General features: G+C 62.9%; 47 protein-coding genes, 1 tRNA gene and 1 pseudogene. 25 read left to right on the top strand and 24 right to left on the bottom strand.

What is annotated here, in order from left to right; translation table 11 throughout:
* The 3 genes from Q7T26_11240 to Q7T26_11230 all read right to left on the bottom strand — a co-directional run.
* Window positions 1-2,416 (bottom strand): heavy metal translocating P-type ATPase (locus tag Q7T26_11240; GenBank protein ID MDO8532714.1); only part of this gene is annotated, 2,416 nt, incomplete at its 3' end.
* A 10-nt stretch (window positions 2,417-2,426) separates the two neighbouring features.
* Complete coding sequence (locus tag Q7T26_11235) at window positions 2,427-2,693, bottom strand: metal-sensitive transcriptional regulator (GenBank protein MDO8532713.1); 267 nt, start codon at window positions 2,691-2,693, stop codon at window positions 2,427-2,429.
* 613 nt (window positions 2,694-3,306) lie between these two features.
* Window positions 3,307-3,498 carry a hypothetical protein gene (locus Q7T26_11230; protein ID MDO8532712.1) on the bottom strand — a complete coding sequence of 64 codons (192 nt, stop codon included), beginning with the start codon at window positions 3,496-3,498 and terminating at the stop codon, window positions 3,307-3,309.
* Window positions 3,499-3,652: 154 nt separating this feature from the next.
* Between Q7T26_11230 and Q7T26_11225 the strand changes: the two genes are divergently transcribed.
* Window positions 3,653-4,009 (top strand): hypothetical protein, encoded by a 357-nt coding sequence (locus tag Q7T26_11225; GenBank protein MDO8532711.1) that lies wholly within the window; start codon window positions 3,653-3,655, stop codon window positions 4,007-4,009.
* Window positions 4,010-4,021: 12 nt separating this feature from the next.
* A complete protein-coding gene (gene hisF / locus Q7T26_11220; protein ID MDO8532710.1) occupies window positions 4,022-4,825 on the top strand; it encodes an imidazole glycerol phosphate synthase subunit HisF in 804 nt (267 codons plus the stop codon).
* Window positions 4,826-4,836: 11 nt separating this feature from the next.
* On the opposite strand, the gene Q7T26_11215 is transcribed toward hisF, so the two are convergent.
* Window positions 4,837-5,688 carry a dihydrofolate reductase family protein gene (locus tag Q7T26_11215; protein MDO8532709.1) on the bottom strand — a complete coding sequence of 284 codons (852 nt, stop codon included), beginning with the start codon at window positions 5,686-5,688 and terminating at the stop codon, window positions 4,837-4,839.
* Window positions 5,685-6,335: a GTP cyclohydrolase I gene (locus Q7T26_11210; GenBank protein ID MDO8532708.1), complete on the bottom strand. Its 651-nt coding sequence runs from the start codon at window positions 6,333-6,335 to the stop codon at window positions 5,685-5,687. Before Q7T26_11210 ends, Q7T26_11215 begins: the two co-directional genes overlap by 4 nt.
* 239 nt (window positions 6,336-6,574) lie before the next feature.
* Between Q7T26_11210 and uvrB the strand changes: the two genes are divergently transcribed.
* The 7 genes from uvrB (at window position 6,575) to Q7T26_11175 (ending at window position 12,851) form a co-directional block, all read left to right on the top strand.
* Window positions 6,575-8,602, top strand: a complete 2,028-nt coding sequence (gene uvrB / locus Q7T26_11205; protein ID MDO8532707.1) for an excinuclease ABC subunit UvrB — start codon at window positions 6,575-6,577, stop codon at window positions 8,600-8,602.
* A gap of 54 nt (window positions 8,603-8,656) precedes the next feature.
* Complete coding sequence (locus Q7T26_11200) at window positions 8,657-9,712, top strand: hypothetical protein (GenBank protein ID MDO8532706.1); 1,056 nt, start codon at window positions 8,657-8,659, stop codon at window positions 9,710-9,712.
* The gene (locus Q7T26_11195) at window positions 9,709-10,083 is read left to right on the top strand and encodes a VOC family protein (protein MDO8532705.1); all 375 of its coding nucleotides are present in this window, start codon (window positions 9,709-9,711) and stop codon (window positions 10,081-10,083) included. Before Q7T26_11200 ends, Q7T26_11195 begins: the two co-directional genes overlap by 4 nt.
* Before the next feature lie 52 nt (window positions 10,084-10,135).
* Window positions 10,136-11,146: an LLM class flavin-dependent oxidoreductase gene (locus tag Q7T26_11190; protein MDO8532704.1), complete on the top strand. Its 1,011-nt coding sequence runs from the start codon at window positions 10,136-10,138 to the stop codon at window positions 11,144-11,146.
* 21 nt (window positions 11,147-11,167) lie between these two features.
* Complete coding sequence (locus Q7T26_11185; protein ID MDO8532703.1) at window positions 11,168-11,587, top strand: hypothetical protein; 420 nt, start codon at window positions 11,168-11,170, stop codon at window positions 11,585-11,587.
* Window positions 11,560-12,177, top strand: a complete 618-nt coding sequence (locus tag Q7T26_11180) for a DUF192 domain-containing protein (protein MDO8532702.1) — start codon at window positions 11,560-11,562, stop codon at window positions 12,175-12,177. The genes Q7T26_11185 and Q7T26_11180 overlap by 28 nt, the downstream gene beginning before the upstream one ends.
* Window positions 12,178-12,380: 203 nt before the next feature.
* On the top strand, window positions 12,381-12,851 hold the full coding sequence (locus Q7T26_11175) for a hypothetical protein (protein MDO8532701.1): 471 nt from the start codon (window positions 12,381-12,383) through the stop codon (window positions 12,849-12,851).
* Here the strand turns inward: Q7T26_11175 and Q7T26_11170 are convergent.
* Complete coding sequence (locus Q7T26_11170; GenBank protein MDO8532700.1) at window positions 12,820-13,164, bottom strand: hypothetical protein; 345 nt, start codon at window positions 13,162-13,164, stop codon at window positions 12,820-12,822. The genes Q7T26_11175 and Q7T26_11170 overlap by 32 nt on opposite strands.
* Window positions 13,165-13,775: 611 nt before the next feature.
* On the opposite strand from Q7T26_11170, the gene Q7T26_11165 reads away from it, so the two are divergent.
* The 3 genes from Q7T26_11165 (at window position 13,776) to ruvA (ending at window position 15,768) form a co-directional block, all read left to right on the top strand.
* Window positions 13,776-14,528 carry a YebC/PmpR family DNA-binding transcriptional regulator gene (locus Q7T26_11165; protein MDO8532699.1) on the top strand — a complete coding sequence of 251 codons (753 nt, stop codon included), beginning with the start codon at window positions 13,776-13,778 and terminating at the stop codon, window positions 14,526-14,528.
* Window positions 14,529-14,686: 158 nt separating this feature from the next.
* Window positions 14,687-15,181: a crossover junction endodeoxyribonuclease RuvC gene (gene ruvC / locus Q7T26_11160; protein MDO8532698.1), complete on the top strand. Its 495-nt coding sequence runs from the start codon at window positions 14,687-14,689 to the stop codon at window positions 15,179-15,181.
* Window positions 15,178-15,768, top strand: a complete 591-nt coding sequence (gene ruvA / locus Q7T26_11155) for a Holliday junction branch migration protein RuvA (GenBank protein ID MDO8532697.1) — start codon at window positions 15,178-15,180, stop codon at window positions 15,766-15,768. The genes ruvC and ruvA overlap by 4 nt, the downstream gene beginning before the upstream one ends.
* Window positions 15,769-15,787: 19 nt before the next feature.
* Here the strand turns inward: ruvA and Q7T26_11150 are convergent, their stop codons facing one another.
* Window positions 15,788-16,714, bottom strand: coding sequence for an NAD(P)-binding domain-containing protein (locus tag Q7T26_11150; GenBank protein MDO8532696.1), 927 nt, complete (start codon window positions 16,712-16,714; stop codon window positions 15,788-15,790).
* 288 nt (window positions 16,715-17,002) lie between these two features.
* Between Q7T26_11150 and Q7T26_11145 the strand changes: the two genes are divergently transcribed.
* From Q7T26_11145 to Q7T26_11110, 8 genes and pseudogenes are all read left to right on the top strand, one after another.
* Window positions 17,003-17,224 carry a hypothetical protein gene (locus tag Q7T26_11145; protein MDO8532695.1) on the top strand — a complete coding sequence of 74 codons (222 nt, stop codon included), beginning with the start codon at window positions 17,003-17,005 and terminating at the stop codon, window positions 17,222-17,224.
* 12 nt (window positions 17,225-17,236) lie between these two features.
* A pseudogene (locus Q7T26_11140) lies at window positions 17,237-17,680 on the top strand (DsbA family protein).
* The gene (locus Q7T26_11135) at window positions 17,677-18,156 is read left to right on the top strand and encodes a vitamin K epoxide reductase family protein (GenBank protein ID MDO8532694.1); all 480 of its coding nucleotides are present in this window, start codon (window positions 17,677-17,679) and stop codon (window positions 18,154-18,156) included. Before Q7T26_11140 ends, Q7T26_11135 begins: the two are co-directional and overlap by 4 nt.
* A 26-nt stretch (window positions 18,157-18,182) precedes the next feature.
* Window positions 18,183-19,109: a hypothetical protein gene (locus tag Q7T26_11130; GenBank protein MDO8532693.1), complete on the top strand. Its 927-nt coding sequence runs from the start codon at window positions 18,183-18,185 to the stop codon at window positions 19,107-19,109.
* 114 nt (window positions 19,110-19,223) lie between these two features.
* A complete protein-coding gene (locus Q7T26_11125) occupies window positions 19,224-21,545 on the top strand; it encodes an NB-ARC domain-containing protein (protein ID MDO8532692.1) in 2,322 nt (773 codons plus the stop codon).
* 61 nt (window positions 21,546-21,606) lie between these two features.
* Entirely contained in the window at window positions 21,607-22,716 is a 1,110-nt protein-coding gene (locus tag Q7T26_11120; GenBank protein ID MDO8532691.1) for a Gfo/Idh/MocA family oxidoreductase, read from the top strand.
* Between the two features lie 195 nt (window positions 22,717-22,911).
* The gene (locus tag Q7T26_11115) at window positions 22,912-23,835 is read left to right on the top strand and encodes an amidohydrolase family protein (GenBank protein MDO8532690.1); all 924 of its coding nucleotides are present in this window, start codon (window positions 22,912-22,914) and stop codon (window positions 23,833-23,835) included.
* A 548-nt stretch (window positions 23,836-24,383) separates the two neighbouring features.
* Window positions 24,384-27,353 (top strand): hypothetical protein, encoded by a 2,970-nt coding sequence (locus Q7T26_11110; GenBank protein ID MDO8532689.1) that lies wholly within the window; start codon window positions 24,384-24,386, stop codon window positions 27,351-27,353.
* A 63-nt stretch (window positions 27,354-27,416) separates the two neighbouring features.
* On the opposite strand, the gene Q7T26_11105 is transcribed toward Q7T26_11110, so the two are convergent.
* The 15 genes from Q7T26_11105 to Q7T26_11035 all read right to left on the bottom strand — a co-directional run bounded on the left by Q7T26_11105 (window position 27,417) and on the right by Q7T26_11035 (window position 42,405).
* A complete protein-coding gene (locus tag Q7T26_11105) occupies window positions 27,417-28,184 on the bottom strand; it encodes a CpsB/CapC family capsule biosynthesis tyrosine phosphatase (protein MDO8532688.1) in 768 nt (255 codons plus the stop codon).
* A gap of 138 nt (window positions 28,185-28,322) precedes the next feature.
* Window positions 28,323-29,018, bottom strand: coding sequence for a PIG-L deacetylase family protein (locus Q7T26_11100; protein MDO8532687.1), 696 nt, complete (start codon window positions 29,016-29,018; stop codon window positions 28,323-28,325).
* A 71-nt stretch (window positions 29,019-29,089) separates the two neighbouring features.
* On the bottom strand, window positions 29,090-30,343 hold the full coding sequence (locus tag Q7T26_11095) for a glycosyltransferase (protein ID MDO8532686.1): 1,254 nt from the start codon (window positions 30,341-30,343) through the stop codon (window positions 29,090-29,092).
* A gap of 14 nt (window positions 30,344-30,357) precedes the next feature.
* A complete protein-coding gene (locus Q7T26_11090) occupies window positions 30,358-31,332 on the bottom strand; it encodes a GNAT family N-acetyltransferase (protein MDO8532685.1) in 975 nt (324 codons plus the stop codon).
* Between the two features lie 14 nt (window positions 31,333-31,346).
* Window positions 31,347-31,910 carry a GTP cyclohydrolase I FolE gene (gene folE, locus Q7T26_11085; protein MDO8532684.1) on the bottom strand — a complete coding sequence of 188 codons (564 nt, stop codon included), beginning with the start codon at window positions 31,908-31,910 and terminating at the stop codon, window positions 31,347-31,349.
* A gap of 12 nt (window positions 31,911-31,922) precedes the next feature.
* Window positions 31,923-33,014, bottom strand: a complete 1,092-nt coding sequence (gene thrC / locus Q7T26_11080) for a threonine synthase (GenBank protein MDO8532683.1) — start codon at window positions 33,012-33,014, stop codon at window positions 31,923-31,925.
* 59 nt (window positions 33,015-33,073) lie between these two features.
* Complete coding sequence (locus tag Q7T26_11075) at window positions 33,074-34,369, bottom strand: homoserine dehydrogenase (protein ID MDO8532682.1); 1,296 nt, start codon at window positions 34,367-34,369, stop codon at window positions 33,074-33,076.
* Window positions 34,366-35,721 carry a peptidylprolyl isomerase gene (locus tag Q7T26_11070; protein ID MDO8532681.1) on the bottom strand — a complete coding sequence of 452 codons (1,356 nt, stop codon included), beginning with the start codon at window positions 35,719-35,721 and terminating at the stop codon, window positions 34,366-34,368. The genes Q7T26_11075 and Q7T26_11070 overlap by 4 nt, the downstream gene beginning before the upstream one ends.
* A 45-nt stretch (window positions 35,722-35,766) precedes the next feature.
* Complete coding sequence (gene rpsR, locus Q7T26_11065; GenBank protein MDO8532680.1) at window positions 35,767-36,234, bottom strand: 30S ribosomal protein S18; 468 nt, start codon at window positions 36,232-36,234, stop codon at window positions 35,767-35,769.
* A 36-nt stretch (window positions 36,235-36,270) separates the two neighbouring features.
* Complete coding sequence (ssb, locus tag Q7T26_11060; GenBank protein MDO8532679.1) at window positions 36,271-36,690, bottom strand: single-stranded DNA-binding protein; 420 nt, start codon at window positions 36,688-36,690, stop codon at window positions 36,271-36,273.
* A gap of 56 nt (window positions 36,691-36,746) precedes the next feature.
* Window positions 36,747-37,034: a 30S ribosomal protein S6 gene (rpsF, locus tag Q7T26_11055; GenBank protein ID MDO8532678.1), complete on the bottom strand. Its 288-nt coding sequence runs from the start codon at window positions 37,032-37,034 to the stop codon at window positions 36,747-36,749.
* Window positions 37,035-37,123: 89 nt separating this feature from the next.
* Window positions 37,124-38,386, bottom strand: coding sequence for a serine hydroxymethyltransferase (gene glyA, locus Q7T26_11050; protein ID MDO8532677.1), 1,263 nt, complete (start codon window positions 38,384-38,386; stop codon window positions 37,124-37,126).
* Between the two features lie 299 nt (window positions 38,387-38,685).
* Complete coding sequence (locus Q7T26_11045) at window positions 38,686-39,492, bottom strand: alpha/beta hydrolase (protein MDO8532676.1); 807 nt, start codon at window positions 39,490-39,492, stop codon at window positions 38,686-38,688.
* A 73-nt stretch (window positions 39,493-39,565) separates the two neighbouring features.
* Window positions 39,566-40,597 (bottom strand): hypothetical protein, encoded by a 1,032-nt coding sequence (locus tag Q7T26_11040; GenBank protein ID MDO8532675.1) that lies wholly within the window; start codon window positions 40,595-40,597, stop codon window positions 39,566-39,568.
* A gap of 128 nt (window positions 40,598-40,725) precedes the next feature.
* Window positions 40,726-42,405 carry an ABC transporter substrate-binding protein gene (locus Q7T26_11035; GenBank protein MDO8532674.1) on the bottom strand — a complete coding sequence of 560 codons (1,680 nt, stop codon included), beginning with the start codon at window positions 42,403-42,405 and terminating at the stop codon, window positions 40,726-40,728.
* A gap of 251 nt (window positions 42,406-42,656) precedes the next feature.
* On the opposite strand from Q7T26_11035, the gene Q7T26_11030 reads away from it, so the two are divergent.
* The 4 genes from Q7T26_11030 to Q7T26_11015 all read left to right on the top strand — a co-directional run bounded on the left by Q7T26_11030 (window position 42,657) and on the right by Q7T26_11015 (window position 48,472).
* Window positions 42,657-43,607 (top strand): DUF72 domain-containing protein, encoded by a 951-nt coding sequence (locus Q7T26_11030; GenBank protein MDO8532673.1) that lies wholly within the window; start codon window positions 42,657-42,659, stop codon window positions 43,605-43,607.
* 138 nt (window positions 43,608-43,745) lie between these two features.
* Entirely contained in the window at window positions 43,746-46,892 is a 3,147-nt protein-coding gene (gene gyrA, locus Q7T26_11025) for a DNA gyrase subunit A (protein ID MDO8532672.1), read from the top strand.
* Window positions 46,893-47,091: 199 nt separating this feature from the next.
* Window positions 47,092-47,168, top strand: a tRNA-Asp gene (locus Q7T26_11020).
* Between the two features lie 272 nt (window positions 47,169-47,440).
* On the top strand, window positions 47,441-48,472 hold the full coding sequence (locus tag Q7T26_11015; GenBank protein ID MDO8532671.1) for an SBBP repeat-containing protein: 1,032 nt from the start codon (window positions 47,441-47,443) through the stop codon (window positions 48,470-48,472).
* 81 nt (window positions 48,473-48,553) lie between these two features.
* On the opposite strand, the gene Q7T26_11010 is transcribed toward Q7T26_11015, so the two are convergent.
* Window positions 48,554-49,210, bottom strand: coding sequence for an antibiotic biosynthesis monooxygenase (locus Q7T26_11010; GenBank protein ID MDO8532670.1), 657 nt, complete (start codon window positions 49,208-49,210; stop codon window positions 48,554-48,556).
* A 173-nt stretch (window positions 49,211-49,383) separates the two neighbouring features.
* On the opposite strand from Q7T26_11010, the gene Q7T26_11005 reads away from it, so the two are divergent.
* The gene (locus tag Q7T26_11005; protein MDO8532669.1) at window positions 49,384-50,994 is read left to right on the top strand and encodes a carboxyl transferase domain-containing protein; all 1,611 of its coding nucleotides are present in this window, start codon (window positions 49,384-49,386) and stop codon (window positions 50,992-50,994) included.
* A gap of 59 nt (window positions 50,995-51,053) precedes the next feature.
* On the opposite strand, the gene Q7T26_11000 is transcribed toward Q7T26_11005, so the two are convergent.
* Window positions 51,054-51,939, bottom strand: an 886-nt coding sequence (locus Q7T26_11000; protein ID MDO8532668.1) for a hypothetical protein, incomplete at its 5' end; no start/stop codon positions are given.

The following is a 51,939-nucleotide window of genomic DNA, read 5'->3' as shown; positions in this document are numbered from 1 at the left end:
TGGGGTTCAGGAAGCCGTACTCGCCCAGGAGCGGACGCAGTGCCGTGGGCACGCCGCCGACGCTGGCGAAGATGGGATAAAGCACGCCCGCCGCCACCGGTATCAGCAGCACGTTATAGAAGAACGCCCAGAACAGGTTCTGCCGGATGGTCCGCACCGTGGACTTGCTCAGAGCGATGGCCGCCGCCACGCCGCGCACGTCGCCGCGCATCAGCGTGATGTCCGCCGCCTCCATCGCCACGTCCGTGCCCGTGCCGATGGCGATGCCGACGTCCGCCTGCGCCAGCGCGGGCGCGTCGTTGATGCCGTCGCCGACCATCGCCACGGCCTTGCCCTCCGACTGCAACTGTTTGATGACCTCCGCCTTCTGCTCCGGCAGCACCTCCGCCAGCACGCGGTCAATGCCAAGCTCCTTCGCGATGGCCTCCGCCGTGCGGCGATTGTCCCCCGTCAGCAGCACCACCTCCAGGCCAAGCTGGTGCAGTCGCGCCACCGCCTCCTTCGATTCCGGCCTGACTGTGTCCGCGACGGCGATGACGCCCGCGATGCGCCCGTCCATAGCCACGTACATGGGCGTCTTGCCCTGGGCCGAAAGCTGCTCCGCGCGCTCGGCCAGGTCGTCCAGCGCTACCGAGCGGTCCGCCATCAGCTTGCGATTGCCCAGCAGCAGCGCGTGTCCGTCTACGCGCGCCTCGATGCCGTGGCCGGGGACCGCCGCGAACTCCGTCGCCTCCGCCAGCGCCAGGCCAAGCTCCTGCGCGCGGCCCACGATGGCCTCGCCCAGCGGGTGCTCGGAGCCGCGCTCCGCCGACGCCGCCAGCCGCAGGACTTCCCGCTCCTCAACGCCCGTCGTCAGCACGTCTGTCACCGAGGGCTTGCCGCGCGTCAGAGTGCCCGTCTTGTCCAGCACCACAGCCTTGAGCTTGTGGGCCGTCTCCAGCGCCTCCGCGCTGCGGATGAGCACCCCGTGCTCGGCGCCCTTGCCCGTGCCCACCATGATGGCGGTGGGCGTCGCCAGTCCCAGCGCACAGGGGCAGGCGATGATGACAACCGCGACGAAGCTGAGCAGCGCGTAGGTCAGGCGCGGCTCCGGCCCGACGAGCATCCAGACCACGAACGTGAGCGCCGCGATGCCGATGACCGCGGGAACGAAGTAGCTCGATATCCTGTCCGCGAGACGCTGGATGGGCGCCTTGGATCCCTGGGCCTCCTCAACCAGCTTGATGATCTGCGAGAGGACCGTCGCCTTGCCCACCTTGGTGGCGCGGAACTTGAAGCTGCCCGTCTTGTTCAGCGTGCCGCCGTACACCGGCGTTCCGGCGCCCTTCTCCACGGGGATGCTCTCGCCGGTGAGCATGGACTCGTCCACGGCGGAGCGCCCTTCCACCACCTCGCCGTCCACGGGCACGCGCTCGCCGGGGCGGATGACGACCACGTCGTCCGCCGCCACCTGGGCGATGGGTATCTCGACTTCGGCGTCGCCCCGCACGACGCGCGCCGTCCGTGGCTGGAGGCCCATGAGCTTCTTGATGGCCTCGGAGGTCTCGCCCTTGGCCTTCGCCTCCAGGTAGCGGCCCAGCAGGATGAGGCCGATGATGAGGGCGGCGGTGTCGAAGTACGCCTCCGGCTTGAAGCCCGCCGTCTCGAAGAGCGCGGGGATGAATGTGGCGGCAACGCTGTAGAGGTACGCGGCGGTGGTGCCCACGGCGATGAGCGTGTTCATGTTCGTCGTGCGGTGCTTCGCCGCGCCCCACGCGCCGACGTAGAACTGCCAGCCCGCCCAGAGCTGCACGGGCGTCGCCAGCGCGAAGAGGAGCAGGAATTGCGTCTGCATGGGCAGGTCGCGGAAGCCGGGAACGACGGGCCAGGAGCCGAGCAGGATGAGCGCGCCCAGTCCCAGCGCGACGATAAGCTTGCGCTTGAGCGCCCGCATGGCGCGCGCCCGCTGCCGTGCCTCCGCTTCGACGGCATCGCCCTCCTCCGCGGAGAGCATCTGATAGCCCGCGTCCTCGATGGCCTTGCGGAAGGCCGCCCTGCCCGCGACGCCGGGGACGTACTCCACCTGCGCGCGCTCGGTCGCCAGGTTGACGCTGACGGAGAGCACGCCCGGCGTCTGGCCGATGGCCTCCTCCAAACGCGCGACGCACGAGGCGCAGGTCATCCCGCCGATGCCGAGCGTCGCCTTCTCCGCGCGCACCCCGTAGCCCGCGTCTTGCACAGCTTTCACCAGCGCCTCCGGCTTCGCCCGCGCCGGGTCGAACTCCACACGCGCCTTCTCCGTCGCCAGGTTGACTTCGGCGACCTGCACGCCGGGCACCTCCTTGAGCGCCTCCTCGATATGCATGACGCAGGAGGCGCAGGTCATGCCCTCCACGGGCAGGACGACCTCCTGTGTGTCTTTCGCCTGAGTCGTCACGGCGCGCCTCCTACTTTCTGCCGACGTTGTACAGGTCCATCAGCTCGCCGACGATCTCCTTCTCACGCCCATCCTTGATGCCCTGCACCACGCAGGAGTGCATGTGGCCCTCCAGCATCAGGGCCTCCATCTTCTCAATGGCCTTGCGGACGGCGTAGGTCTGCCGGAGGACGTCCACGCAGTACTTGTCCTCCTCGATCATCTTGCGTATGCCCGCCAGGTGCCCCTCGATGAAGCTGAGGCGCTTCAAACATTCGGTGCGCGTGTTGGTCTGCATCTCTCCCCCTATCACTGTCGGGCGCTGCCGCCTCTTCTTTTCCTGACATACCCCCACCCAGGGGGTATGGGTCTAAGCCCAGCCTACCACCGCCCCGTGGGTCTGTCAACAAAACCACTTTGCCGGTTCTCATGCAACGGGGTGTACCCTATTCCCCAAAGGTATTAAACTATCCTCACTCGGAGGCAAAGCGTGAATAGATTATGCCTCTGAGTAAAAGGATAGGATAAGCATGGCTCAACCTAGAATTGCCGGAAGGAGTTTCCAGTGAATATGCAGGTCAAAAATGGGGTGGAAAACTATTGAAGATAGCCTTATTTATTTTCGCTTTATATGCTATCAGCTAACTAATGAAATCACCCGAATAGGGCTACTGTGACGGATACTATCTCCAAAGCTGAAGTGCAGAAGAAATGGGAAGACACAGCCTCAAAAATCAGGTTAAGTCCAAATCTCTCTTCCTGTTTTCAAGGCAGCAAATTGCCCTGCCGTTTCACCAAGACGTTTACTATACTTGCCAAAAATGTGCTAAAAAGTTGATCAGAAGCAAGCCCGATTGGCATATTCCATCCCCTAGAAAATATTTACTATGTCTAACGATTTTTTGTCGGTATCAGTCGGTATCAATAGTATCCAAGATTGCGAATGAAGCAGCGATTATAAGCTTCAATGTTTGTTCATTTACTTTCGGTAGTCTTTTTTGCAAATCAGTCACTAACGCTGGACTTTCGGGGCGGCCAAGCACATCATCTAAGTTTTCGTCAAGCTTCTTGAGAAATACTGAGTTCTTTCGAGAAGTAGCCATTTTTAAAACCTCCACTTTTAGGGCATTATAGCATGGAGTATCGCATATGACTAAGCCCAAATGCATGAGAATCGCTCTGCCGAGAGCCGGGCGCGCCCTGTTGTCAGAGCGCCACGCGCGGCGCTACAATGGATGGCATGTTTTCGATGCGGATATGAAGTTACGCATAGCGCTTTTCGCCATCGGCATGGTCGTCCTCGCGCTCCTGGCCGCCGGCTGCGCCCAGCAGGGGGATCAAGCCCGCGTCAGCCTCCGCGAGTGGAAGCTGGAGATCAAGGATACGCAGCGTCCTCCGGGAGAGGTGGTGTTTCTGGTCAGCAATAACGGCGCCATGCGCCACATCCTGCGCATAGAGGGGCAGGGCGTCCGGAAACAGACGCGGGAAATTGAGCCGGGCGGCAACGACGTGCTCTCCGTGCGCCTGGAGCGCGGCACATACGACCTGTTCTGCCCCATTCTTCAGCACAGGGAGAGGGGCATCGCCGTCAAGCTGCAAGTCGGCCAGCCGTAGCAGTAGGAACACATGCTGACCAAGCGCATCATCCCCTGCCTGGACGTGGACTGCGGCCGCGTGGTGAAGGGCACCTCCTTCGTCAACCTGCGCGACGCCGGCGACCCCGTGGAGCTGGCCGCCTACTACGACAAGCAGGGCGCCGACGAGATCGTCTTCCTCGACATCACCGCCAGCGCCGAGCACCGCGACACGATGGTGGAGGTGGTGAAGCGCGTGGCGGAGCAGGTGTTCATTCCGCTCACCGTCGGCGGGGGCATCCGCTCGGTGGAGGACATGCACCGGATGTTGCTGGCGGGGGCCGACAAGGTCGCCATCAACACGGCGGCGTGCCACGACCCCAACCTCATCATGGACGGGGCGCACCGCTTCGGCAACCAGTGCATCGTCCTGGCGATTGACGCGCGACGGCTGACGACGTCGAAGCCGCCGTCGTCGTGCAGCCCGGCGGCGCTGTCCCCCGACTCCCGCTGGGAGGTCTGCATCTACGGCGGGCGCGAACCCGCGGGCCTGGACGCGGTGGCGTGGGCGCAGTTCGGCACGAGCCTGGGCGCGGGCGAAATCCTGCTCACGAGCATGGACGCGGACGGCCACAAGACGGGCTACGACTTGGAGATGCTGAAAGCGGTCTCGGAGGCGGTGACCGTGCCGGTCATCGCGAGCGGCGGCGCGGGCACGCCGGAGCACCTGTACGACGCCATCGTCGCGGGCAAGGCGGACGCGGTGCTGGCGGCGAGCATCTTCCACTACGGCGAGTACACCATCGCGCAGGTCAAGCGCTACCTGGCGGAGCGCGGCGTGCCGGTGCGGGTGTAGGGCCAGTCTCCCTACTCCTCCCCAAACCCGTACCGCAGGAACAGGTGCGAGTCGCCGCGCTTCACGCTGAGCAGCCGCCCCCACACGGGCCGCTCCGGCGCGAACAGCCTGCCCGCGACCAGACCGGGCCGCTCGACGCCGCCGTCCCGCCCCGCGACCTGCGGCGCGACGGTCAGGAACAGCTCGTCGAGAAGCCGCTCCTCGAAGAACGCGCCCAGCAGGCGCGGGCCGCCCTCGACGAGGATGATGTCGTTCCGCTGATGGCGCACGATGGCGTCCACGACGCCCCGCGCGGCGATGGGGCCGTCGTCGCCCGCGACCGCCACCGCGCACGACTGCGGGAGGCCGCGCTTCCGTAGCTCCCCCGCGCCTTCGGGAGTCGTCACGACCAGGGCAGGCGCCTGACCCAACTGAAAGACCGGCAGCGCCGTGTCAATAGTCCCGCGCCCCGTCACGACGACGGTGAGCGGCGGGCGCGGCTTCCCCAGCGCGGCGCGCAGCGCACGGTACTCTGCGGTGAGCGGAGCGTAGATGAACTCCGAGGTCCAGACGTGGGCCGGGTCGGCGCGCAGCGTCCCCGCGCCGATGACCACGGCGTCGGCCACGGCGCGCAGCAGCCCCATCACCATGCGGTCATGGGCGTTGAAGCCGCTGATGGCGCCGCCGCCCGACTGGTCGGGCCCGCCGAGCGCGGTAACGCCATCAAGCGTGGATACGAAGTTGCTGATGACATAGGGGCGGCCCGGATGCGCGCGAAACTGGAGCTGCCCGTAGAGTCGCGCCATCTCCGTGGGAAGAGGCACGGCGACGGCGTCGTCATGAGGCTCGTCGTAGAGCGGCTCCAGAGGGGTGATGTCGCTCAACGCTGCAGCCCGCATGCGGTGTAGAACTCGGCCCTTAGCGAGTAGTCATTCTCGTACGCGCCCCGCCAGAACGTCGTGCGCGTCAGAGGAAGGATTTCGCGGACCCCGCGCATCTGAGTGCACAGGTGATGGGCCTCCACGTACACCGCCACGCCGTGGGGCTTCAGCATGGCGTCCAGAGCGTCGGCGATCTGCCGGCCCATGCGCTCCTGCACGGTGAATCGCTTGGCGAACAGGCGAACAAGGCGCGTGAGCTTTGAAATGCCGATGATGTGCTCATGGGCGATGTAGCCCACATAAGCCCGCCCCTGGAACGGCAAGGCGTGATGCTCACAGAGCGAGAAGGTCGTAATCGGTCCCTCTATCACCTGACTCAGCTTGCAATCGGGCCCGCCGCCGCACTCCGTCTCGAACACCTTGAGAAGCTTCGGGTCGCCTTCGTAGCCTTCGGTTGCGTCAATCATGGCCTGAATGAAGCGCTGGGGCGTTTCCCTTGTCCCCTGGGTATTCGCCTCCATGCCGCACGCCGTGAGGATTTCGCCCATGTACCTCACGAACGTCTGCCTCTGCTTCTCGGTAATCTTGCGACGCCGAAGCGCCATGACCGAAGCCCACTCCTGCTCTTCCGGGTCTAAACTAATCGCCATTGTTTCTCCTCTCACCGTCGGCCTGACGCCGATGTGGATTTCTATTTGGCGGCGGGCAAACGCCCCTCCAGGTCTCTGGCGGAGAACGGGCCGGGTTCAGCGATGAGACGACGAGCCGCGTCCACGCCATACGATTATAGCCCGTGCGCGGACTCAGGGTGGCTTGAGAGACAACCCGCAACTCGCCGCGTGGTATCATCTTCTCGTACATCCGTGCGCCAGGCAGGTGATGCAGTCGTATGCCTTCATTCCACGTCGTCTCGCCGTTTGAGCCTACGGGCGACCAGCCCCAGGCCATCGAGAAGCTGGCCGCGGGGCTCCGGGAGGGTCTCCGCTTCCAGACGCTGCTGGGCGTGACCGGCTCTGGCAAGACCTTCACCGTCGCCAAGGTCGTCGAGAGCGTCCAGCGCCCCACGCTGGTCCTTGCCCCCAACAAGACGCTCGCCGCGCAGCTCTACGCCGAGTTCCGCGAGTTCTTCCCCGAGAACGCCGTCGAGTACTTCGTCTCGTATTACGACTACTACCAGCCGGAGGCCTACGTCCCGCAGACAGACACCTACATCGAGAAGGATGCGGACATCAACGAGGAGATTGACAAGCTCCGCCACGCGGCGACCCGCGCCATCCTGACGCGGCGGGACGTGGTCATCGTGGCGTCGGTGTCGTGCATCTACGGCCTGGGATCGCCCGCCGAGTACGAGAAGTTCGTCATCTATCTGGCCAAAGGGGAGAAGCACCCCCGACAGCGTGTCCTGCGCCGCCTGGTGGAGATGCAGTACGAGCGCAACGACATGGAGATTGCCCGCGCCAAGTTCCGCGTCCGGGGGGATACGCTGGAGCTGCAGCCCGCCTACGATGAGATAGCCATCCGCATCGAGTTCTTCGGCGACGAGGTGGAGCGCATCCTGCGCGTGGACCCCGTGACCGGCGAGTTCCTGGGCGAGGTCCAGGACATCTCCATCTATCCCGCCAAGCACTGGGTCACGTCGCAGGACAAGCTGACGAGCGCTGTGCGGACCATCGAACAGGAGCTGGCCCAGCGCATGGACGCGCTGAAGGCGGGCGGCAAGGTGCTGGAGGCGGCCCGGCTGGAGCAGCGCACTCGCCACGACATGGAGATGCTGCGGGAGATGGGCTACTGCCCCGGCATTGAGAACTATAGCCGCCACCTGGACGGGCGCGCCGTGGGGACGCCGCCGTGGACGCTCCTGGACTATTTCCCCGACGATTTCCTGCTGGTCATTGACGAGTCCCACATGACCGTCCCCCAGGTGCGCGGCATGTACCACGGGGACATGGCCCGCAAGCAGACCCTGGTGGACTTCGGCTTCCGCCTGCCTTCGGCTATGGACAACCGGCCCCTGAGCTTCGACGAGTTCAACGCGCGCACCAGCCAGGTCGTCTTCACCTCGGCCACGCCCGGCCCCTACGAGCTGGGCGCAAGCGCCCAGGTGGTGGAGCAGCTCGTCCGGCCCACGGGCCTCCTGGACCCCACCATTGAAGTCAAGCCCACTCACGGCCAGATTGACGACCTGCTGCATCAGATCAAGCTGCGGGTGCAAAATGGACAGCGCGCCCTGGTGACGACCCTCACCATGCGCATGGCGGAGGAGTTGGCGGACTACCTGCGGGAGATGGGGGTCAAGGTGCATCACCTGCACGCGGAGATAGAAACACTCCAGCGCACAGAAATCCTGCGCGACCTCCGCCTGGGCATATACGACGTGGTGGTGGGCATTAACCTGCTGCGCGAGGGGCTCGACCTGCCGGAGGTCAGCCTCATCGCCATCCTGGACGCCGACAAGGAGGGCTACCTGCGCAGCGCCACCAGCCTCATCCAGACCACCGGGCGGGCGGCCCGTCACCTGGACGGTCACGTCATCATGTACGCCGACACCATCACCGCGTCCATGCGCAAGGCCATAGACGAGACGTACCGCCGCCGCGGCCTCCAGCAGTCCTACAACGAGGCCCACGGCATCACCCCGCAGAGCATCAGGAAAGCCATTCGGGACATCACAGACCGCGTCAAGACCATGGTGGCCGAGGAAAAGGAAAAGTACACGGTCACCAGAGAGTTGCCCAAGGAAGAGATGCTGCGGCTGGTCCACGACCTGGAGAGGCAGATGAAGGACGCGGCGAAGCAACTGGAGTTCGAGAAGGCCGCCCTGCTGCGCGACCAGATTGTGGACATCCGCAAGCTCATGGAAGAGGACAGGGCGCTGTCCCTGGGCGCCTTCGGGCGCAAGGAACGCGCGCGGCGGTAGCGGCGCTTCGCCCTTTCCGCTACAATGGGCAGACCCCGCGGCAAGGAGACCCCTATGGCTCGATTTCTGTCCCTCCGAGGCGCCAGGCTGGCGCGCGTGACTGGCGTGGCGCTGGCCGTCGCGTCTCTGCTCTCCCTTGCCGCGCCGCGCGGCGCCACAGCCGCTCAGGAGCCTCTGATCGCCTTTGTGTCCAATCAGGACGGCAACAGCGAAATCTACGTGACGCGGGCCAACAGCACGGACGCTCTGCGCCTCACCTATAACCCCGGCTGGGACTGGCAGCCCGCCTGGTCGCCGGACGGCAAGCGCATCGTCTTCACGTCCCGCGTTGACGCGAACACAGACATCTACACCATCCGCCCCGACGGCAGCGGCCTGACGCGCCTGACCACCAGTCCCGCCGACGACCGCGAGGCAGTCTGGTCGCCGGACGGCAGGCGCATCGCCTTCGTTTCCCGTCGGGACGGCAACCCGAACATCTACTCCATGAACACGGACGGCTCGGGCCAGACGCGCCTCACGACCACTTCCGCCTGGGACTGGGACCCCGTCTGGTCGCCAGACAGCAAGCGCATCGCTTTCATATCCTACCGCGATAACAACTACGAGATTTACGTCATGCGTGCGGACGGCTCCGGGCAGACCCGCGTCACGTCCAGCGCGGGAGAGCACGTCGCGCCCGCGTGGTCGCCGGACGGGACACGTATCGCGTTTATTACCGCGCGAAGCCGAGCGGGCAGCCTGTGGGTTGTGAACGTGGACACACTGGCAACGCGGGAGCTTGCATCCTCCACAACAACGGTGCGAGAGTCCACCTGGTCGCCGGACAACAAGCGTCTGGCGTTTACCACTTATGTGGGGTGCATCGCCAACGAATGCGAAGACGCGCTATACATCGTCAACGACGACGCCTCTGGGCTGCGCCAGGTCACCACGTTCCCGGCGTCCGAAGGCGGAGTCTCCTGGTCCCAGGATGGGCGATGGATCGCCTACACGACCACGGGAGGCGACGGGGGCGCCTACCAGGTCTGGGTGACGGACGCGGACAAGTCGGTGGTGTGGCGTGTCGCCCAGTCCAGTGAGGCGTCCGCCTGGCAACCGATGCCATGATTACGGACATGGTCGGCGTCATCATCTGGACGGAGGATGTGACGCGACTGGCGGCCTTTTACCGCGACACCCTGGGCCTTCCCGCGCACTCGGAGCGGGCCGAGTTCGCCGCCTTTGACCTGCCCCACGGTCTGCGCCTGAGCATCGGCCAGCACAGCCGCGTGCGGGGCCGCGCCCGCGACCCGTATCGCATCATGCTGAACCTGGGCGTGCGGGACATCCAGGACGCCCATCGCACCCTGTCGGAGCGGGGCGTCCCGTTCATTCGCGCGCCGGAGCGGGAACACTGGGGCGGATGGATCGCGACGTTCGCCGACCCGGACGGCAACCTCTTGCAACTCCTGCAGCAACCGTCCGCGGACGAGAAATAGACGAACGTCTGACATCATCCGTTGACATGACGTCAGCGCCGAGGTGGTCATCATGCGCAAGTCCTTTGGCGTCCTCTTCGCGGGCGACAACCTGCCGGAGTGGCGGGAGTATGTCAAGGTCGCGGACACGTGCGGCTTCTGGGGGCTGGGTATCGGCGACTCGCAGTCCATCTACCCGGACGTGTACGTGCGCATGACCATCGCCGCCATGACGACGCAGAACCTGCGCCTGGGCACGTGGGTGACCAACCCGCTGACCCGGCATCCCGCCGTCACCGCGGGGGCCATCGCCAGCGTGGACCAGGTATCGGGCCAGAGGGCCTTCCTGGGCATCGGCACGGGGGACAGCGCCGTGTTCAACATTAGTCTGAAGCCGTCCACTGTGGCCTATCTGGAGGACTACATCCGCGCGGTCAATGAGCTGCAGGCCCGCGGCGAGACCCAGTGGCAGGGGAAGACCATAAAGCTGTCCATCGTCAAACGGCGCGTGCCCGTGTACGTGGCGGCGTCCGGCCCCAGGACGCTGCGGATGGCCGGGCGCGTCGCGGACGGCGTCATCATCGGCACGGGCGTGCTGCCGGAGGTGGTGCAGGACTCCCTGGCCGAGCTGCGGGCAGGGGCGCAGGAGGCGGGGCGCAGAGTGGAGGACATTGACGTCTGGTGGCTGGTCATGGGCAACCTGGCGGAGGACGACGCCACCGCGCTCAACGACATCAAGAACTCCCTGGTGACCTACGCCAACCTGGCGTTCCGCTTCACCACGGAGGGCAAGCGCCTGCCGCCGGAGTACGAGCCCGCCGTGCGGCGCATCCACGCCGAGTACAATGCGATGGAGCACGCCAAGTTCGGGCCGAGCCATCACGCCAATCTGTGCGACGAGCTGGGCCTGACGCCCTATCTGCGGAAGCGTTTCTCCGTCTGCGGCTCGCCGAAGGAGTTCATTCGCCACGCGGAGGAGGCGCACGCCGCGGGCGCGCACAAGCTCTGGCTCAGCATCCGCGTGGCCGACAAGAGCCGCTTCCTGCGCCTGTGGAACACCCAGGTGCGGCCACACTTCGAGTAGCCAGAGGGATGCGTCGGCGCCATGACGGAGCTGCCCCGCGTGAAGCCGTTCCTGCAGATCGCCGCCCTCTGCGAGCGCGTGGAGCAGGGCGAGGGCGGCGACTACACGCTGCACCACATCTTCGACACGACGGCGCTCCGCGTGCCCCGGACGCTCCCCGACCCGCTGCCGCCCCTCACCTACGCTTTCACCCTGGCGACATGCTGGACAGGCGGCGTGGGCCACTTCCAGGAGCGCGTCCAGATGTACGACCCGGACAGCGCGCTCCTGTGGGAGGGCAAGGAGGCGGCCTTCTGGCTCTCCAGCAAGTCGGCGCGGCACAGCAACTTCCGCCGCATCACGGCCACCATCAACGACGCGGGCCGGTATGCCATCCGCATCCTGCTCTCCGGACAACTGGAGGCTGAGCTGATATGGACAGTGGACATCCAGCGCGTATGACGGGCGCGGCCCTCGCCTTGGGAGCCGCCGCCCTGGTGCTCCTCCTGGCGGGCTGCGCGGGCCTCCCCCCGCCCCCACCCACGCCAGCGCCCACGGCGGCGAGTCCGGCGCCCGCGCCGACCGCCACGCCCCGCCGTGCGGGGCCACCTGCAACACCGACGCCCGTTCCAGCCCCGGCGCCGACGGCCATCGCCGGGCCGGCCATCGTCGCCGGGCAGTGCGTCCTCCGCATTGATGTGGCGGATACGATGGAGAAGAGCATGCGCGGGCTGAGCGGCCAGCCTCGGATACCGCTGGACTACGGGATGCTCTGGCTGTTCGCGCGGGAGGGAGAGACCGGCATCTGGATGAAGGACATGCTCGTGCCCATTGACATCGTGTGGATGAGCCGCGAGCACCGGGTGCTGCGGGTGGACGCCAACACGCCGCCTCAGCCGGGCGCGCCAGACCGGGAGCTGAAAATCTACAGTCCCCCGCCGGGGGCGTTCTCCGTCCTTGAAATCGCCGCGGGCCGCGCAGCCGCCTGCGGGATGGCTCCGGGCGTCGCCGTGGACTTCGTCAACCTGCCGCCTGGCCCATCGTCGCGCTGATGGAGAGCACTTCGCAGTTCCGCGCGCGGTCTCTTTTCAGCTACGGCATATTTGGGAGGTTCAGGAGGGTTTTATCCTCCTGACGGGAGGCTTGGGACACCCCACGCCTCGGCGAGGGCGAAGCCCCCCTGACAGAAAGGAAAGAAGTTCTTTCGGACACACGACGTGTATAATAGCGCTATCCTTAGAGGCAACGGAGTGCTATGTCTACTGAAGAGCGAATTAAGCCAAAACTGTTGGCACTGCTAATCTGCGAGAAGACTTTTTTGGATGAAGATAAGGTCGCTACATTGATGCGACTAATCGACACGTTCAACTTTACCGTTGAAGGCAGCCGAGATACCCAGCTTGGCAAGTTAGCCGTCCCGGTTCACTGCGTTTTGTTTACCAAGTGGGGGCTGGGAAAGGGGGAATTCACCGATGAGGTACGCATAATCAAACCCAATGGGGACGTTATGACAGCCAACAAGACTGGTTTCAAGTTGCCTGGCGGTTTTTGCTTCCACCAAATTCGGCGCGTCATGCACCTAAATGTTACTGAGGCTGGAGAATTCTCATTCCATATTTATCTTGACAATGAGTTCGTTGCACAGCACCCGTTCAAAGTGAACATCGACCATGTGCAACCGCTGTCAGGATCCCTCAAGCCGCCACCAGAACCTGCACAGGGATAGGCGAGCGTGTCACCGCAGCGGTGCCAGTGCCTGGGCCGTAGTAACGTATATGCCTAGTATCAATGTCAGGCACGACGACATGGACGGTTTGCGTTGCATAACTCTCGAGTACGGTTGCCAGCCACTGCCTAACGTCGTCTTCTCTAATGTGACCATCGTCGAAACGAACAATTGCTTCGTCAGCTTCGTCAGCTAATGCTTGTCTCTCTGCATCTAAATCCCATTGGAAGAGAGCAAGCCATTCACGCAAACGTTTCAGTTCTACCTCGCGATGGAGGTAGCGTCGCAGAATATCTTCGATTGGGAGTGTCATGATGAACCCCTCCGCTCACATCCTAGTCCGGTTGTCTGATCACGAGCGCTACAGCGCTTTCTTTGAACTCAACCTAGAAGAGAAGGTTCGCCTGGGCTGGGAAGAAAGAGGTTGGCTCGAACGACGTGTCACAGAGTCTCCTAAGCCCAAGTATATAGTACCCAAGGGCAATTTACCAGTTGGCACAGTTGGGCAACAGATTACATATTTCATAATAACTCGAGACGGACAACATTGGCCGCTCGTCAAAACGCATCAATACAAGTTGCCAAATGGCCAAATCACAGGGGGGCCGGACCCACTTTACATTCGCCTGTTTGATGTCGTGTTCACCAGAGTGGAGAAACAACAAGACGCCGATCCCTGAAACCAGGCGGTATAGTGCGCTTGCACAAACCGACCCGTTGTCGGGCAGTGGATGGTGCTTGACTGCGTCGTCGGGTTTCGCACGTTCGGTATTGGCGCTGCCTTTTCCGAGACGGTCTTAATGGAGGGTAAGTCGGGGGCCGCGACGCAGTTCGTCAATGACCTGCCCCGCTTTACACGCCCCGCTATAATAGAGCCGTAGAATCTGACAGGGCCGACTCTCGGCCGGACCGACGGGGTGCGCTATGGCCGGACACTCAAAATGGGCGAATATCAAGCACGGCAAGGCAATCGTTGACGCCAAACGCTCCGCGGTGTTCACCAAGCTCTCGCGGGAGATCATCGTCGCCGCCAAGCAGGGCGGGCCGAACCCGGACGCCAACGTCCGCCTCCGCCTCGCCGTCGAGAAGGCCCGCGACAGCAATATGCCGCGCGACAACATTGACCGCGCCATCCAGCGCGCCACCGGCGGCGGCGAGGGCTTCCACCTGGAGGAGATCACCTACGAGGGCTATGCCCCCGGCGGCGCCGCCGTCATCCTCACCGTCGTCACCGACAACCGCACCCGCGTGGTCGGCGAGCTGCGCAACGTCTTCTCCCGCGCGGGCGGCCGCCTGGGCGAGGCGGGCTCCGTCGCGTGGCAGTTCGAGTCCAAGGGCGTCATCACGCTGGAGGTGGACCCAGCCAAAGCCGAAGAGATAGCTCTCACGGCCATTGACGCGGGCGCGGAGGACGTGAAGGTGGACAAGGGCTGGCTGGAGGTCTACACCAGCCACGACAGCTTCGACAAGGTGCGCAAGGCGCTGGAGGCCGCCAAGCTGAAGCCGAAGAGCGCCGAGATCTCGATGGTGCCCAAGGCGATGACTCCCCTGGACGACAAGGCCGCCGAGCAGACGCTGAAGCTGCTCGACAAGCTGGAGGACATGGACGACGTCCACAAGGTCTACACCAACGGCGACTTCCCGGACGCCGTCCTCGAGCGCTACCGGGCGGCCTAGTGTCGCGTCACCGAGGCATTGCGAGGCCCGACAAAGGAGGGCCGTGGCAATCTGGCGGTGGGGTCCACCCCTCTTCCGGATTGCTTCGTCGTCCCGAGGTATCGGGACTCCTCGCAATGACAATTCTATACGCGTATTTCAGTTACAGGACACCAGACGTGCGTATTCTGGGCGTTGACCCGGGCACGGTGCGCATGGGCTACGGCGTTATCGAGGGCGAGGGCGACGATGCGCGGGCCGTGGACTTCGGCGTGCTGACCGCGCCCGCGTCCACGGAGCCGCCGGCGCGCCTGGCCATCCTCTTCGACGGGCTGACGAAGGTCATCGCCCGCCACAGGCCCGACGTCGTGGCGGTGGAGGAGCCGTTCGTCGCCGCCAACGTCCGCTCGGCCATGCTGGTCGGCGAGGCGAGGGCGCTGGCCTTGCTGGCGGCGGCGCGGGCGCATATCCCGGTGCGCCAGTACAGCCCCGCCGAGGTCAAGCAGTCGGTGACCGGCCACGGGGCAAGCCCCAAGGAGCAGGTGCAGACGATGGTGCGGCTCATCCTGCGGCTGGACGCTGACCCGAAGCCGGACGCCGCCGACGCTCTGGCCGTGGCCCTGTGCCACGTGCGGAGGGTGCGCCTGGAGCAGGCGCTGGAGAGAGGACGATGATAGCCACGCTGCACGGCGTCCTGGAGGAGCGCGGCCCCGGCTGGGTGGTGGTGAACGTGGGCGGCGTGGGCTACAAGGCCTATGCTCCTACATCCACGCTGTCGGCGCTGGGCGCGACGGGCGACGCGGTGCGCCTGCACACGCACATGCAGGTGAGCCAGGACAACATCGCCCTGTACGGCTTCGCCACGCGGGAGGAGCTTGGCCTGTTTGAGCTGTTGCAGACCGTGCAGGGAGTCGGGCCGCGGCTGGCCCTGGCGCTCCTGTCCGGCCTCTCTCCCGATACGCTGGTGGCGGCCATCGCATCCGGCGACGAGCCGACGCTCCAGCGCGTGTCCGGCGTGGGCAAGAAGACGGCGGGACGGCTGGTCCTGGAGCTGCGCGACAAGGTGAGCAAGGAATGGGGAGGCATCGCGATTTCGCCCGCCGCCGCGCCGGACGGCGACGCGCTTGCGGCGCTTCTGGCGCTGGGCTATACGCCCGCGGAGGCGCGGCACGCCCTGGCCCAGGCGCAGGCGGGCGTCGCGACCGACCTGCCGCTGGACGAGCGCGTGCGCCGCGCCCTGCAAACGCTCGGCCGGGGGTGACGATGCGCCGCGCGACGCGCTACGCTTTCGAGCGCTCCGCCCTCCGCGCGACCACCGCGTCCACCGCCTCCAGCACCTTGCGGTAGTCCTTCGGCTCCTCCGCGTTGAAGTAGTCCTTCAGGCCCAGCGCGGCTATGCCCGCCAGACGGCGACGCGCCGCCTCCGCGACCATCGGCTCCATTCCCAGCTTCCGCACCATTGCCACCACCTCGTCAACCTCCTCCACGCGCCGCCGGGCGTGAATGGCGCCCGTGCAGATGAGCCTGTTGGCGAAGAAGGAGAACTTCATGGTATCCATCCACTCAAAGGCCACCTCTCTGACAACGTCGTCCAGGCCCGCCTTGTGGGCGGCAAGCGCCGTCTCCCACAGCGCGGCCTCCAGGCTCTTCATCAGGACGCTGCGCAGGAGCTTGACCCGCGCCGCCGCCCCCGCCGGGCCGTCAATGACTCGTATCTGCATGTGGTACTTGTTCATGACCTGCGCGAACTCCGCGGCGCCGGGCGCGGAGGTCCAGAGCAACACGTGATGCTTGTACATGGAGGGGCCGCCCAGAATGACGCAGTCCACGAAGGTGGCGCCGCGGGCCGCGCACATCTCCGCCGCGCGCTCCTTGACCTCCGGCGACGCCGAGTTCATGTCCACGAACATGTGCCGGGGCGTGAGCAGCGGCGCCGTCTGCTGCACGACCTCAATGGTGGAGGCCGCCGTGACAGCCGACAGGATGAGATCGGAGCCTGCCGCCAGCTCGGCGATGGTGTCAACCAGCGTCACGCCTGCTCCCGCGGCCTTCTGCCGGAAAGCGGGAGTGTACGGAGGGCGGTTGCGCGGCCCGTTGCAGTAGGCCAGGATGCTGTTGTAGCCCTCGTCCTCGTGCAAGCCCTTCGCCATGTGGTAGGCGACGGCCCCGAATCCAATGAAACCCAGGCGCGGCCTCTCAGGCAGCATATGTGTCTCCTTCTACGGCAAGTGTGCCCAGCGAGCGATGCGCGGCGCTATATTATCACACGCCGCCGTCGCCACGGCGAGGCGGCGCTCACCAGACGTGGATGCGCCTTGCTACAGTTGAGTCGCCCTCCGAATTGGCGTCAAGCCTTGGCCCGTGCTATTCTAGAGCCGTACGCCACGAGGACGGGGCATAGCTCATGTCCGTTGTCTCCGCGGCGGAGGCATACAACTCCGGCAAGGTCATTCGGGCGGATGGCGCGGACCTTTACGACGAGGTGTGTTCTCACCATGCCAGGCAAGCAGAAAACGTCCGCAAAGCGCTCCGCGTTCCCCTGGCTTCTGATGGGCGGAGGCATCATGGTAGTCGCCGTCGCCGTGGCGATCGTGCTCGTGAGCGCGCAGCCCCCGGCGACCTCTCCCGGCCAGAGTGCGGCTGCCTCCGGGGCGCGCCACTCGATGGGCAGCCCGAATGCGGCGGTCACCGTGGTGGAGTTCAGCGACTTCCAGTGACCGTACTGCCGTGACTTCGCCCTCGGGCCAGGGCGACAGATTGTCAGCGACTACGTGGACACGGGCAAGGCGCGTTTTGTGTACCGGCACCTGACGGTCATCGGGAACGAATCGTTGCGTGCGGCGGAGGCGTCCGAGTGCGCGTCCGACCAGGGGAAGTTCTGGCAGTACCATGACATTCTGTTCCAGAACTGGGCGGGTGAGAACGCGGGCGCCTTCAGCGACTCGAACCTGAAGGCCTTCGCCGTGAAGATCGGCCTGGACGCGGCGCCGTTCGGGACCTGCCTGGACAGCAAGCGTTACGTGGACCGGGTGCGCGAAGACATAGCCGTCGCCCGCTCTCAGGGAGCCGCGTCCACGCCCACCGTGTTCGTGAACGGCGGGAAGATTGAAGGGCTGGCGGACTACCCGACCTATAAGCGGGCCATTGATGAGGCCCTGGGGAAGGCGCGATGACGGAGCAAAGGCGAAGGCCCATTCTTCAGGCATGTCGCGCCACGCTTAGCCTGGCGGGCCTGGGCGTCGCCACGTACCTTAGCGTCAGCTATATCATAGGCCAGGCCCCGGCCTGCGGCCCGGTAGGCGGCTGCGGGCAGGTCACAACCAGCGCCTACGCCCGGTTCCTGGGGGCGCCTATCGCCATGCTGGGGCTGGCGACATATGCGTTCCTGCTGCTGGGCAGCGTGAGCGTGTTGGCTTTCCCCTCGTTGTCCGCGCCCATGTCCGTCGCGCTGGCCATCGTGTCCGGCGGAGGCTTCCTGTTCTCGTCCTATCTCACCGGCGTTGAGGTCTTCGTCCTGCGCGCCATCTGCGTGTGGTGCGTCACGTCGGCGCTGCTGGTCACCGGCATCTTCGCGCTCAGTCTGGCCGAGGCCGTGGCGCCGCAGAAGCCCCCAGCGGGAGCAAGCGCCGGGAGCGCGACGGGCGTCTGACCGCGCCAGCCTTCCGAGGTCATGTGATGCCGAGTCGGAGCCACCTGCTTTTCATCGTCGTCGCTCCGCTGTGCGGAGCCGCCGCGCTGCTCGCCGCCTGCGGCGTCATAGGGCCGCCCGCGACGCCGACGCCGGAGCCGCCGCGCGTGGAACTGGTCATGGCCTCCGCGGAGCAGGTCGTCGGCCCCAACCGCATATCGCTGGTGGTCCTGGACGAGAAGGGCACGCCCATCGAGTTCGGGGGCGGGCACGCTCGGTTCTTCCAGATTGATGGCGCCAGCGCCACCCTTCGCAGCGAGACGGTTGTCTATTTCAGGCCCATTGGCCTGGAGACTATGCCCGGCCACGCCCACCAGCTCTTCTCGACGCACCATCTGGACATGAAGGGCCTGTGGCTCGCCGAGGCCACATTCGACAAATCCGGCCCCTGGGGCGTGGAGGTCACCGTTGACCAGCCTGGCCGCCCGCTCGTCGTCGCGCGCACCCAGTTCGACGTGCTCGCGGCGTCCACCTCGCCCGCCGTGGGCGCGCCCGCGCCGCGCAGCCGCAACCTCATCGCCAGCGACGTGAAGGACATCTCGGAAATCTCCAGCGCCAAACCGCCGGGCGACATGTACGACGTGCGCATCGCCGACGCCGTCGCCGCTCACCGGCCCCTGCTGGTCCTCTTCGCCACGCCCGCCTTCTGCACCAGTCGCGTCTGCGGCCCCGCGTACGAGATTGTGCAGACTGTGCAGCCGCTCTACGCGCGGGAGATGGACTTCGTCCACATCGAGATCTGGAAGGACCCCATCAAGCGCATCCCTCTGGAGACCGTGACCGAGTGGGGCATCCAGAACGACCCGTGGGTCTTCCTGATTGACCGGAACGGGGCAGTCCGCTACAAGCTCAGCGGACTGGTGACCGTGGACGAGATGGAGGAGGCCATCCAGCAGACGCTCGCTGTCCGGTAAACGACGGCCAGCCGCGACATTTGCCGCTATCATAGCGAACCTCTTGTAGAGCAAGTCCTGAAAACAACAGGTGATGCGCGTATAATGTAGCCTAGCACCACAAAGGAGGTAGCCATGAATCTTTCCGTACTAGAAAAGATGGTACGAGACGGTGATCTCTCCTTAGATGGTCTGAGATATCTTCTGGAATGCCACGGTGAGTGCGAATGGCTTGATTACAAAAAGCATCTCGGAATAGAACACGACCAAGAGTTGTGCGCGTTTACGAAAGACGCCCTTGCGCTCAAAAACGTGGGGGGCGGATATATCGTGGTGGGAGTCGAGGACAAAACATGGATACCATGTGGTCTGTCTAGCAAACTTCCGTACGACTCGAAAATGCTGCATGACAAAATTCGTCGTTGCGCAGGGGTAGAGTTAGACGTTGATATTGTGCATCACGAAATTCAAGATATTGGTAACATTGCGATTATATACGTTCGGTCAAGTCGGAAGAGAAGCAAACGCCGTATGCCAACACTGGTCGCCAAAGACTACTGCCCAAACGCACCATTCGGCATACGACGAGGCGATATCTGGATAAGACGCGGAGATTCAACCGTCAAAGTTCAATCTCAAGTCGAGTTGGAAGAACTAATTGAGCACCTAGAAGCTTCTTGTGACCAAGATGCCATTCAAGCAACAGAACAACCTTCGCCATTCGCAATTCAGGACGGCCCTTACAGACTTCTAGATAGGGGCTTTGATAGTTTTATAGGTCGGGAAGCCCTAAAACAGCAGATTCTGGAAGCAGTGACGCGGGATCCGCGTATCTGGATAGTGAATGTTCATGGCCCAGGAGGGGTTGGGAAATCCGCCGTAGTGAATTGGGTGACATACGAGTTCTATCACCGAAGAGCCTTCGAAGCGATCCTCCAACTCACCGCTAAGGAAACTATTCTCACGCCAGAGGGCATTAAACCTTTTGGTCGCTCTCTGTACTCATTGGAAAATTTCCTAGACCATATTATTGATCTAATCGGAGAAAAGACGCCACAGGACATTGAAGCCAAGAAGCACTTGGCCTTGGATATCCTGGGCATAGGAGAAACTCTTTTGGTTCTTGACAATATGGAGTCCGTGTCCGACGGACGGGTACTTAAGTTCGTGCAAGAGCTTCCAAACAACACGAAAGCCAAGGTTCTCATCACCAGCCGCCAAAAGACTGGCGGATGGGAGATGCCCATTGCAGTAAACGAGCTGAGCGACGAAGAGACTGGTGAGTTCCTAAAAGTAAAAGCAAGGGACATGGGCGTTTCCTTCCCCCTGCACAAAGACATTGTCTCAAGAGTTCGAGGGGCCACCGGAGGATTACCACTGGCAATTCAATGGATGATAGGCCAATACAAAATCACAAAAGACATAGCCAAAGTGCTTACCGCTGTTGTGCACAGTGATTCACCCGTTCTCGAGTTTAGCTTTAGAAACATATGGCATTCCATATCACCGGACGCCAAGGCGATGCTCGCAATCATGACCATCTTTGATGTGCCGCCCACTATTCAACTGATCGCTACAGTGACGCAATGGAACGTCGAAAGGATTGATAAGGCTCTAGCTGAATTGATGGATGTCACCTTGGTAACGCGCGTCACTCAACTCTCAGATGGAAGAGTCGTATATTCTGCATTACCAATTACGCTTTCCTTCGCGCGTCACCAACTAGACGTTTTGGGTGATTTTGTGACACGCGGCCACCAACGTCTCCAACAATATAGCGAGCAAATGGCATTACAAGAGTCCGAAGTTTCCAAATTCCGAAGCACGTTCGAATATTATGGCCTAACCACTGACAACGAGAAAAAGGCTGCCATTCTATGCAGACGCGGTGAGTCAGAAATGTTTGCTGGGAACGCTGATAACGCGGACGTGTTATTCAAGCAAGCACGCGATTTGGCACCACAAAGCGCATACATACTTGCAATGAGCGCCAGTTGCGAACTAGCGCGAGGGCGTGTCGGACTCGCGCTAGTTCACAGCCAAGAGGCTTGTAGACGTGCTACAAACAAAACAGGTTCACTCTGCTACAAGATACTGGCGCGCATCCACGATGCTCAATATGACAAACTGGGACGCATAGATGCTTTGGAAAAAGCTCTGGAGTATGACAATTCTGATGTGGTCGCTCGTCATCAATACGGTGTTGCTTTGAGCCGAGGAGGAAGACCAGAAGATGCAATTAGAGAATTCTCTAGGATCATTACAGACGAAAAAGAAAAGGCGTCCCCTACAGAGACATTAATGATGGCGCTCAAAACCAGAATTATCAATTTACGTCGCCTTGACAGATACGTAGAGGCTGATGAGGACATGGCCTATGCTGGACAACTTTTGAAAGACAATCCTTACCTTCAGCATCATGCTTGGCATTTTGCTGACCTTGAGGACGATAGATAGTCCATTGGGCTGCATTTTCCCATTCGTACCTTCCCAGCTTCGTGAGAAACAGGAGGCCAAGATGACATCCAGCACCCGCATCCGCGTCGGAGTCATTGGGGCGAACGGTCAGGGCCGATGGGGATCCCGCGCCCATGTGCCCGCTTTCCTTGCCCTGCCGGAGATGGACGTTGTGGCGGTCTGCACCGCGCACAAGGAGACCGCGGAGTCCGCCGCCCGCCATTTCAACGTCCCGCGCTTTTACTGGGACTACCACGCCATGCTCGAAGACCCCAACATTGACCTGGTCAGCATCGCGACAAAGGTGCCGCTCCACTATCCCATGGCGCTCGCGGCGCTCCAGGCTGGCAAGCACGTCTTCTGCGAGTGGCCCCTGGCTCTGAGCGCGTCCCAGGCGGATGAGCTGGCCCGCACCGCCCAGGAGCGCCGACTTCACCACGGCGTGGACCTGCAGTCCCGCGGGTCGCCGCCGATCCTTCACCTGAAGGAGCTTTGCGACGAAGGGTACATGGGCCGCCTGCTCACGTTCAACATGAGCATCATGCTGCCCACGCACATCACGCCCCGGGCCTCTCACCGGCGTTGGACCATGGAAGAGGGCGGAGGCGGCAACGCTCTGACCATTCAGGGCGGCCACTCCATTGACATCCTGGGCTGGTGCCTCGGCGACATCGTGGAGGTGTGCGCGGAGGTGGCCACCCGCGTACCGGAAGTGAGCCTTTCAGACACCGGCGAGGTGGTGAAAGTCACGTCGCCGGACACCATCGCGTTCGTGTGCAAGCTGGTGAACGGAGCCTTCGGCGCGGTGCAGTCGAGCTGGGTGGCCTGGCACGGCAGCGGCTGGCGCATGGAGGCCTACGGCACCGAAGGCAAGCTGATGGCGACGTCCCGGGAAACGCTTCAGTACGGCGACGTGCGCGTGCGCGGAGCGCGCAAGGACGAGCCCGCCGAGCACGACATAGAGACGCCGGACAGGCTGCGCTGGGTCTCGGAAATCCCACCCACGGACTTTGTGCCGTACAACGTGGCGCAGCTTGCGCGGAAGATGGCGGAGGGCATCATCCAGGGCCATCCCACGCACCCGAACTTCTACGACGCGGCGCACCTGCACCGCGTGCTGGAGGCGGTGACGCGTTCGGCGCGGGAGCGGCGCTGGGTAACGGTGGAGTAGCAATGTCATTCCGCGCCGCGCTCGGCGGGACACCATGACGCGGTTCAGAAGTCTCTCTCCTCACCCTTCGACAAGCTCAGGGTGAGCGGGATGACTCCTCCCGCTCGTGCTGAGCCCGTCGAACCATGAGCGGGTTCAAACGCATTATGGACTCCAAGCAGTTTTGGAATGACGTCTACGTCAGGGGAGGGCATTGTGTCTTCGACAGAGCTTATTGACGTCCACACGCACATATTCCCCTCGGAGGAGGTCAGCAACCGCTTCCTCCTCTCGACGGGCCGCACGCCCCAGCTCGTGGGCACGGTCCCCGTGCTTCTTGCCAACATGCGGACGCTGGGCATCAGCCGGACGGTGATGCTGATGTTCATGGACATCCGCACGCTCATCGCGCGGGACGTGGCGGAGCTGCCCGCGGACCTGTCGCTGGCGCAGCGCAAGGACCGCGCCGAAGCGATACGCAAGGTGTGGGCCAACAAGCTTTCGGCGAACAACTCGTGGGGCTACCGCGAAACGAAGGCGCACCCCGAGCTGATGACCTTCGTCGGCGTTGACGCGGCGGCGATGACGGAGGAGGAGATACGCGCCGAGATAGCGAAGGGCGTCAGGGAAGGCACGAAGGGGGTGAAGATCGTGCCCAGCGCCATGTGGCTGCACCCCGACGACAGGCGGCTGTTGCCCGCCTACGACGAGGCCCAGCGCCGCGGCCTGCCGCTCCTCGCCCAGTCGGGGCGCACGCCCGCGCTGGACGCCGGCGGCGACCCCTGGGGCCGCCCGAAGTACTGGACCAACGTCCTGCCCGACTTCCCCAAGCTGCGCGTCATCCTCGCCCACATGGGCATGGGCTTCGAGGAGGAGGTGGCCCAGCTCACGGCCCGCTTCCCGAACGTGTACGCCGACCTGTCGCACCGCCTGCACGAGCTGGACAAGCCCGGCGCGATGACCTCCCAGGAGTTGGCCGGATGGATTCGGAAAATAGGCGTGGACCGGCTGATGTTCGGGACGAACTTCCCGCTGAACGACGCGGCGGCTTGCGTGCGGGGGTTCCGCGCGCTGCCGCTCACGGACGCGGAGCGGGAGGCGGTCGGCAGCGGGAACGCGAAGCGGCTGCTGGGAATATAAAGACATGGGGCACTTGAAAACTCAAGAAGTACCTTTCGCACCGCATAGAAGCGATTAGGGAAGACAGGGAACTAGCGCCGAGGTTCGTTGAAACACTACTGTGAGATTAATCGCCCCCGATAAAGCAAAATTTCCGCTTGTAGGAAGGCTATCCAAGCGAACGTTCCACTTAATTGCCGTCTGGATGATTACGGCTAACGCAACAGTTGAGGCCGCGACGACAATCGCCTGCAGGTAAGGGGGAAGAGGATGACTAGGGAGCAGGAGATGCTTGCGATGGGAGCTGTTGTTGGGTGCCTTCTTGCCGGTTCCAGCGGGCCTGACCTGCTTATTAGCACTCATGGTAGCCCTCCTGGTTAGAGCGACTAGCAGGCGGACATCGGTCTATTGACACGGGCGCATGTGTACTGTACCATATGACTTCAGCAAAGTCAATAGAAAACGTGCCCAGTTTTGTACAATCGTAACAAAAACAAGACTCTGCGTTTGACTCAGACTAACGGGCAGGCTTTTGGAGGGTTGTAGGCCAGCTTCTTCAAGGAGGCAACATGCTGAAAGACATCAAGACGCTACAGAAGTGGGGAGACGCGCTCCAAAGCTTGATCACGGACGGCAGTCGCCACAGCGGAAGGGTCCGGCTAAATGAAGTGATTCGGATAGTCCATGAGCAAGGCCTGCAAAGCGGAAACATTCGCGCGGTAGTATATCGCTTGGAAAAGGCCGGACTAGCCGCTCCAATCTCACATGAAAAGCACCATATTCGAGCTTATGAGCTCGCTGATGCGGTGAATCTTCTCCTGGCGTTCAAGCTTCTCCACGAAAGCCGAGAAACTGGACATAGAATCACACCACGTAGGGCGGCTGAGCAAGTAAAGGAGTACCGCGAACAGCAAGGATTCTATGCGGGACACGATGTGATAGGCCTCCTGGCTGACACAGCGCTACGAAGGTTTGAGAGACACGTGATGGCAAGATTGCTAGGAGCTGTTGCGTTCAAGTTGTTCAAGCTAAAGGATCTCGTGTCAGGGACCATCGTGGTTTTGCATCCTATGGCTGCTGGACAAACACTTTCGCTCGATGATGAACCCCTTATCGCAGATTTCCTCAAATCACTTACGAGGGACCCCGGAGCTTCTAAGACAGGCCTTGTGAGTCAGACAGCAGAGATTTTGTTTGTACCCTACGTTCCGCAGGTCCTGGGTAAGTTCACAAGATACTTTGCGCGGGTAGTAGATTCCAATGTAACGACCGAGCGTTTCGCCGTTGTCCTTGCATGTCCCCCAGGTACACCCGATGCTAATCTCCCCGAACAGTCCTCACAAGTCGAGATAACGGACGACACGTTAAGTTTGCTGCTGCATGCTATTACAGCGGGGTGCGACGATTTGAAGCGGGAGGTACGACGTGACGTCAGCGCGGCTTTTCGTTCAAGCGATCAATCCAGCCAGAGCGCCTCGGGCAGCCTAAACGATCTGCTAAAGCAGGACATTCTAATTTGGGTTATGGCTCGATTTGCTTGTAAGCTAGTGTTTAACTCGCGGCAACCCGTCTTTTGTGATATCTATGAGGCCAAAAGGGCACCGAATACAGACAAGGTGTATTTCGAGGTCGTTGCATCTAGTATTGGTAACCCTCAGCGTAGCTCGCACATAGGGCGCACGTTAACCTATGGGCAGCTAGTCTCTGGATATGCTTCGGCAACAGGTCTATATCTTTACATAGCAAAAACCGAGCCTCCATTTGACTCCTTCGTATCTGAACATGACGATGAGGCGAAACTCGTGTTTTCCACACCGCCCGAACTTAGCAAGGAACCAGAACGGCAAAGAATGAAACGGGCTATGTCTGTTATTGCTGTCCCTATCCCCGTGGAGGGCGGCGGGTCTATTTCAGACATCAGTTTCACCGACCCACAGGCACGCCCTTCTCCTGTGATGTACTTGTTCATGCGACAGGGGGAAGCCGGAGAAACGAACCGTTCCAAGGAAACCAAGGAAGCTCTGGAAGTTTTTGCACCAATTCTCGGGGAGCTTCTAAAGCGAAGACATGATACGGCACGCACCGTGCGATTGACAGCTCGACCAATAATGAGGCCGCAATTTCTTGGCACAGATCAACTCCGGTATGAAGTAGTTAAGAAAGTCCAAGAGTTGGGACAGCAAGCTCAGAACGATGCGTTGCAAAACCTTGATGCTCGATTGGCGCTAGTTATTCTGAGGGCAACCCCGGCTGCGAGTGAGTATGGACAGCAAGGGGCACAGTGGCTAACAGAGCAACTTCATGCTCTGACGCCACAAGTTTTTCTGCAGCCATGGATAGAGACCCTCAGAACATTGGGGGGGAAGGAGATCTCAACAGAAGACATCAAATATGGAGAGCTTGCAGATAAGACGACGCTGATGCTGATTCCAGCCTGGTTATCAAAGCAAGAGCTTGACTTGCTTCGTGCTTTGTACCCTACCAGGCTAAGAAGGTTGGAGCTTGCGTTCACACAGCGTGGTGCTGAGAAGATAGGACGAGTGGACGCGTGGATCGTCGATGAGAAGCTCTCGGTTCTTCGCAATGGCGTTGGGGCCGCAAGAGCCACGCCAAGAGACAAAACAAACAAAGAGGACCCAGCAAAGGGGTTCTTTGAACGCGCAAGGCTGGCTGCCGCAGTAATTCCGTCTATAGTTCAAACTGTTAGAGACGAATTTGAGCAAAATGGCCGGTGGAAAGTAGCGCTAGACAGTGCAAGAGAGGGCCTTCATATAGAAAAGGACAATCCATACCTTCTGAGGCGCGCGGCTGACCTGGGTATTTGCCTAGGCGAGTTTGACACTGCTCTTAAAGACGCCAAATCGTCCTTGAGCTCTGACAAGATTACGATCGGGGGTTATTGTCTCGAAGGAGATGCACATCTTGGCCTTGGTGAACTCGAGGACGCGCTCACCTCTTATGCCAACGGCAATAAATCCGACCGAAAGCATTCCCTCCCCTATCAATCTGCAGGCTATGCCCTTTTGACAGTTGCCAAGTTACTGAATCAATGGGTGATGGACGATTTGTACAAGCTGGCGGAAAAAGCGGAAGAAGGGGATGCGCACACCCTCGGAAGTGATAAAGTAAACGAATTGCTAAAAAGAGGCGGTAAGATACGTAGCATATGCAGGGAGCTGGCAACTACTGCGAATGCGTGGTTACACCAAGCTTCTGTGATGGCACCTGCTGCCGAGGCCACCTCATCCTATCAAAAGCAACAGGTCTCCGAGCAGTACGATCTGAAAAACTCATTTGAAATATCTGGAATACTCGGGAGGTGTCAGAGCCATCTCTTTGTTTCTACACGGGCTATGGTCAATGAATGTTCTTCAGCGCGACATCGGTTTCCTAAGGATGATCTATTTTACAGAGAACTTCTATGGGCATACATGCTGGAAGCAAAGGATAAAATATGTCCTCGACTTTACCTTGACCTATCTCAAAATCTGCAGTCTATCATCAGCATCTTCCCTGCGAAAGACAAAGACTCAGTCTGAGACAAATCTTAGTTCCAAGGATTATTTCTGCCGTTTGCTACACAAAATGTGTAACTGATTTTCCTACCCGAAAATCCACCGCCGCTTCGGCCCGCTGACCGGCGGCAGCTCCGGCAGCGGCTCGCCGCGCGCAATCGCCTCCGGCGCCGTCGTCACCAGCGCCTCGGCGCGCGCCAACCCCACCAGCCGCTCCGCCGCCTCCATCGCATGGCGCAGCCCCGGCCCGCGCTCGCCGTCCGGCGTGTGCGTGTCCGACGCAATGACGTGGACGATGTCCATCCGCAGGAACTCCCCGATAGCCTTCCTGCATTCCGGTCCGAACAGGCCGAGCAGCCCGCCCGCCGTCACCTGCACCAGCATCCCCCGCTCCACCATGTCGGCCAGCTTGTTCGGGTGGTGCTGGAACAGCACCGTCCGCTCCGGGTGCGCCAGCACCGGCGTCAGCCCGGCGAGCTGCAACTGGAACAGGACTTCGTCGGCGTAAGTAGGATAACCGAAGTACGGCAGCTCGACCAGGATGTATTTGCCGCCCGGGTAAGGGAACTGGACGCCCGCCGCCACCTTCCGGTGCAGGTCCGCCGTCATGGCGTTCTCCATGCCGAGCAGCACGTCCACGCCGACGCCCGCCTTCGCCAGCTCTGCGCGGAGGGCGTCGTGCACCGTGCGAATGGCCCCGTTGGGGAAGTTCTCGGACACGTCCTTGCCGTGGGGCGTCGCGACCATCGTGCGCGCGCCGTCCTGCTCCGCCCGCCGCACCATCTCCACGGCGTCCGCCATCGCTTGCGGCCCGTCGTCCACGCCAGGCAGGATGTGGGTGTGAATGTCAAACATACCGGTCACAGGTCAAGTCTAGCAGAAACGGACACACGCCGAGGAGCCGCCGTTCATGGTTCGACAAGCTCACCACGAGCGGCGCAAAACTCGCTCATCCTGAGCCTGTCGAAGGATGAGCGAGTGCATGCCGACGCGCTAGCGCCGCGCCACCAGCCGACGGAAACCCTCCGCGTACTTGACCTTGGCCTTCTTGCCCGTCTCCGCGGCCCGCTGCTGCATCCACTTCTTCACGTCCCGGCCGTTCCCCATCTGGCAGACGTGGGCAAGGACCGACTTGATCTTCAAATTCATCGTGTCGGTGATGTCCACAAAGGTTTCCGGCTCGTCCGGCCCGTAGAAGTATATCTCCGCCACCTTGTGCGGCTTCAGCCCCTCCTTCTCGTGTTCCGGAAAGTGCAGCCGGTCCCGCGAGTAAGGATAGACGGCGTCCAGGGCCGCGATGCCCGCCATGCGGTGGTCGCGGTGCTGAAAGAACTTCGTGCGATAGGGGTCCGGCGCCATGACGATCTCCGGCCGGTAGAAGCGGATGGCGTGCACCAGATTGCCCAGAAACTCGCGGGTGTCCTCCAGCTCGCCGTCATGATAGCGTAGAAATTCTACCTCGGAGACGCCCAGGATGCGGGCCGCATCCATCTGCTCTTTCTCGCGCATCTTCGCCAGCCGCCGGGGCGTCATCTTCGGGTCGTCGGTGCCCTTGTCGCCGCTGGTGCACAGGACATAGACCACACGGTGACCTTCCTTGACCCACCGGGCGATTGTGCCGCCCGCCTGAATCTCGGCGTCGTCCGGGTGAGGAGACACCATCAGCGCCTTTGTGTCGAACTTGGACATGCCTCTCCCCCATTTATCGAATTGTATCTACTGTGCGACACCGCGTCAGCAGTGTCAAGAGCGGCGAATTGCTAGCGATGCCCCCGGCAGACGACGGCCCCCGCGGGCGAGCTGTCGGACGGCGGAACGCCGGCCATGACGTCGCGGTACACGTCGCCGAAGCGCTCCGCCATCGCTCCCCACGTCAGCGGCGCGACGGCCTTCCGCGCGGCGTCGCCCATACGCGCGCGGAGCGGCGCGTCCGCCAGCAGCGTGCGGATGCGGTCGGCGTAAAGCTCCGCGCGGCGGTCGGGAATAAGGTAGCCGGTGACGCCATCCTGGACAGTGTAGGCTAGTCCGCCCGCGCGCGCCGCCACCACGGGCGTGCCGCAGGCCTGGGACTCCACGGCCACCAGCCCGAAGCTCTCGTAGTAGGACGGCACGACGCACACGTCGGCGGCGCTGTAGTAGGCGGGCAGCGCCTCCTGCTTGACCGACCCCTCGAAGCGCACCATGCGCGCAATGCCCAGTCGGCGCGCCTCCGCCTCGAGCCGCGCGCGCTCGCGGTCCTCCGATGGGTTGCCGCCCACTACGAGCAGCCGCAGGCCCGGCACGTCCTGAAGCAGCGCCGCGGCCTGCAAAAGGACGTCAATGCCCTTCAGCTTCTCCAGGCGACCCACGTAGAGCACCACTGGCCCGTTCGGCGTCAGGCCCAGGCGTCGCCGGGCCTCAGCCCTGTCCACGGGCTGAAAGAGGTCAGCGTCCACTCCGGCGGGAATGACGCTGATACGCTGAGAGTCCGCACCGTAGAGCCGGACCATCTCATCGCGCTCGTGCGGGTTGAGGGCGATGGAGGCGTCCGCCCGCAGAAGGACGCGCTGCTCGGTCTGAATGCGCCGCTCCGGCTCGCGCTCGCCCGGGCGGACCAGCCGCTTGATGGCGCCGAGGGTGTGAAAGTTGGCGACCCACGGCATGGGGTGATGGCCGCGCAGGAGCAGGCCCACCCAGCCGGAGAGCCAGTAGTGGGTATGCAGCACGTCGTAGGAAAGGCCGTTCTCCCGCCAGTAGCCGCACAGGTTCGCCACGAACTCCGGCAGGTGGCGGTAGAGGTTCTCCTTCGGCTCGCCGTAGGCGCCCGCGCGCAGGTGGATGACGCGCGCGTTCGGGCCCAGCTCGAAGATGACGGGGTCGCGCAGGTCGTGGACGCGGGTGTACACGTCCACGGCGATTCCGCGCTTGCCAAGCTCACGGGCGAGATGCAGGACGTACACGTTCATCCCGCCCGTGTCCTTTTCGCCCAGACGGGCGTAGGGGCACCCGTGTACGCTGATAGCCGCGATGCGCATATCCTCCCCCATCGCTAGCCTCGGCTTACGGCCAGAGTGTAGATTGGGTTGTCCCTGCCGCCCAGGTCGTACTTGTACGGCTCGGCGCCGCGCAGGAAGTCGAACCGCTTCCGGCCCTTCTCGATGGCGTCCTTCACGCACAGCGCCTTAACCAACAGGCCCACGCTGAGGTGGGCCTGAGCAGGGTCGTAGCCGCTATTGTACAACTTATAGCAATCGCCGTAATCAAAGCAAAGGGCCGTGGATACGCGCTGCCCATCCAGGGTCATGAAAAACAGCCGCAAAAAGCCCGCGCCCCGCATGGCCGCCGCCATGACCTGGAAGAAGCGCCGCCGCTCCGGTGTCAGGAAGTCGGCCTTGTCCGTCCGGCTTACCTCCATCATTTGAAACAGGTCCTGTATGTCCCGCTCCAGGTCGCCGCCGTTGGCGGAGAGAGACACCTGACCCGCGGAGGTCAGCCTGCGTAGCTTGCGACGAAGCTCGTGGCGGTCCTTCTTGGACAGGGACTCCACGTAGGCCTCCCAGTCGGACGGAATATCCATGCGCGGGGCCACGTCCTCCGGGACGCGCTCGACCGGCCAGCCGCGCGCCGTGAAGGCCGACGTCAGTCCCTCCAGCGCGGGGGAGTCGGCGCGCAGGCCGTGCAGGCGCATGGCGCGCCAGGGCAGCGCGTCCACGTGCGCGGCCAGGGCGTTGTAAGCAGGCGCTTCATGCCCCCGTGCGACGACTACGTCCGAGTAGTCGCAGACGTTGGGGTCGCCCCAGAAGATGAGCGTGTCGCCGCGCAGGGCCAGCGGCGCGACCGCCACCAGCTCGCTATCGCAGCGGACCGCGAGGAGGTGCAGCGCGTCGCCCCGGTTCAGCTCATCGCGGCAGACGCGCAGCCATTCCGGGGTGCAGAAGACGCAATCAGCGGGGGACCTGGCCAGAAGCTGGTGCCAATGCTCCTGAATAGTATCAAGTTCGGCTTGCTGGACGACGTACTCCATTGCCGCGACGCGCCCTAGAGCCTGCCCTGAAGAAGGGAGAGGAATTCGGCCCGCGTGACCGCTCGGCGGCGGAACGCGCCGCGCGTGGCTGACGTCACGATGCTGCTCCCCGGCTTCTTGATGCCGCGCATGGTCATGCAGAGGTGCTCCGCATGGATGACCACCGCGACACCGTCGGGCTTGAGAGCTTTAAGGAGGGTTTCCGCCACCTGGGTGGTCAGGCGTTCCTGGAGCTGAGGGCGCCGGGCCAGGACCTCCAGCACGCGCGCCACCTTGCTGATGCCCACCACGCGGCCGCTGGGGATGTAGCCGATATGCGCCACGCCGTAGAAGGGCAGGAAGTGGTGCTCGCAGAGCGAGTAAAACGGGATGTCCTTGATGATGACCATCTCATGATGGCCCTCGTCGAATCCAACCTCCAGCTCGCCGCTGGGGTCCACGCCGACGCCGGAGAATATCTCGGCGTACATCTCGGCGATGCGGCGCGGCGTGTCGCGCAGGCCCTCCCGGCGCGGGTCTTCGCCGATGGCCTTTATAATCCGGCCCACGGCCTGTTCGATGTTCTTGAGGTCAGCCAACTGTCGGCCTTTCTACGTATGTTTGGCCCCGCCCACAGGAAGCTGTCCTTCCACCCAGCCCAGGAAGCGCTCCACCGAGTCCAGGTCAGCGGCCACACCATCCGCTGGCGGCGGCTCCGCGGCGCCGGTGGCCGTGTCCGGGTCCTTCAGGCCGCTGCCGGTGATGACGCACACGACCCGCTTGTTCTTTAGATTCAGGCCCTCGCGCGAAAGTTTCAGCAGGCCCGCCACGGACGCCGCCGAGGCCGGTTCGCCGAACACACCCTCGCTTCGGGCCAGCAGCTTGTACGCGGTGATAATCTCATCATCTGATACGCTGTCAATGCGCCCGCCGGACTCGTCCCGCGCCGCCAGAGCGCCGTGCCAGCTCGCTGGATTGCCGATGCGGATGGCCGAGGCCACGGTCTTGGGGCTCTTGATCGGCTCGCCGCGCACGATGGGGGCCGCGCCCTCCGCCTCGAAGCCCATCATGCCGGGCAGCCGGGAGCTCTTGCCCGCCTTGCGGTACTCCCGGAAGCCTTTCCAGTAGGCGGTGATGTTGCCCGCGTTGCCCACCGGGATGAACAGGTAGTGCGGGGCGTCGCCCAGGATGTCCACCACCTCGAACGCCGCGGTCTTCTGCCCCTCGATGCGGAAGGGATTGACCGAGTTGACGAGTGTGACGGGGTACTTCTGGGCCAAAGTCCGCACGATGCCCAGGGCGTCGTCGAAGGTGCCGTTGATGGGCACCAGTTTCGCGCCGTAGATGAGCGCCTGGGCCAGCTTGCCCAGGGCGATGTTGCCGCGCGGCACGACGACGACGGTGCGCAGCCCCATGCGCGCGCCGTAGGCCGCCGCGGAGGCGCTGGTGTTGCCCGTGGACGCGCACATGATGACCGTGGTGCCTGCCTCCACCGCCTTGGCCACCGCCACCACCATGCCCCGGTCCTTGAAAGAGCCGGTGGGATTGCATCCCTCCAGCTTGAAGTAAAGCTCGCAGCCCAGTTCTTTCTCAATGGTCTGGGAGCGCACCAGAGGAGTGTCCCCCTCACCCAGAGAGATGAGGGGTGTCTGGGGCGTTACGGGCAGGTAGTCCTTATAGCGCGTCAGAACGCCGGTACCCATACAACGCATTGTCCCATCAGGGCGAGGCGCCCGCCAGCCGGCGGGCGGCGCGCGTGCGCCTAGGCCTCAACCCGTACGAAATTACCGACCTGAGTCACCGCTGAGTGCCGCTCCAGCTCGCACAGGGCGCCCTGCATGTCGGCCTCCCGCGCCGTGTGGGTCATGATGACCAGCTCCGCCGACTGGTTGGACGGGTCGGCCTCCTTCTGAATGACGGAGGCGATGCTGATCTGCCTGTCGCCCAGCACCCGCGCTATTTGGGCCAGAATGCCCGGCCGGTCCGGAACCCATATCCGCAAGTAGTATCCGGTTTCAATGGCGTCAAAGGGCTTGATGCTCTTCCGCGCGTCCAGCCGCAGGCGGGCGTTCCGCCTGCCCTCCGTGATGTTGCGCGCCGCCTCCATCACGTTGGCCAGAATGGCGCTGGTGGTTGGCCTTGCGCCTGCGCCCTGGCCGTAGAACAGCAACCGGCCTACCAGGTCGCCGTCCACCTGCACAGCGTTGAAGACGCCGTCCACCTTGGCCAGAAGCCAGTGGTCGGGCACGAAGGCGGGATGGACCCGCGCATGGACCACGCCGTCCTCCTCCTTGGCGATGGCAAGCAGCTTGATGGTGTAGCCCAGCTCCCGCGCGTAGCGGAAGTCGCGGGGCGCCAGGCGGCCTATGCCCTCGTAGTGAACATCCGAGGCGTGGACCACGGCGCGGAAGGCAAGGGAGGCGAGGATGGCGATCTTGTAGGCCGCGTCGCGGCCGCTGATGTCGTTGTCCGGGTCCGGCTCCGCGTAGCCCAGGTCCTGGGCCTGGCGCAGGGCCGCGCCGAACTCCAGGCCCTCGACGGCCATCCGCGTCAGGATGTAATTGGTCGTGCCGTTGATGATGGCGTGGACAGCCGTGACGCGGTTGGCGATGAGGTCGCGTTGGAAGGGAGCGATGAGCGGGATGCCGCCGCCGACGCTCGCCTCAAACAGCAGGTCCACGCCGCGCTTGTCCGCCAGTGCGAGAAGCTCCGGCCCATGCTTGGCCATGACCTCCTTGTTGGCGGTGACCACGGCCTTGCCCTTTTGCAGCGCCTCGCGGATGTAGTCAACGGCGGGGTTCTCGCCGCCCATGACCTCAATGACAAGGCGCACGTCCGGGTCGTCCAAAATGGCGCGGGGGTCGGTGGTGAGTAGGGAGGCGGGGACTTCCGCGGAGCGCCGCTTGGCGGGGTCGCGCACCAGGACGTGGCGCAGGAGAGGAACGCAGCCAGCCTGGCGGGCGAAAAGATCGGCCTTCTGGCTGAGGACTTCGGCTACGCCGCCGCCGACAACACCCAGCCCAAGCAGGCCGACACCAAGCTCATCCTTCTTGCTCACTGAGACCCTTGCCCCTGGCGGGGCTGGGGTGGTGGACTGCTCCGCAACTCCTTGGTGATCTGGTCAACGGCCCAGGAGTACCGACGGTCGTTGAAGAAGCGCTCCACCTTGTTGTTCTTGCGCTCATCTTGGAGCCACTTTTCCAGCGCCTTGGTCTTCAGTACGTCTCGGCGCTTGTCGTCTATCCGCCGCGCCTCGGCCCGCTCCACGACCCGAATAAAATAGATGCCCTGCGCCGCGCCCATGGGATCGCTTATTTTACCGATGGGCAGGCCGAAGAGCGCCTCGTCAAAGAGACCGCCCTGATAGCCCTTCTCGACGAATCCCAGGTCGCCGTTCTTGGCCTTCAGGTCAGGGTCGGCATTGAACTCATTAAAAGCCACGGCGAAGTCTTCGCTGGCCTGCCGGTACTTGGACAGAGCATCCTGCGCCTTGTCCTTGTCCGCCACTTTCATGGCCAGGATATGGACGCGGTCGCCGGTGCGCTCTACAGTCTTGAGGATGTAGAAGCCGTCCTTGGCCTCTATGGGCGCGCTGATGTTGCCCGGCTGCAGTCCAAAAACGTCATCGTCCATCTCGGGAGTGACACCGACAGGCGTCCACCCGTAGTCGCCTTCGCTGTCCTGAAGGTCTGGGTCGGTGGAGAGCTGCTTGGAGATGAGCTTGAAGTCCGTTCCTTTTTGCAACTCGGTCTGGACCTGGCTGAGCCTCTCATTGGAGGTAAGAACCATATCCAAGCGAGCTTGACGCGTCACCGTGGGCAATTGCACGCCCAGCATGTCCCTGACCTTCTCGCGGAGCAGGTCCGCCCGGACGACGTCCCGGTACTCGGCGTCAGACAGCTTCAGCAGGCTCAGGCGCTGGGCGTAGCCCTCCTTGAACTCCCGTTCAAGCTCCACCGGGGAGGGCTGGGCCTTGGCGTCCTGGGGCAGCACCCGCTTGCGTAGCTCCTGGTCTATCTCCTGATCGGTGACCTGCAAGCCCACGCGCGGGGCTGCCTGCCGGAGAATCTCGTTGTCTTCCAGGATTTGCAGTACCTCAAACGGAACGATGCCCAGGTTGAGCTGCTGGCCGCTGATATCCGAGCCGGTCTTGAAAAGGCGAAGCGTGCGCACGTAATCGTTCATAGTGAACACCTTGTCGTTCACCTTGACGATCGTCTCGTTGAACGGGAAGACCACCGTCTCCAAATAGCCGTAGACGGGGATAGCCAAAATAAGCAGGATGGCCACCACACCGGCGATGACGGTGGTGCGCTGCAGCTTCTGCTGCTTACGCCAGCGGCCCGCCTGCCCGCGGCTGACAGGCGGCTGGGGGGACGGGCTGGCCTTTCCGGGCTTCTTAGTGCTCATATCGAGTCTGTACGCCTTGCTAGACGGAGCCTGGCAGGGGCGACTCTAGGCCGTGCCCGCTCCGCTCATACTGTGGATATGTTCCGGCGTGTAAGGCAAAAGGGCCAGATGCCTTGCCCTCTTGAGGGCGACGGCGAGAAGGCGCTGGTGCTTGGCGCAATTGCCTGTTTTCCGGCGCGGCTCAATCTTCCCCCGGTCCGAGATGAACCGGCGCAGCTTGCCCGCGTCCTTATAATCGATAGCTTTGATGTGGTCCACGCAAAAGGCGCAGACCTTCCTGCGGGCGAAGAAGCGCCGCCCGCCGCCGCCCCCCGGACGTCGCTCGCCGCCGGGGGCGGGCCTTCGACCGTAAGGCGGCCGGCTTCCCGCGGGACGCGGCCCAAAGCCACCTGGCCTGGGGGGGGCGCCTACGCCCGGGGCGGGCGCGGGACCGGGCGTCGCCGCCGGTTGCTGCTGCGCCGCCGGAGTCTGCTGGGGCGCCGGGGATTCAGGTTGAGTTGACGATGTGTTCAAGGCTATCTCCTTTGATGCGCCAGAGACAATATTGCACTAAAAGGGCAGGTCGTCCGGCTCCACGGTCTGACCTTCCGGATGTTCACCCTCGACGGCTTCTTCACCCGCACCCGTCGGGGCGGCCTGCGGGCGGTCCAGGAAAAGCACCTGGTTAGCGACTATCTCGATCCGGAAGCGGGGCTGGCCGTCGGAGCCTTCAAATGTCCGGCTCTGAAGCCGCCCTTCCACATACGCCCTCCGCCCCTTCGCCAGGAACTGATTGCACTGTTCGGCGAGCTGGTTCCACGTGACGATCGTGAACCACTCCGTTTCCTGCTTGCGCTCTCCGGCCGCGGTCGTGTACGTGCGGCTGGCCGCCAGGCGAAAGGTCGTCACGGGCTTGCCGTTCGGAGTGTACCGCATCTCCGGGTCCGTGCCCACGTTGCCGATGACCATGACCTTGTTCAATCCTGCCATGAGAGCGACTCCTTTACCGTCCGCACGTCCGCCTCACGCGGGAAGCGTCGCCCGGCCTACTGCTCCACCCGGACCAGCAGATGCCGCATGACCTCTTCATTGACACGGAGGTGGCCCTGGAGTTGGGTCGCCACTTTGGGCTCCATCTTCAGGTTGGCCTGAACGTAGAGGCCCTCTTTGAGGTGATTGATGGGGTACGCCAGCCTGCGGCGTCCCCACTGCTTGACCTCCGTGACCGTGCCGCCCTTGTCCGTGACCAGCTTGGTCACCTTCTCCACCGCCTCGGGCACCTGCTCATCAGGCACACCGGGATTGAGGATCATTACCAGCTCGTAATCCTGCACTGTATATCCTCCGTGGTCTCCAACCGTCCTAACGCTTTTTATGTCCATTGTCATGAGGGAATTATTATAGCATCCCGTCTCAGGGCAAGCTACCGCGCCTGCTGAAGGGCAGGCTCCAGGCCCGGCACGGGGAAGCGGCGGGTGATGCTCTCCGCCTCTTCCCGGACGGCGCGCCGCACCGCCTCGTCTTCCGGACTCTGTAGGACCCTTCCGATGAGCCGGGCTATCTGCTGCATCTCCGGCTCCTTCATCCCGCGGCTGGTCACCGAGGGCGTCCCAAGGCGTACGCCGGACGCCACCCGCGGCGGACGCGGATCAAAGGGTATGGCGTTCTTGTTGACGGTAATCCGGCAGGCGTCCAGCGCTTCCTCCGCCACCTTGCCCGTGACGCCCGTGCTGCCCAGGTCCACGAGGACCATGTGGCTGTCCGTTCCGCCGGACACGACGCGCAGTCCCAGGCGCCTCAGATCGGCCGCCAGCGCCCGCGCGTTGGCGACGACCTGCGTCTGGTACGCCTTGAATTCCGGCTTCAGCGCCTCGCCGAAGCAGACCGCCTTGGCGGCGATGACGTGCATGAGCGGCCCGCCCTGCACGCCGGGGAAGACGGCCTTGTCAATGCCCGGCCCGTAGGCCTTCTTGCACAACACAAAGCCGCCACGGGGGCCGCGCAACGTCTTGTGGGTGGTGGACGTGACGTAGTCCGACTGCGGGATGCAGGTGGGGTACACCCCCGCGGCGATGAGGCCCGCGTAGTGGGCGATATCCACCATCAGCTTTGCTCCCACCATGTCCGCGACGCGCCGAAGCCTGTCGAAATCAATGGCCCGGGGATAGGCGCTGGCGCCCGCCACAATCAGCTTGGGGCGATGCTCCTTCGCCAGGCGCTCCACCTCGTCGTAGTCTATAAGCTCGGTCTCCTTGTTGACCCCGTAGCCCACGAACTTGTACATCTGGCCGGAGAAGTTGACGGGGCTGCCGTGGGTCAGGTGGCCGCCGTGGGCCAGGCTCATCCCCAGCACGGTGTCTCCCGGCTGGAGGAAGGAGAAGTACACGGCCATGTTGGCCTGAGCGCCGCTGTGGGGCTGGACGTTGGCGTGCTCGGCGCCGTAAATCTGAAGCACGCGGTCAATGGCGAGCTGCTCCACCACGTCCACATACTGGCAGCCCCCGTAGTAGCGCCGTCCGGGATAGCCCTCGGCGTACTTGTTGGTCATCACCGAGCCGGTCGCTTCCAGCACGGCGCGGCTGGCGTAGTTCTCCGACGCTATGAGGACAATGTTCCGGCGCTGCCGCTCTTCTTCCTGGCGGATGGCTTCAGCCACCGCGGGATCAGCTTGCTCGAGCACACCCATGCATCGTCTCCTGGACGGGCGCGTATGGCCGTTCGTACACCATCTGACAATGAAACGGGAGCCGTGCACCGTCCGGTGAGGCTCCCGAATGGATCAGTCCAAGGGGCCCACAGCCCTGCTCCGGCAGAGCAACGGACAGTGTAGCGCAGAACGGCGGCGCCTGTCAACTGTAGCGAGAACGTCCGGTTGCAACGCGTCCTGGCAATAAGCAGACGTTGGGCGGTAGACCGCCACACATCGCGCTCACCCTACGTCGCTCGTGCGGCGCAGGGTGACTACGGGAGAATGTCCACTCGTCCCTACGTTGCTGCTACACGCGCGGCGAACGCCAGAAAGCGCTCCGCGCACCTTTCCGGAATCGTGTGCTGGACAAATCCGCGGACATCCGGAAACACCTCCAGCGTCGCACCCGGAATGAGGTCTCGCAGACGCTCGTAAATATCAGAGCTACGATTGGCGAATTTCCCGGCGCTCATAAGGAGCGTCGGCACCCGAATCTGTGCGAACCGTGCGCTCAGGTCAAGCCCGGCGGCGTTCTCAAGGATGCTGGCCACCACCAGTGGCGGCGCGGCCATCATCTGCTCCGCATACCAGGAGATGAAATCCGGCTTGGCGAATTCCGGGTCCAGTCGGCCCGCCATATTCTCTGAAACCCACGCGCGTATTCCCTCCCGTCGGATGAGCGCGGCGCCGTTTGAATAATAGGTGTCGTCGAAGCGGTAGGGAGGACCGCAGGCGCTGACGCTCAACAGGCGTCCGCCGTGCCGGAGCGCGAAATCCAGAGATATGGTCCCGCCCACTGACTCGCCGATCAGGTGCACTTTATCCAGCTTCAACGCGTCCAGGAACTCCAACAGGTCCTGGCAGTAGTGCTCCAGGGTAAGTCTGCTGCCGTCCGCGGGCACGCTCGACTGCCCGAACCCGCGCGCGTCAAACGCGAAGACGCGGTACGTCCGCGCCAGTACGGGAATCCATCTGTACCACATGCGCAGGTTCTTGGCGTTGCCGTGATGAAGAACGACAGCGGGAGTGACCCGCCAGGGGTCAGTGAAATCGCACTCCTGGTAGAAGAGCCTGGCGCCATCGCTAAGCTGGACGTACGGCATGCGTTGAGTCCTTTCTTGTATGTGTGACAGCCTTGTCCCAAACGGTAAGGTTTGCCTTCCGCGCCAGGAGCAACTACATGTCTATGCGTTTGGTGATGGATCGGGAATCTCCGAACGTAGGTATGTATGCCACGTGGTTAGGCTCACTGCCTCCCGCGACCAGCAAGATGATATCGTCAGGAATCAGGCAGGGCTTAATCACTCCATCAATCATAGTGCTTTGCTCAAGGCGGATGGTTTCAGGTATCTGAGACGGGCGTCTTCCAGCATGTTGGTAAAGAAACGCCTTGACCTCGGCCTTGCTCATGCCGGCCGACTTCGCCATTTGAGCGAGATAAGTGGGGACCACGATGGTCGGGTTGCCTTTGCCGATCTTCATATCATTCGTGGCGGGGAAGCTCAGCGCCTCCGCAATGATGAGCAGCTTGTTCTCCAGTGTCAGGAAGTTGGCTATCCCACAGTTGGTTGTTCCTGTCGCGCCCAAGACGGTCACGGTGCTGTCCGTGTCACTGAAGCCCCTTTCCACGTGAAAAGGTTCCCAGGGGCTTTCCTCCTCGTTCTCGCCGAAACAGAAAGTGTACTTGCCCGGGAAACCGTGGCTTGCCATATCTATCGTCGGAGGCCGTCCGCCGCCAATATTGGTCATGACCAACCGCACTGCGCGCCCCAGCACCGCGTTCGAACGCCTGCCAGGCCCCATGCAGTTTCTGCCACAATTAACGTTCAGCGCCGTACGGACCGGGCCATTGAGAATGAGGGCCACGCCCGCCGGGTTAGTCGTTGTCTGAATGCCCCCCAAATTGAAATCCGGCTCCGCCATGGCTGCCACCGCGGCGATCAGGACGGGAAGGTGCTCCGGCCCGCAACCGGCCATCACTGCGTTGATCGCAATCTTTTCAACTGTCGCCGCGCCGGGCGCTGGCTCCACGCTGGCAATTATCTCGTCGGGTCGGCGCGCTGTTCCAGCCACCATCCGTGCGACCCTGTCCTCCGTGGGAGGGATGATCGGCAGGCCGTCCGTCCAGCCTGCCTCATAGCAGTACCCGATTGCATCCTCAAGATCACCCTGTATGTTCAATGCCCGGGAGGTCAAGGGAGTAGGCATGAAGGCACCTTTCTGGAGACAACGTTGAACAGATGCGGACCCACTAGCGATGTGTCAGCTCTGGCAGACACCGGCGCGCTCCGCGCACATATTGATCAGAGCGAGAGCGCGCCAGATCGCGGAACGGTTTATTGGGCCAAGTAGGTTTCCTGGTGGCGATTGTTCGAAAAGTCGTTTACCCCGCGGACGAATCCGCGCACCTCAGGCGCCACGGCTATGAAAGTGGATGGCCAGACCAGAGGCACCGCAGGCACCAACTCCGTCAACACGTAGCGTTCCAGATCAGCGATGACGGCCTTGCGTGCGGATTCGTCCAAGGTCTTAAGTTGTTTGTTCCAAAGGTCGTTAAGCTTCTGGTCGCTGTCATTCCCCGAGAAATTCAGGTTCCCTTTGGGCGCGAAGAACCGCCCCATGACAAAAGGGTCGGCGATGATCGTATTTGGCGTGTAGACCATCGCCTCATGCTGAGCTTTTCCTCCGTTATCCCAAAACAGCGCGTCCTCCAGCACGTCCACCGTAGCGTCGATACCAATCCGGGATAGCTGGTCCGTCATGAAGGTAGCCGCATTCTTCGTCAACTGGTTAGTGCGAGAGAGTATTCGCACCTTGAAGCCATTCGGATATCCAGCGTCGGCGAGAAGCTTGCGGGCTCTAGCAGTGTCCTCGTCCTTAGGCTGACGATAGCCAGGCATGTTTTGAAGCTCACCAGATGGTATGCCCCATCCGTCGAAGGGGAAAAAGTTGCCGGGGCGGCCCTCTCCTTCCGCGATGATTTTGATGGCAGCCTGTCTGTCCACGGCGAGGTTAATGGCCTGGCGAACTCGCGCATCCTGAAAAGGCGGTTTTCGCAAGTTCATGAAAAACCAGGGCCCCGGAATGGACACCGACGGCAGGAAACGCGCGTTAGGTATGTCCTTCTTAAGCGTGGCAACTTGCGACGGGTTGAGAGCGGCGAAGACCCGTCCACTGAGCTTAGCTTGCCCCGTCCTCAGCGCCGCCAGGCGAGTTGCGTTGTCAGATATGACCAGAAATGTTACGCCGTCAAGGTATGGCTTGCCCTTCAGCCAATAATCAGGGTTTTTCACGTACTCCAGGCTGACGCCCGGTGTGTAGGACTTAAGCTTGAACGGTCCAGTCCCCATGACTGTAGTCTTCATGTTGCCGCTTTTCTCGACCTGGGCCTTGGAATACATGGGCATGAAGTCCGTAACAAGTGTGGATGGCAGCGGCGGGAACGGCTCCTTCATGACCAGCCGCACAGAGTCGTCGCTCACGCTCTCAATCCGGTCCACGCTGGTCATCAAGAACGTCACGGTGCTGGACGTGCCCGTCGGTGGACTCTTCATACGATTCAAGTTGAAAACGACATCGTCAGCGGTCAGGGGTGTGCCGTCATGAAACTTGATGCCTTTACGCAGCTTGAAAGTGTAGCTCAGCCCATCGCTGGACATACTCCACTGCTCCGCCAACTCAGGCACGATCTTCGATCCAGTCGTGGAATCGTAATACAAGAGATTATTATAAGCTGGCGCCACTACCAGACTCGTGTTGGCCGATGGCTCTTGCTGCGCATCCAGGGTCGCCGGATTGGCGACGGTTGTGATAGTCAGGAGTCCACCGTAGCGTGGCTGCTCGACCGTGGGCGAAGGCTGGACCGTCGGCAGGCTCGGCGCTGCCGATGCGGCGGGGGCAGGAGGAGCAGGCGCTTGCGCCGGAGCACACGCCGCGAGCATCAGGCTCGTGCACAGTGCTATGCCTAGGACTCTGGAGTGGCCTTTGACCCGTGGAAACACAGAGTACGTGCGCATTTTGAACCCTCCCACTGCGCGTCTGACCAAACAGCCGCGCTTAGAACAAACACCGTTCTACAACCGTCTAGATCCGTGTCATAATAGCACAAGACGATTGTGTTCCGTCAAGTGGTAGAAGGGCCGTTACGAGCCAGGCTTCCCCGACGCTATCCGGTGCGGGTCCCGGTCCGTCGCCGGCGGGACAGGTCTGGCGCGCGATTGTATGATGAGACCGCCCCTGCATCATGCAGCGCTATTAGGAAGTTTGCATGGGACGTATCCTCATCGGCCTCTGCTCCTGGACGGACAGGACGCTCATCGAATCGGGCCGCTTCTACCCGCAAACGAAGATGTCGGCGGAGGCGCGTCTGCGCTGGTACGCCGGCGTCTTCCCGCACGTGGAGGCGGACTCGTCGTACTACGCCCTGCCGTCCGTCGGCGCCGCGCAGCTCTGGGTCGAGAGGACGCCACCGGAATTCCTCTTTCACGTCAAGGCGTTCCGCGCGTTCACCGGCCACTGGCTGGAGCACGCCGCGCTACCGCGCGACCTGTTGACACACATGCCGCCCACCGACAAGGCGCGCATCTACTACCGCGACCTTCCCCGCGACGTCGCTGACGAGCTCTGGCGGCGGTTCAGCGCCGCGCTCCGGCCCCTGCACGATACGGGCAAGCTGGGCCTTGTGCTGTTCCAGTTCCCCAACTGGGTGACTCCTGGGGAGAGGAGCCGCGAGCACATCCTGCTGTGCAAAGCCCACCTGCCGGACTACCGGCTGGCCGTGGAGTTCCGCAACGACGCCTGGTTCTCACCCTCCGAGAAAGAAGCCACCCTCGCCTTCCTGCGCCAGCACGCGCTGACGCACGTCGTGGCCGACGAGCCGCAGGTCAAGGGTGAGTCGGTCCCGCTCGTGCCGGAGGTGACCACGGACGTGGCGTACATCCGGTTCCACGGGCGCAACAAGGAGACGTGGAGCGGGTCAAAGGAGGCGTCCTGGGAGCGCTTCAACTACTGGTACTCGCCGGATGACATGGACGAGCTGGCGCCCGTGGTGCGCGCCCTGGCCGAGCGCTCCAGCGCGACGTACGCCCTGTTCAACAACAACTACCGTGACCAGGGCGTGCAGGGCGCCATGCTGCTGGCGCGAAAGCTCGGCATCCAGTTGCCGCTCCCGCAGGTGGACGCGCTGCTCCCTCCTGAAGACACCGCCTCTCCGGAATAGCCAGGCAGCCTGACACACCCGTCCCAAGGCGTTCTTCGGACGGCGTTCAAAACACTTGTGAAAACCGTCGCTATCCGGTACAATAGGCTGCAATAATCGCTTGACCATGTGTTTTTGATCGGCGCAGGAGGAGGCGTCATGACCACCGCACCCTCAAACATACGGCCCGTGCGCATTGAAGAGGAGATGCGCAGCGCCTACCTGGACTACGCCATGAGCGTCATCGTGTCGCGGGCCCTGCCCGATGTCCGCGACGGCCTCAAGCCCGTCCAGCGCCGCATCCTCTTCGCCATGCACGAGCTGGGGCTGCGCCCCAACTCCACTTACAAGAAATGCGCGCGTATCGTGGGCGAGGTGCTCGGCAAGTACCATCCCCACGGCGACGCCCCGGTTTACGACGCTCTGGTCCGCCTGGCCCAGGACTTCACCATGCGCTACCCGCTGGTGGACGGCCAGGGCAACTTTGGCAGCATTGACAACGACCCGCCGGCGGCCATGCGTTACACCGAGGCCCGGATGGGGCGCATCGCCGATGAGATGCTCGTTGACATCGAAAAGGAGACGGTCAACTTCTCCACCAACTTCGACGATTCGCTGGAGGAGCCGCTTGTCCTGCCCGCCCGCCTGCCGAACCTGCTGGTGAACGGCGCCGCGGGCATAGCCGTCGGCATGGCCACCAGCATCCCGCCGCACAACCTGAGCGAGGTCTGCGACGGCATCCTCCACCTGATTGACAACCCGGACGCGCCGGTGGACGAACTGGTCCAGTTCATCAAAGGGCCGGACTTCCCCACGGGCGCCATCATCATGGGCCGCTCCGGCATCCAGAACGCCTACGCCACCGGTCATGGCCGCGTCCTCGTCCGCGCCCGCGCCGATATCGTGGAGGAGCAGCGGAACCGCAAGTCCATCATCATCACCGAAATCCCGTACCAGATCAACAAAGCGTCCCTTGTGGAGAAGATCGCCGAGCTGGTCAAGGACAAGAAGGTTGATGGCATCAGCGAGGTGCGGGACGAGTCCGACCGCGAGGGCATGCGCGTCGTGGTGGAGCTGAAGCGGGAGGCGCAGCCGGAGCAGGTGCTGAACAACCTGTACAAGCATACAGCCATGCAGTCCACCTTCTTCATCAACATGCTCGCGCTGGTGGACGGTGCGCCCCGCGTCCTTAACCTGCGCCAGCTCCTGCACCACTACATCGAGTTCCGGCAGGTCGTTGTACGCCGCCGGTCCGAGTTCGAACTGCGCAAGGCCCGTGAGCGCGACCACATCCTGCTAGGACTGCTGCTGGCCCTCGACCAGCTTGACGCGGTCATCAAGACCATCCGCGAGTCGCCGGACGTCGAGACCGCCCGCGCCAACCTCATCCAGCGGTTCGGCCTGGACCAGGTGCAGGCGCAGGCCATCCTGGACATGCAGCTCCGCAGGCTTGCGGCCCTGGAGCGGAAGAAGATCCAGGACGAGCACGCCGAGCTTGTCAAGACCATCGCCGCCCTTGAAACGCTGCTGGCCGACCCCAGGAAAATCCTGGCAGAGGCACGGGCAGAGGTGGTGGAGCTCAAGAAGGAGTATGGCGACGAGCGCCGCACCGAGATCACCGAGGACGAGGTCAAAGAGTTCCGCTTTGAAGACCTCATCCCGCACCAGGACGTGGTCATCACCCTGAGCAACCGCGGCTACATCAAGCGTCTGCCCGTGACCACGTTCCGCCTGCAGCACCGGGGCGGCCGGGGCATCATCGGGACCGTGGCGCGGGAGCAGGACGTCATCCAGCACCTGGAGGTGGCGGATACGCATGACATCGTACTGTTCTTCACCAACAGGGGACGCGTCTTCAAACTGAAGTGCTTTGACCTGCCGCACGAGCAGTCGCGCACGGCCAAGGGCCTGCCGCTGGTCAACTTCATCAAGCTGGAAGAGAACGAGCGCGTGACGGCCATCATCGCCGTGCCGCCGGACGAGATGAAGGGTCCCGCGGGCGAGACGGCAACGACCGAAGTGACGTCAGCGGAAGCGCCGCTGACCGAGGGCGCGGCGCCCGTGCTCCCCGCGCCTGCGCTCCCCGCGACGGCGGGCGCCGTCGCGGAGGCGGAGGCCGAAGTGGAAGAGGTGGAGACATCAACCATCGGCCGCTCCATCATCTTCTGCACGCGCAAGGGCGAGATCAAGAGGTCGTCGCTGTCCCGCTTCCACAACATTCGGGGCAGCGGTCTCATCGCCATGAACCTGGAAAAGGGCGACGAACTCGTCTCGGTGAAGCTGGGCAGGCCCGCCGACGAGGTCATCATCACGACGGAGCGCGGCCAGTCCATCCGCTTCTCCACGAATGACGTGCGCTCGCGCAGCCGAACAGCTGGCGGCGTCCGGGGCATCCGCCTGGACCCGAACGACACCGTCATGTCCATGGACATCATCCAGCCGGACTCCTACCTGCTGACTCTCTCCTACAAGGGGTTCGGCAAGCTGACGGACCTGAACCGCTACAAGACGCAGCACCGCGGCGGCAAAGGCATCCTGACCTTCAAGGTCACGGACAAGACCGGCAAGGTCGCCGCCAGCCTCGTAGTGGAGCGCGAGCATGACATCATGCTCATCTCCGAAAAGGGCATCGTCATCCGGACGACGCTCGACGAGATCCGCATCACGGGTCGCAACGCCCAGGGCGTGACCGTCATGAAGCTGGAGCCGGGCGACCAGGTGGCCTCCGTGGCGTACCTCAATCCACGCGGCGGCAACGGCGACGACACGCCGGGCGGCAAGGGCGGCCATGCCCGGGACAGCGCCGTCGAGGCCGACGAAGAACCTGAGCCGGACCAGGAGGAGGAAACCACCTCCCGCCCGGACAAACCGGAGGGCAGGGGCCGCGCCGCGAAGAGCGGACGGCCCCGCGCGACGGCGAAGGCCGCTCCCAAGGGTCAGGCCGGGCGAGACAAGGGCAAGACAGGCGCTCCGCCAGCAGGCACGGGCAAGGCCCCGCGCCCAGCGGCGAAGGCCGCCGCAAAGGCACAATCAGGGCGAGGCACGGGCAAAGCAGGCGCTCCGGGAGCGGGCAAAGACAAGGCCCCCCGTGCCGCGCCCAAGGCCGCCCCGAAGGCACGATCCGGACGAGGCAAGGCAGGCGCGCCGCCAGCAGGCACGGGCAAAGCCCCGCGCCCAGCGGCGAAGGCCGCCCCGGTGGGCAAAACGCGTCAGGGCAAAGAGAAGGCGAGCGCGCCCGCGCGGCGCGGCGCCGGACGAACGCCACCAGACAAAACGACCACGAAAGCAACCAGGAAAAAGCAGTAACGCACCCACGTCCCTCTGGCAACGCCGCACCGCGCCACCCGCAAGCCTGACGCTTTTCCGCGGACACAGCGGCAACCGATCTCCTGTCGCTTGTCAGCGCCTCTATCCAATGATACGCTCCTTTCCTTGACATTCCACCATGCGCAGAGCTAGAATGCACAAGGGGCAGGACGTTCGTCCCGCCTCTTGTTGTGCGCGCGGCCCGGTGGTGTAGCGGCCTAACATACCTCCCTGTCACGGAGGAGATCGTGGGTTCGAATCCCATCCGGGTCGCCAACTTTTCTCAGGTCTCGATACTCGGATAGTTCCCGGCGCCTGCTGTCCCGCGGGGCCTCCTCCGCCCGGCCAGTATCGCGCGGCGGGAGTCCTTCCGCGCCTCGGAAGGAGCACAGATGCCCCGGCGGCGCAAACGGCTTGCCACTTGCCAAGACCATTCACGTGTGTTATACGGCGACTAGTACTTTTCTCTTACCCTCAGTTCTTCTCCATCTGTCTGGATATTGGCGCACTGGCCCGGCGGGACCTGTGGCGTGGGAAGGGGTGCGGCAATGCACGCGAACAGGAAGCTGGGTATCATCCTTGCGACGGTAACGGCCATCGCCGGCGTGCTGTTGTTTATCGCGTCCCCCGTGCTGGCTCAGGCGGTGACCTGGACTTCCCAGTTCGGCACCAACCAGTCTGACCTTGCTCAGGGGCTGGCGGTGGACGGGACAGGCAACGTCTTCGTGGTGGGTTTCACCGAGGGCACCTTCTTCGGCCAGACCTCCGCGGGCCAATTCGACGCCTTCGTGCGCAAGTACGACCCCGCCGGCGCTGCGGTCTGGACCCGCCAGCTCGGGTCCTCCGACGTCGACTTCGCCCAGGCCGTGACGGTTGATGCGGTCGGCGGCGTGTACGTTCTCGGCTACACGCTGGGCATCCTGCCGGGCCAGACCCGACAGGGCGATGCGGATGGTTTCATACGCGAGTACGACACCGATGGCTTCCTGGTCATGACCAGCCAATTCGGCATGGTGAGCGCGGACGGCGCCATTGGCGTGGCCGCGCCCGCCGGCGGGACCATCGCCTACGTAGCAGGCTACACCTCTGGTATTCTGCCGGGCCAGACCCCTGCGGGGTCCACAGACGCATTCGTCATGGGCATTAACGTCCCACTTCCTGACCTTACGCCGCCCGTCGTCAACGTGACGACCTCTCCCGCGCCCAATCCGGCGGGCTGGAATAACACCAACGTCACGGCGCCGTTCATCGTCATCGAGACCCTGTCTGGCCTCGCCGCCGGCGCGCCGACCAGCCCGCTCACCCTGAGCGCGGAAGGCGCCGCCGTCAACCAGACCGTGACGGCATCCGACATCGTGATCTACGTGGCAGGCGGGGACGACAAGGGCCGCCGCCATGACGACGATGACGTTAGCCCCACTGCGGTGCAGATAGGCGAGAAGAACACCGTGGTGGCGAATATCTACGCCCCGAACGGCACCATCCACCTGAGAGCCAGCACCCAGGCCACGGGCGCCTTCATCGGCAAGCGCGTCATCATCGGCGAGAAGGTGGAGCTGACGCTCAAGAGCGCCTTCTAGCCGGGCACGCGGCCTTAATCGAAAACGAGAGAGGGGGGCGCCGCAAGGCGGAGCGCCCCTCTTGCTTTGCCTGTGGCGGCGTTAGGTGGTCTTGACGATGAGGTACCGAGGCCGCGGATAGGGCGGCTCCAGTGTCTGCTCAAACCGGCCCTGCACCTGGCGCGAGACAGAGTTCTCATAGGCCATTCGATCCGCTAAACTCGCCCAGTACCCGATGGAATGCACCTCACGTGTCCCCTCGATGTTGTAGAGCACGTGCGCGCCGATGTTGCCCGGACGCTTCGTCAGAATGTCCGTGGCGCCCGACCACACCTTATCAAGTTCTTTGGCGTACTCGGCGCTCGTGGCGGCGCGGGCCTTGGCGCTCAGGATGGCGGCCACGTGGCCCACCTTGATGCCCTCCAGGGGCGCGCCCATGGCCCGGACGACCTCGTACTTGGGACGCGGCGGCGGCCCCACCAGCGTCGTCTCCATGTTGGCGCGGACGCCGCCCGCGGCGGCCTTCTCGTACGCCAGGCGCTCCGGCAGGCTGTTCCAGAACGCCAGCACGAGAATGTTCCGACTGTTGTCCAGGTTCCACAGGGCCTTCATGGCGAGGAAGCCCTTCTGATTGAATGTGACCTCCGTCATGGCGTCCCAGACCTTGTCCAGGTCGCGCACCCACGCCTCCTTGGTGGAGGCTTTGGCCTTGCCAACCAGGTACGCTATGATATTCCCCGGCTTGACCACATGAGTCACGATACGCGTCCTCCTTGCGTCAACGTCAACGGGGCATGCGCCCCGCCTGCGCCGGTATTGTAGCACCGCCGTCGCCGCGCGGCGAGCCTAGCGCAAACAGATTGACGCCGCTTGGGGAGAACGTGTAGCATGTGGGGCTGGAATAACGTTGCTGCGCGCCCCGAGAGGTGACGATGGAGCCCATCCGCAGCCTCGCACGGACCGACTCCCCGGAGTTCCGCGAGAACAAGGCCCACTACGAGCACCTGGTGAGCGATCTCAACACGCGGACGCAGGAGGCGCGCACCAGGCGGCCACAGAAGGCCATTGACCTCCACCGCCAGCGCAAGAAGCTCCTGCCCTCCGAGCGCGTGGAGCGCCTGATTGACCCCGAGACGCCTTTCCTGGAGCTGAGCCCCCTCGCGGCGTACGGCATGTACGATGGCGAGGTCCCGTCCGGCGGCGTCCTCACCGGAATCGGACTGGTCTCAGGCCACGAGTGCGTCATCGTCGCGAACGACGCGCTGGTCAAGGGCGGCACCTACCACCCCATCACCGTCAAGAAACACCTGCGCGCGCAGGAGATAGCGCAGGATAACCACCTGCCCGTCATCTATCTGGTGGACTCCGGCGGCGGCTTCCTGCCGCAGCAGGCGGACATCTTCCCGGACAGGACCCACTTCGGGCGCATTTTCTACAACCAGGCGCAAATGTCCGCGCTCGGCATCCCGCAGCTCGCCGCAGTCATGGGGAGCTGCACCGCGGGCGGCGCGTACGTGCCCGCGATGTGCGACCAGAACATCATCGTCAAGGGCACGGGCACCATCTTCCTGGGCGGCCCGCCGCTGGTCAAGGCGGCGACCGGCGAGGAGGTCACGCCCGAAGAGCTGGGCGGCGCCGACGTCCACGCGCGCATCTCCGGCGTCTCCGACTACCTTGCGGAGAACGACGATGACGCCCTGATGCGCCTGCGCTCGCTGGTGGAGAACCTGAACCGCCCGAAGCGCATCCCCATCGAGACGTACCCCGTCGAGGAGCCGCTGTACCCGGCGGAGGACATCTACGGCATCATCCCGAAGGACGTGCGCAGGTCGTACGACGCGCGTCAGGTCATCGCCCGGCTGGTGGACGGCAGTCGCTTCGACGAGTTCAAGGCGAACTACGGGCTGACGCTGGTGACGGGCTTCGCGCGGTGGATGGGCTTCCCCGTCGGCATCATCGCCAACAACGGCGTGCTGTTCGGGGACTCGGCGACGAAGGGCGCGCACTTCATCGAGCTGTGCAATCAGCGCCACATCCCGCTCATCTTCCTGCAGAACATCACCGGCTTCATGGTGGGCAAGGAGTATGAGCACGGAGGCATCGCCAAGGACGGCGCCAAGATGGTGCAGGCGGTCGCCACCGCGTCCGTGCCCAAGATCACCGTCATCATCGGCAACTCCTTCGGCGCGGGCAACTCCGCCATGTGCGGACGCGCGTACTCGCCGCGCTTTCTGTTCATGTGGCCCAACAGCCGCATCGGCATCATGGGCGGCAGGCAGGCGGCCTCCGTGCTGCTCACGGTGCAGCAGGAGCAGGCGGCGCGGCGCAAGAAGGTGCTGTCCCCGGAGGAGGAGCGCGCGATCACCGAGCCGGTGCAGAAGAAGTTCGAGGAAGAGACCTCCGCCTACTTCAGCACGGCGCATATCTGGGACGACGGCATCCTGGACCCGGCGCAGACCCGTCAGGTCATCGGCCAATGCCTCTCCGCGACGATGAACGCGCCCCTGCCCGACTACCCGCGCTACCCCGTCTTCAGGATGTAGCCTCTCGCGCTCAGGCGGGCCGCGGGAGTCCGCGGGGGTGTGGCATGAGGGCTAGACCATTAGGTCATCTTGGGCTTATTGAGTAAATCTGCGAATTTCTGCCCCATAGTCTTAAGGACTTCCACTAGTCTCACTATTTCGTCAGAACTAATTGCAATCTTCCGGCCTAGTATTGCAGCGTGGTCGTTTGTCAATTTGATATAAGCCTCGTCTACGACGCCCATTTTGTGCGCCAGTAGATGCCGTTTCTGGAAGCATTTGACTGCTAAAGTCCATTCATCTGGCGTCACCCAGGCAGCAATATCGTAGCCAAACAGACGTAGAAGATTCTGCCGCGCACTCGTAAGATTTTGAAAGGAAACGGCCTTGGGTCGAGTACCAAATTGCCGGAGTTCTCCCTCATTCAGGATTCTATAGCTTTCGCGCCCAAATCCATCGAAGGCCGACACCACCGTAGCAAGAGCGGCACTAATCAAATGCTGACTAAACTCCGGTGTGCACCCTTCTGTGTCCGCAAAGGCGATCTGCTTGCAGGCAAGCTCAAGATTCTTGTTGAGAATTTGCAAGGAATTATGACGTCTGCAATCAGGGCAAAGCGCGAAAACTCCGTAGATTGCATACCTTAATGTACATTGCTCACATACAACTTCGGTTTCTAGCTTTTTCTCTTCATATGGTTTGATTGGGTGCGGATGTCCTGTAACCGTTAGGCTAATCCCAAGACCAAAAAGTCCGGGGGATGTGAAGTTGAATTCATGCTTTTTCAATTCTGCAATAAACGACTTAGTCAATTGATTAGCCGCATAAGAGTTAGCGTATTCTATCTGATCTTGTGTCGCGAATTGGCTTTGATCCCCCGTATGGCCGCAGTATGGACAATGACATAGTGTCTGTCCCTTAACGTCAGTTCCAGGCGTGATTTTGAAGTAGCCTCTGCATGAGCTA

The sequence above is a fragment of the Dehalococcoidia bacterium genome, assembly GCA_030648205.1.
In the GTDB taxonomy this organism is placed as follows: domain Bacteria; phylum Chloroflexota; class Dehalococcoidia; order JAUSIH01; family JAUSIH01; genus JAUSIH01.
Note: the sequence above shows the minus strand (reverse complement) of the source record. Positions and strands in the feature narration are given on the sequence as shown.

Coding starts and splice junctions, on each gene's coding strand:
- uvrB (MDO8532707.1), top strand. CDS start 6,575: ATGCCTTCATTCCACGTCGTCTCGCCGTTTGAGCCTACGGGCGACCAG.
- hisF (MDO8532710.1), top strand. CDS start 4,022: ATGCTGACCAAGCGCATCATCCCCTGCCTGGACGTGGACTGCGGCCGC.
- Q7T26_11110 (MDO8532689.1), top strand. CDS start 24,384: ATGCTGAAAGACATCAAGACGCTACAGAAGTGGGGAGACGCGCTCCAA.
- Q7T26_11185 (MDO8532703.1), top strand. CDS start 11,168: ATGACGGAGCTGCCCCGCGTGAAGCCGTTCCTGCAGATCGCCGCCCTC.
- Q7T26_11180 (MDO8532702.1), top strand. CDS start 11,560: ATGGACAGTGGACATCCAGCGCGTATGACGGGCGCGGCCCTCGCCTTG.
- thrC (MDO8532683.1), bottom strand. CDS start 33,014: ATGGGTACCGGCGTTCTGACGCGCTATAAGGACTACCTGCCCGTAACG.
- Q7T26_11190 (MDO8532704.1), top strand. CDS start 10,136: ATGCGCAAGTCCTTTGGCGTCCTCTTCGCGGGCGACAACCTGCCGGAG.
- Q7T26_11135 (MDO8532694.1), top strand. CDS start 17,677: ATGACGGAGCAAAGGCGAAGGCCCATTCTTCAGGCATGTCGCGCCACG.
- gyrA (MDO8532672.1), top strand. CDS start 43,746: ATGACCACCGCACCCTCAAACATACGGCCCGTGCGCATTGAAGAGGAG.
- Q7T26_11225 (MDO8532711.1), top strand. CDS start 3,653: ATGAAGTTACGCATAGCGCTTTTCGCCATCGGCATGGTCGTCCTCGCG.
- Q7T26_11005 (MDO8532669.1), top strand. CDS start 49,384: ATGGAGCCCATCCGCAGCCTCGCACGGACCGACTCCCCGGAGTTCCGC.
- Q7T26_11165 (MDO8532699.1), top strand. CDS start 13,776: ATGGCCGGACACTCAAAATGGGCGAATATCAAGCACGGCAAGGCAATC.
- Q7T26_11105 (MDO8532688.1), bottom strand. CDS start 28,184: ATGTTTGACATTCACACCCACATCCTGCCTGGCGTGGACGACGGGCCG.
- Q7T26_11040 (MDO8532675.1), bottom strand. CDS start 40,597: ATGCCTACTCCCTTGACCTCCCGGGCATTGAACATACAGGGTGATCTT.
- Q7T26_11210 (MDO8532708.1), bottom strand. CDS start 6,335: ATGGCGATTAGTTTAGACCCGGAAGAGCAGGAGTGGGCTTCGGTCATG.
- Q7T26_11100 (MDO8532687.1), bottom strand. CDS start 29,018: ATGTCCAAGTTCGACACAAAGGCGCTGATGGTGTCTCCTCACCCGGAC.
- Q7T26_11030 (MDO8532673.1), top strand. CDS start 42,657: ATGGGACGTATCCTCATCGGCCTCTGCTCCTGGACGGACAGGACGCTC.
- Q7T26_11070 (MDO8532681.1), bottom strand. CDS start 35,721: ATGAGCACTAAGAAGCCCGGAAAGGCCAGCCCGTCCCCCCAGCCGCCT.
- Q7T26_11090 (MDO8532685.1), bottom strand. CDS start 31,332: ATGGAGTACGTCGTCCAGCAAGCCGAACTTGATACTATTCAGGAGCAT.
- Q7T26_11120 (MDO8532691.1), top strand. CDS start 21,607: ATGACATCCAGCACCCGCATCCGCGTCGGAGTCATTGGGGCGAACGGT.
- Q7T26_11045 (MDO8532676.1), bottom strand. CDS start 39,492: ATGCCGTACGTCCAGCTTAGCGATGGCGCCAGGCTCTTCTACCAGGAG.
- Q7T26_11200 (MDO8532706.1), top strand. CDS start 8,657: ATGGCTCGATTTCTGTCCCTCCGAGGCGCCAGGCTGGCGCGCGTGACT.
- Q7T26_11095 (MDO8532686.1), bottom strand. CDS start 30,343: ATGCGCATCGCGGCTATCAGCGTACACGGGTGCCCCTACGCCCGTCTG.
- Q7T26_11125 (MDO8532692.1), top strand. CDS start 19,224: ATGAATCTTTCCGTACTAGAAAAGATGGTACGAGACGGTGATCTCTCC.
- Q7T26_11145 (MDO8532695.1), top strand. CDS start 17,003: ATGCCAGGCAAGCAGAAAACGTCCGCAAAGCGCTCCGCGTTCCCCTGG.
- ruvA (MDO8532697.1), top strand. CDS start 15,178: ATGATAGCCACGCTGCACGGCGTCCTGGAGGAGCGCGGCCCCGGCTGG.
- Q7T26_11150 (MDO8532696.1), bottom strand. CDS start 16,714: ATGCTGCCTGAGAGGCCGCGCCTGGGTTTCATTGGATTCGGGGCCGTC.
- glyA (MDO8532677.1), bottom strand. CDS start 38,386: ATGGGTGTGCTCGAGCAAGCTGATCCCGCGGTGGCTGAAGCCATCCGC.
- Q7T26_11015 (MDO8532671.1), top strand. CDS start 47,441: ATGCACGCGAACAGGAAGCTGGGTATCATCCTTGCGACGGTAACGGCC.
- ssb (MDO8532679.1), bottom strand. CDS start 36,690: ATGGCAGGATTGAACAAGGTCATGGTCATCGGCAACGTGGGCACGGAC.
- Q7T26_11230 (MDO8532712.1), bottom strand. CDS start 3,498: ATGGCTACTTCTCGAAAGAACTCAGTATTTCTCAAGAAGCTTGACGAA.
- Q7T26_11130 (MDO8532693.1), top strand. CDS start 18,183: ATGCCGAGTCGGAGCCACCTGCTTTTCATCGTCGTCGCTCCGCTGTGC.
- Q7T26_11235 (MDO8532713.1), bottom strand. CDS start 2,693: ATGCAGACCAACACGCGCACCGAATGTTTGAAGCGCCTCAGCTTCATC.
- Q7T26_11195 (MDO8532705.1), top strand. CDS start 9,709: ATGATTACGGACATGGTCGGCGTCATCATCTGGACGGAGGATGTGACG.
- Q7T26_11035 (MDO8532674.1), bottom strand. CDS start 42,405: ATGCGCACGTACTCTGTGTTTCCACGGGTCAAAGGCCACTCCAGAGTC.
- Q7T26_11170 (MDO8532700.1), bottom strand. CDS start 13,164: ATGACACTCCCAATCGAAGATATTCTGCGACGCTACCTCCATCGCGAG.
- Q7T26_11175 (MDO8532701.1), top strand. CDS start 12,381: ATGTCTACTGAAGAGCGAATTAAGCCAAAACTGTTGGCACTGCTAATC.